Source organism: Falsiroseomonas sp. (assembly GCF_051859025.1).
GTDB lineage: Bacteria > Pseudomonadota > Alphaproteobacteria > Acetobacterales > Acetobacteraceae > Falsiroseomonas.
On record NZ_JBHYGL010000041.1, the window covers coordinates 110660 to 163469 of the forward strand.

Below are 52810 nucleotides of genomic sequence, written 5' to 3' on the forward strand. Positions count from 1 at the left end.
CCGTCCAGCCGTGCGCGGCCGGCGGGGCCTTCGGATTTGTCCGTGGCGTGGCGGTCCAGCGCCGGGCCTTGGGCGTGCAGCACCGGTGTCTCCCCAGCCGCGCAGGCATGGATCACGCCGCGCGGAATGCGGAAGGCAGCGGGGTCGAACAGCGGCACTGGCGGGCCCTCGGGGTTGCGCTCGGCGGCCATGCTGGCACGCTCCGCGCGGAGGAGACAGACCGGCATGGATTTTCAGCTCTCGGCCGAGCAGGAGGCGCTGCGGGAGGCCATCGGCCGCATCTGCGCCCGTTTCGGCGATGACTACTGGCTGGCGAAGGATCGCGCCCACAGCTTCCCGCATGAATTCCACCAGGCGCTGGCGGCCGATGGGTGGCTTGGCATCTGCATGCCGGAAGCGGTCGGCGGCGCGGGACTCGGCGTGACGGAAGCGGCCGTGATGATGCAGGAGATCGCGCAGAGCGGTGCGGCGATGTCCGGTGCCTCCGCCGTGCATATGAACATCTTCGGCCCGATGCCGGTGGTGGTGCATGGCACGGATGAACAGAAGGCCCGCATGCTGCCGCCGCTAATCGCGGGGCGGGAACGCGCCTGCTTCGCGGTGACCGAACCCAACACGGGCCTCGACACCACGCAGCTTCGCACGACGGCGGAGCGCCGGGGCGACCGCTACATCGTCACCGGCCAGAAGGTCTGGATCAGCACCGCGCAGGTCGCCGACCGCATGCTGATCCTGGCGCGCACCACGCCGCTGGACCAGGTGAAGAAGCGGTCCGAGGGCCTGTCCCTGTTCTACACGAAGCTGGATCGCTCACGCGTGGAGGTGCGGGAGATTCCCAAGATGGGCCGCCACGCCGTCGATTCGAACCAGCTCTTCATCGACGGGCTGGAAGTGCCGGAGGAGGACCGGATCGGGGAGGAGGGGAAGGGCTTCGACTACATCCTGCACGGCCTCAATCCCGAACGCATCCTGGTTGCGGCGGAGGCTGTCGGCATCGGCTTCGCCGCCATCGCGCGCGCCAGCCAGTATGCGAAGGAACGCGTGGTCTTCGGCCGGCCCATCGGCCAGAACCAGGCGATCCAGCATCCCCTCGCCGCCTGCTGGATGCAGTTGGAAGCGGCGCGGCTGATGGTGATGCAGGCGGCCTGGCGCTACGACCAGGGCATGCCCTGCGGGGCGGAGGCCAATGCCGCGAAATACCTGGCGGGCGAGGCAGGATTCAACGCCTGCCAGCAGGCGGTGATGACCTTGGGCGGCTATGGCTACGCCCAGGAATACCATCTGGAACGCCTGCTGCGCGAAAGCTTCATCCCGCGCATCGCGCCGGTCAGCCCGCAGCTGGTGCTGTGCTACATCGCCGAGCGCGAGCTCGGACTGCCGAGGAGTTACTGATGGAGTTCCTGGATCGCCTCGATGCCAGCGCGACGCGGCGGGAAACGCCCTGCGGCGATGGCAAGATGGTCTGGCGCTGCTGGAACGAAGGCGCGGGTCGGCCGCTGGTGCTGCTGCATGGCGGCAGCGGGTCCTGGCTGCACTGGACGCGGCAGATCGAGCCCTTCGCCGCCACGCGCGCCGTGATGGTGCCGGACCTGCCGGGCCTGGGGGAGAGCGCCAACCCGCCTGGCGAGCATTCGCCGGGCAATGTCGCCGCCGTCGTGACGGAAGGGCTTCGGCAGCTGGTGCCGGCGACGGAAAGCGTGGACCTCGCCGGCTTCTCCTTCGGCGCCAACATCGCGGGGCATGTGGCGGCGCTGCTGGCGCCAAGGCTGCGCAGCGTGACGATCCTCGGCGCAGGTTCCATGGGCACGCCGCGCCATCCCGTGCCACTCATGAAGGTGCGGGACAAGGAGGGGCAGGCGCGGGTGGAGGCGCATCGCCACAACCTCGGCTCCATGATGATCGCGGACAGCGCGAAGATCGACGACATGGCCCTGGCCATCCAGGAACGCGCCTTCATCAATTCGCGCCTCCGCAGCCGGCCCTTCGCGACCGCCACCATGCTGTCCGATGCGCTGGCGCGCGCAGAGGGCGTGCCGGTCAACGCGATCTGGGGGGATCGCGACCAGGTGGCGATGCCGGACATCTCTCTGCGCACCGATGCGCTGCGCCGCGCCCGGCCCGATGCGCGCCTCGCGCTGGTCCCCGGCGCCGGCCATTGGGTGGCCTATGAGGCGGCGGACCAGGTCAACGCGCTGTTCCGGGAATGGCTGGCATGATCGCATCCCTGCCCGGCGTGGACCTGTTCTTCAACGATAGCGGCGGCGATGGCGTGCCGCTGGTGCTGATGCACGCGAACACCGGCAATGCCGATAGCTGGGAGATGCAGACCCGGCCCTTCGCCGCGGCGGGCTTCCGCGTCATCGCCTTCGACCGGCGCGGCTGGGCGCGAAGCGTGCCCCGGCCCGATACCGGGCCACAGCCTGGCAGCATCGCGGAAGACCTCGACGCGCTCGCAACACATTTGGCCTTGCCGCGCTTCCACCTGCTGGGCGTCGCGGGCGGCGGCTTCGCGGCGCTGGATTACGCGGCCTGGCGCGGCGACCGGCTGCTGTCGCTGGTCGTGGGCGCCAGCTACGGGCAGTTCATCGATCCCGCGATCACCGAACCCTACAGCCGCATCGCGACGCCCGCCTTCAAGGCGCTGCCGAGCGAGATGCGCGAACTCGGCCCGACCTATCGCGGCTTCGAACCCGCGGGGCTGGCGCGCTGGATCGCCATCGACCGCAACGCGATGCGAGAGGATGGCACGCCGCAACCGCTGCGCTCGCCCAACAGCTTCGCCAAGATCGCCACCATCGGCTGCCCCGCGCTGGTGATCGCCGGCGGCGCGGATCTATACGCGCCGCCGCGCCTGATGCGGCTCTGGGCGTCCCATCTGACGCGGCGCGAATTCCAGGTGATCCCGGATGCCGGCCACGCCATCAACTGGGAAGCGCCGGAGTTGTTCAACGCGATGGTGCTGGATTTCCTGAAAGGGCGCTGAGCTACAGCGACTTCTCCAGCAGGTACATCAGCACCACCGCCACGATCGCGGCGCCCGCGATCAGCGGGAAGGTGTAGGGCATGGCGGGGCCGCGGTGGTCGCTCATCGTCTTCTCTCCTGTTGCCGGTGACAGGGAAAACGCGGCGCCACGCACGGCGGTTCGGGAGCGTTACGCCAGCAGCGGGCGCAGGCGGAAGGCGATGCGCTCCGCCGTTTCGGACGGCGTTCGCGGCCGGACCAGCATCGCCTCCACCTCCGCGCGGATGATCCCATCCGCCCGCGCGGCCTGCGCGAAGGGGGGCAGCGCCGGGCGGGCCACGCGCAACGCCGCGGCTTCAGCCGCCGCCCAGGGCGTGGCGGCGACGTAGCGCGGGTCCGACAACGCGGAGAGCCGCGCCGGGCCGATGCCGTTCAGCCCTGCGCGCACCGCTTCCTCCGCCCCGCCAAGCCGGCGCAGCGCGCGCATCGCGGCATCCGGGTTCGGCGCGTTGCGCGGCACGACCAGCGCCCGCAGCGCCACCGTCACCGGCGCCGCGCCGCCCTCCGCCCCGGGGATGAGGGAGGCCTCGATCCGCCCCGCATCCCGGCTGGCGCCCGGGCGGTTCAGCCATTCATGCCGGGCGAAGGGCGCCATCGCCCAGGCGCCGCGGCCCGCCTGCATTTCCCGCAGCGCGTCGGCTGGCATGAAGCGCGGCAGGGTGCGGGGCAGCACGCCCTCCGCGAACAGGGCGGCCAGGGCTTCCAGCGCGCGGATCATGCCGGGCTCCGTCACCCGCAGCGCCAGGCCAGGGCCGATCACATCGCCATCCCAGAGCCGCGCCAGGTCGAAGGCGAGTTCCGGCCCATCCGCCACCAGCCCGGCAATCACCTGGCCATCCGCGCGCCGGCCCAGGGCGGCGCGGCAGGCGGCCAGCAGCGCCGCGGCCGTCGCGGGGGGTGGTGCGTCTCCCGTGAGGGCGGTGTTGCGGAACAGCGCCTGCGTCACCTGCGCGAAGGGCAGGCCATGCAGCCGTCCCTCCAGCGTGAAGGCGCGGCGCAGCGCGGCGGGGATATCCGCCGCCGCTTCCTCCACCGGCAGGAACAGAGCGGCGGCGCGCGGCGTCACCAGATGATGCGGCAGCAGCGCCAGATCGTAGCTGCCCACGGCCAGGCCGGCATCGCGCAGCGCGCGGTCATAGGGCGTATCGGAGATCGTCCAGGCGATGCCCGGCCCGGCGACATCGCCGCCCCGCCCGCCGGCCAGCTGCGCGCGAGTCGCGGCATCCGCCAGCATCACCACGCGATCCGCCTGCGCCCGCACCGGCCGCGCCAGCAGGGCGGGCAGCGCGAGCAGAAGGGCACGGCGCTTCACCCTCCCCTGCCTCCCGGGTGCTTCACGCACCCATGCGCTCCCGGGTGCTTCACGCACCCATGCGCTCCCGGTACCGCTTGCCCCAATCCTCGCCGCGCACCCAGTCCAGCAGGCTGGCGGCATCCGCGGGCTGCTTCGTCATCGCACGCACGCAGCGCCAGGCCAGGGCATGCATGCAGGAGGTGACGGGCGCATCCCCCACGAAGGGTTTCCCCAATATGGCGCCGAGCGTCGGCATGCCCGTGCCGAGCATCGCCACGGCCTGCGCCCGCCCCGCCGGCAGCGCGGCCAGCGCGGCGGCGGCGCCAGCGGCGTTCATGGCGTAGATCGGGTGGAAGGCGCCGTCCTCCATGGCGCCGCGGGACACATCCACCACATCGAAGCCCCGCGCGCGCCAATAGCCCGTCGCGGCATCGGTCAGGTCGTCGGGATAGGGCGACACCAGTCCGATCCGCTCCGCGCCGATGGCGTGGAAGGCATCGCGCACCGCGGTGGCGGCGGTGATGACGGGAATGCCGAGGCGATCCTCCATCCGCGCCACCAGCGCATCCTCCTCCTCGACGCCCGCGTAGTAGCTGGCGCCGGTGCAGGCGAAGGCGATGGCGTCGATGGGGGCATTGGCGAATTGCGCGGCCGCGCCCGGCAGGTCCCGCAGATAGTCCAGCAGGCGGGCGATGATGGTGTCCTTCGGGCTCGTCAGGCGCGCGTTCAGCATGGCGATGCCGGCGGGCCAGAGCATGGCGAATTCCGGCTCCACCGTCGTGTTCGCCTGGGGCGTCAGCACGCCCACCAGGCCGCGCGGCGCGTATTCGACGGTCATGCCGGTTCTCCTCCCCTGATGCGGGTCGCGATGGCCTCGGCCTCGGCCGGGTCATCAGCGCCGCGCCATGCCACATGCCCGTCCGGGCGCAGCAGCACCAGGGGGCGCTGCATCAGTTCCACCGCGACGGGATCGGCGACATCGCGCAGCACCAGCGGGACGCCCTGCGCGCGGATCGCCGCCAGCAGCCCGGGCGCCGCGGCGCCTGGTGCCGCCAGCAGGGTGAAGGCGCTTCTGTCCACGAGGTCCAGCGTGCTCGAACCATCCGCCAGCCAGCCATGCGGGAAGCGGCTGCCGGGCCAGGTGGAGGGCACCACCTGCCCCTGGTCATCCGGCGGTTCCGCCGTGCCATCCGGCACCACCACGGGGCTGTCGGCGTAGCGGTAGCCCAGATGCGTGCCCGCGCTGTTGAACTGCTTTGCCATCCAGAGGATGCGCTTCCGCAGCGCATCCCGCGATGCCGCCGACACATCGATATCCGGCGCGACCTCCCCCATCACCATGTCGATGCGGTCGGAGTTGTTGGCGCTGATGACGCTGTTGCGCCAGGCCACCGGCTTGCGCTCCGCCTCATAGCTGTCGAGCAGCGCGGCGCCGCCCCAGCCCTGCTCCACCGCGGCGAGTTTCCAGGCCAAATCCACCGCATCCCCGATGCCGGTATTCATGCCGACGCCGCCGGTTGGCACGAAGAGATGCGCGGCATCGCCCGCCAGGAACACGCGCCCATCCCGCCAGCGATGCGCGACGGATTGATGGTGGTGCCAATGCGTCGTCGCCAGCAGGTCGAACGCGAACGCCTTGCCCATCGCGCGGTGCAGCACCGTGGCGGGATCATCCTGCGCCGCGTCGCGCGCCGGGTCGGCCCAATAGTGCTGGTAGTTCCAGGTCGAATGCCCGTCGATGGCGGTGAAGACGCCGAAGGCATCGGGCGCCAGGCAGAAATAGAGGTTCGCCAGCCCCTTCCCATGCGCCCCGAGAAAATCCGGGGAGCGGAAGAGGTAGCTGACATTGCTCCTCATCCGCCCGCGCCCGCCCATGCGGATGCCGAGCCTGCGTCGCACCGCGCTGGCACCGCCATCGCAGGCGACCATCCAGCGCGCCGCCAGGCTTTCGCGCTGGCCGGTGCCGGCATGTTCGATGTGGCTGACCACGCCGCCTTCGACCTGCGCGAAATCGATCTGCTTCCACCCATGGCGCAATTCCAGCAAAGGCTGGCGCCGCGCCTCCGCCAGCAGCACCGGCTCCAGCGCCTGCTGCCCGATCTGCGTCTTGCCCCAGGGGGACCAGGCGAGTTCCCGGAACCGCGCCACCGCCTCCGGCGCCCGCCGCCGCACGGCCTCCAGCCCCGGGGATCGGAAGCGGTGGAGTTCATGCCCCGCCAGGCGATCGCAGAAGAGGATGAAGTAGTCCTCCTCCTGCCGCATGGCCGCATCGGCCACCTTGAGGTCGAGGCGATCCCAGGCGCGGAAATGCTCCATGGACCGCGCGCCGAGCAGCGTGGCCTTGGGGTGCGGGGCCGGCCCCTCCCGCTCCTCCACCAACACGGCGCGCACGCCCGCGCGGGCCAGGGCGATGCCGAGGCAGAGGCCGACCGGCCCGCCCCCCACGATCAAGACCGGCGTCATCCCGCCCCTCCGCGCTTCGCCCGCTATGCTATAGGCTCCCAGCCAGAATCGGGAACGGGACCCCCCCTCATGCGCCGTCGCGACCTGTTCGCCCTGCTGCCCTTGGCACCGCTCGCCCTGCCGGGCCTGGCCCAGGCGCAGGGGGGCTACCCCAGCCGCCCGGTACGCGTGGTGGTTCCCTTCCCGCCTGGTGGCACCACCGACTTCATCGCCCGCCTGGTCAGCCAGCGCCTGGCCAGCGTGCTCGGCCAGCCCTTCGTGATCGAGAATCGCGCCGGCGCGGGCGGCACCGTGGGGTCCGACTTCGTCGCGAAAAGCGCGCCGGACGGCCACACCCTCGTCGTCTCCAACATCGCGAGCTTCGGCGTGGGGCCTAGCGTCTATCGATCGATGCCCTACAACTCCGTCACCGACTTCGCCCATATCGCGGTGATGGCGGAAATCCCCTCCGTCCTCGCCGTCAGCGCCACCAGCCCCATCAGGACCTTCGCCGATTTCGTGACGGCGGCGAAGGCAAGGCCGGGGATGACGATCGGGTCGCCGGGCAATGGCACCTCATCCCACGCCAAGCAGGCCGTCCTGCAACGCTCCGCGGGGATCGAGACGACCCACGTCCCCTACCGCGGCAGCGGGCCCATGATGAACGACCTGATGTCGAACGCGGTGGACGGCATGATCACCACCCTCGTCGAGGCCGGGCGCAACGAACGCTTCCGCCTGCTGGCCGTGACCGCCGATGCCCGCGTGGAAGGCTGGCCTGATCTGCCGACCTTCAAGGAACTGGGCCACCCCGACCTGGTGGCCTCCACTTGGTTCGGCCTCTCCGCCCCCGCCGGCACGCCGGAGGCGATCGTCACGCGCCTCAATGCCGAGGTGCTGACCGGCCTGGCCACGCCCGAGATCGCGCCCCGCCTGGTGGAAACCGGCGCCACGCCGCGCCGCATGTCCGCCCCGGAATACACCGCCTTCGTCGCCGCCGAAGTCACGCGCTGGGCCGCGGTGGTCCGCGCCGCCAACATCCGCGCGGATTGATGGCCGGGAAACCGCCACCCCCCGGCAGCAAGGCCGAACGGGAAGCCCGGCTGGCCGCGGCGCTGCGGGAGAACCTGCGCAAGCGGAAGGCCCAGGCCCGTGCCCGGGCCGAGGACCAGCCGTCCCCGCCGCCAGCCGCGCCGCCCGCGGACTCGCCAAAGGGCTAGCCCCCCCGGCCCGCCTGGGGTAACCCACGGCCCCGACGACCGAGAGGCCCACCACCCCCATGTCCATCATGCCCGACACCTGGATCCGCCAGATGGCCCAGGACAAGGCCATGATCGAACCCTTCGTCGAAAGCCAGCGACGGGAAGGGGTGATCAGCTACGGCCTGTCCTCCTTCGGCTATGACGCGCGGCTGGCCGACGAATTCAAGATTTTTACCAATGTGGACAACGCGATCGTCGATCCCAAGGTCTTCTCGGACCAGGGCTTCGTCACGCGGCGCGGGGATACCTGCATCATCCCGCCCAACAGCTTCGTGCTGTGCCACACCATCGAATACTTCCGCATCCCGCGCGACGTGCTGGTCATCTGCCTCGGCAAATCCACCTATGCGCGCTGCGGCCTGATCGTGAACGTCACCCCCCTGGAACCCGAATGGGAAGGCCAGGTCACGATCGAAATCAGCAACACCACCCCCCTGCCCGCCCGCATCTACGCGAACGAAGGCATCTGCCAGTTCCTGTTCCTGAAAGGCGCCAGCGCCCCCGAAACCAGCTACGCCGACCGCAAGGGCAAATACATGCGCCAACGCGGCGTGTCGCTGCCACGGCTCTGAGGCGTGGCGCGGGTTCTTGCCAGGGGGCTTTGCCCCCCGGCACCCCCCACCAGGGTCGGACGCATGTGTCCGACGGGGGCTCCTGGACCACAATCTGATGGGATCAGGGGAGAGGGGCCAGAGCGCGCGCGACACAGTGGTCCCGCCGGCCCCTCTCCCCTGATCCCATGAAAGGGGTTCCGAGGGGCCGCTGCCCCTCGGTGGGGAGCGCGAGGGGCAGCGCCCCTCGCAGGAACCGCGCCACACTCTAGAGTCGGAGGCCACGCGCCATGGACCGTATTCGCATTCGCGGGGGCAGGCCGCTCAACGGGTCCATTCCGATCGGGGGGGCCAAGAATGCCACGCTGCCCTTGATGGCGGCGGGGCTGCTCAGCGATGGGCCGCTGGTGCTGGAGAATGCGCCTGATCTCGCGGATATCGCGACCATGCGGAATCTGTTGTCCCAGCATGGGCTGACGGTGGTGCATGACCGCGCGGCGCGGACGCTGACCATGTCCGGGGCGGCAAATAATCTGGAGGCGCCCTACGACCTGGTGCGCAAGATGCGCGCCTCCGTCCTGGTGATGGGCCCGCTGGTGGCGCGGTTCGGGGAGGCCCGGGTGAGCCTGCCGGGCGGCTGCGCCATCGGCACGCGGCCCGTGGACCTCCACATCAAGGGGCTGGAGCAGATGGGCGCCGTCTTCGACCTCGAAGGCGGGTACATGCATGCGAAGGCGCCGCAGGGGTTGAAGGGCGCGCGGATCATCTTCCCGCAGGTCAGTGTCGGGGCGACCGAGAATTTGCTGATGGCCGCCTGCCTGGCGGATGGCGTCACGGAGCTGGTGAATGCGGCGCGGGAGCCGGAGATCGGCGACCTCGCCATGTGCCTGATGCGCATGGGTGCGCGGATCGAGGGCATCGGCACCGACCGCCTGGTGATCGAGGGCGGCAAGACCCTGGGTGCCGCGACGCATCCCATCATCCCCGACCGGATCGAGGCCGGCACCTATGCCTGCGCCGCCGCCATCACGGGGGGTTCCGTGTTCCTGGAAGGCGCCCGGATGGTCGACCTCGGCGCCGTGGTCCGCGTGATGCGGGAGGCCGGCGTGGATGTGGCGGAGGAGAATGGCGGGCTGCGCGTCACGCGCCTCAACGGGTTGCGCGGCGCCGATGTGATGACGGAGCCCTTCCCCGGCTTCGCCACCGACATGCAGGCGCAGTTCATGGCGCTGATGTGCGTCGCCGAGGGGGCGTCGATGATCACGGAGACGATCTTCGAGAACCGCTTCATGCATGTGCCGGAGCTGACGCGCATGGGTGCGCGCATCAAGTATCACGGCCAGAGCGCCATCGTCCGCGGCGTGCCGAAGCTGAGTGGCGCGCCGGTGATGGCGACGGATTTGCGCGCCTCCGTCAGCCTGGTGCTGGCCGGCCTGGCGGCGCAGGGGGAGACGATCGTGAACCGGGTCTATCACCTCGACCGCGGGTATGAATCCATCGAGCGGAAGCTGGGCGCCGTTGGGGCGGAGATCGAGCGGGTGTGAGGGCGGCCGGCCCTGGGGATCGGCAGCGGGAAGGGCGAGGCATTGGGGCGGATGGCGGGGCGGGCACGCGCCATGGCGGGCTGAATGGCCTGCGCGGCGTGCTCTGCATCCAGATCATGATCGTTCATTTCATCATGGCCTATGTGCCGGATGCGCTGACGCCGTTCAGCCCGGCCCTGTTCCCGCCGACGGCGGACCCGCATTGGCTGGCGCCCTGGCTGCGCCTGCCGGGGGCGTCGCTGCTGACCGGCGGCAATTTCGCGGTGATGACCTTCTTCGCGCTGTCCGGCTACGTCTTCACGCTGAACTACTATGCCGGGAAGCCGGATCGCCTGCGCGTCACGCTCTGGGGCCGCTACATCCGGCTGACGGTCGCCATGGCGCCCATCGTGCTGCTGTCCTGGCTGCTGTCCCGGGGCGGGTTCTACGCGACGCAGGATGTGGCGGCGGCGACGGGCTCCATCGCCTTCGGCGCGCAGATGCCCGCGGCGGAGATGACGCTGGCGAATGCGCTGCGCGACATGGCGTGGCACGTGTTGATGACGGGCGAATCACACTTCAACACCGCGCTCTGGACCGTGCGCTACGAATTCCTCGGCGCGCTGATGATCCTGCTGCTGTTCCTGGCCATGCCGCATGGCGTGCGGGTGGTGCCGGTGCTGTGCTTCGCGGTGCTGGCCGCGCTGGTCTTCGGGCCCTTCGCGATCTTCGTGCTGGTGATGCTCGGGGGCGCGCTGGTGAATGCGGTGCGCATCCCGGCGCGGGCGGTGCCCGCCCTCGCATTCTTCGGGCTGTTCATGGGGTCCTACCTGCCAGGCCATGCGCCCTATTCCTGGCTGCCCGCGCCCTTCACCGCGCCGGACCAGGTCTTCTTCAACGTGCCGCTCTACAACATGGTGGGCGCGGTCTGCCTGGTGGCGGCGGTGGCGCGGGGTTTCGGCGGTCGCTTCCTGTCGGCGCGGCCTCTGCAATGGCTCGGCGACCTGTCCTACAGCGCCTATCTGCTGCACCTGCTGGTGCTGTGCTCGGTCTCCGCCTGGCTGTTCCTGGCACTGCCGAGGGGCGACCTTGCGCTGCTGCTCAACCTGGTCGTCTACATCGCTGTCGTGCTGGCGCTGGCGGCGCCCTATTCCGCCATCGTCGATGCCGCCGGAATCAATTGGGCGCGCCGCTTCGGCACCTGGGTGACTCGCCCGCCCGGGGAGGTCCCCCGCCGCAGGGCGGGGGTGGTGCATCCGGCGGAGTAGGAACGCCTACCCCCGGAACATGCCCCCGCCATCCACATCGACGACGGTCCCGTTCACATAGGCGCCGCGAGGCCCGGACAGGAACACGGTCAGATCCGCGATCTCGACCGCCTCGATCGGGCGGGCGAAAGGCAGGCCGGTCAGCGTTTCCGCCCAGCGTTCCTCGTCACCGAATTTGAGCTTGGCGTTGACGCGCGCCTGCGTCTCCATCCGGTCCGTCCGCGTCGCGGCCGGGCTGATGCCGAAGACCCGCACGCCCATCGCCTGCGTGGCACCGCCGAGCGCGGAGGTGAAGGCGATCAGCGCCGCATTGCCCGTGCCGCCGCAGATATAGCCCATGCGCGGCGCACGGCCGGCCATGCCGATGATGTTGCAGATGACGCCCGCGCGCCGCTCCTCCATCCCCGGCAGGTACAGCTGGCACATGTGGATGTAGCCCATGACCTTGAGGTCCCAGGCCTGCTGCCAGCGCGCGATCGGGATGTCCTGCAGGCGCCCCGACGGGATGGCGCCGGCATTGTTCACCAGGATGTCGATGCCGGGCTGCGCGGCGTGCACACGCTCCCGCTCCTCGGGCTTCGAGAGATCGGCGGCCAGGGTCTCCACCCGGACCTGCGCGGCGCTGCGCACCTTGTCGGCGGCGGCGGACAGGGAAGCGGGGTCGCGCCCCACCAGCACCACATCCGCACCCTCCCGCGCGAAGCCTTCCGCGCAGGCAAGCCCGATTCCCTTCGACCCGCCGGTGATCAGCACCCGCTTGCCGGCAACGCCCATATCCATAGCCATGCTCAGACTTCCATCTCGATCAGGAACGGCGTCTCGGAAGCGAAGCTCTGCTGCATGAGGTCCGCGACCCCCTCCAGCGTCCCCGTCCGCGCCGCTTCCACACCCATGCCGTTCGCCAGCTTCACCCAATCCAGGTTGGGATTGCCGAGGTCCATCATGTCCAGCGCCGTGCGGCCGGGATTGGCGCCGACGCCCTGATATTCGCCCAGCAGGATCTGGTACTTGCGGTTGGAGATGACGATCGTCGTGATCGGCAGCCTCTCCCGCGCCTGGGTCCACAGCCCCTGCAGCGTGTACATGCCCGACCCGTCGGCCTGCAGGTTGATCACCCGCCGCCCGGGGGCGCCGATGGAAGCACCAGTGGCCAGGGGAATACCGCAGCCGATGGCGCCGCCGGTGATGTGCACCCAGTCATGCGCCGGCGCATTGTGGGTGAATTTGTAGAAGCCGCGGCCGAAGGACACGCTTTCATCGGCGATGACGGTGTTCTCCGGCATCAGCGCCGCCAGCGTCTGCGCCAGGCCCTCCGGCGTCGGCTTGCCGCGCACGGGGTCGGGGCGGGGCCCGGGGTCCGGGATGGCGGCGGGGCCAGCGCCGAGTTCATCGGCCAGGGCGGTCAGCGCCTGGATCGGGTCGGCCTCGTAGCGCGTCAGCAGGACGATGTCCGCGTCCTCCCGGTGGTGGCGGGACGGCTTGTTGGGATAGGCGAAGAAGCCGACTGGGGCCTTGCTGTTCACCAGGATGATGGTGGTGAAGGGCTTCAGCGCCTCGATCGCCAGGTCGGCGGGATAGGGCACGCGTTCCAGCTGCATCCGGCCGCGGCCGCGCGCCACCTTGGCGTTCGACATCTCCGCCAGGATCGCGGCCCCCGTCGCCTGGCCGATCCGCCAGGCCAGCGCCTGCGCTTCCTCGGTCAGGGCCAGGCCGCCCAGCAGGATCAACACGTTGGACCGTTCGCGCAGCACGCGCGCCGCGTTGCGCACGGCATGCGGGTCCGCCTGCGGCCGCGCCGGCACGGGCAGCGCCGCGGCCGGGCCGCCCGGCGCCTCGTCCCAGCAGGTATCGGAGGGCAGGATCAGCGTCGCGATCTGGCCCGGGGAGGTCATGGCCGCCTGCACGGCGGTGGCGGCATCGCGCCCCACCTCATCCGCCCGCGCCACGGTGCGCGTCCAGCCGGAGACGGCGCGCGCGAAACCCTCGGTATCCGCGGTCAGCTGCGCATCCAGCGGGCGGTGGTAGGTCGCCTGGTCGCCGACGCAGTTCACCATGGCGGACCGCGCCCGGCGGGCATTGTGCAGATTGGCGAGCCCGTTCGCGAGGCCCGGGCCGCAATGCAGCAGGGTCGCCGCCGGCTTGCCCGTCATGCGGAAATAGCCATCCGCCATGCCGGTGACGACATTCTCCTGCAGGCCGAGCACGCAGCGCATGCCGGGGATGCGGTCCAGCGCCGCGACGAAATGCATCTCGCTGGTGCCGGGGTTGGCGAAGCAGGTATCGACCCCCGCCCCCAGCAATGTGTGCACCAGGCTTTCCGCTCCGTTCACCCTCGGGCTCCCCCATTCAATGGCCGGGGAGGGTGCGCGGGCCGGGCGAAGGCCGCAAGGGGACCCCCTGCCTCATGCACCCCGCGCGGCGCAGGGGTGACAGCGCCGCAATACTGACGCAGTTTCCGCCGAATGATCCGGGACCCGCACCAGGGGGGCTGGCGGGCTGGATCATCTGTTCTGGGGGCGCCGATGCCACGCTTGGCCATCGCATTCTTCTGCTCGGGCTTCGGCGCACTGCTCTGCCAGATCGTCTGGCAGCGCATGCTCGGCATCTTCGCGGGGTCGGACACCGTCTCCGCCGCGCTGGTCGTCGGCGCCTTCCTGGCCGGGCTCGGGCTCGGGTCCATCATTGGCGCGAAGATCGCGGACCGGCTGTCCCCCCGGAACGCCATGATCGGCTTCGCCCTGGCGGAGGGCGGCGTCGCCCTCTTCGCCCTGGTGTCGAAGTTCTTCCTCTATGATTTCCTGGCCATGGATTTGGCCGGGGTGGTCGATTCCCCCATCGCCATCTTCGCGCTGTGCTTCGCCGGCCTGGTGCTGCCCACCACGCTGATGGGCGCCTCCCTCCCCCTGCTGGCGCGCGCCATCGCCACCAACCTGGACACGGTGGCGGAGCGGATCAGCAGCCTCTACGGCCTCAACACGCTCGGCGCCGGGCTCGGCGCGCTGCTGGGCGGCTGGGTGATCGTCGGCAATCTCGGCTTCGTCGGCGCCCTGGTGATGGCCGCGGGCCTCGATGTGATCGCCGTCATCCTGGCGCTGACGCTGCTGCCGACGCTGAGCCGCGAGACACCGCCACCCCCTGCCCGTGCCGCCGCCGCCGCCGCTGCCTCCAGCGCGGAGCCCTTCGGCAGCCTGAAGCTCTGGTGCCTGCTGGTCTTCCTGTCGGGCTACGTGATCGTGGCGCTGGAGATCGTGTGGGTGCGGCTGCTGGGCCAGGTCGGCCAGTACCATGCCTACCTGTTCCCGACCGTGCTCGGCATCTTCCTGCTGGCGGACGGGCTTGGCATGGCGGTGGCAGCGCGGATGGTGCGCCGCATGAAGGACCCGCGCCCGGCCTTCTTCATCACCCAGGCCGGCGGCTTCGCCCTGGCCGCCGTGCTGATCCTGGCGCTGTTCATCGCCCTGCCCTACTGGCCGATCAACCAGTTCCTCTCGGCCGATGTGCAGCGGCTGCGCGGCGGCGGGCTGGCGACCACCATCATCCTGACGCTGATCGTGGTGGGCCCCCCCTCCTTCCTCATCGGCATGACCTTCCCCTTCGTGCAGCGGGCGGTGCAGCAGGATCTGGCCTCGGTGGGCGCGCGGGTCGGCTGGGTGCAGCTGGCCAACATCCTGGGCAATGCCGCGGGGTCCATCGGCACGGGCATCGTCACCTTCCACCTGCTGGGCACGGCGGGCACGCTGAAGCTGCTGGCGGGGCTGTCGGTGCTGCTGCTGGCGGGGTGGCTGTGGAAGGAAGGGCGCGGCCGCAAGCCGGAAATGGCGCTGGCCGCCGCCTGCGCGCTGGCACTGGTGGCGCTGCCGGGCAATGCCGCGCTCTGGTCGCGCCTGCACGCCGAACAGCCCAACCACCTGGTGGCCTGGGCGGAGGACCGGTCCGGCGTCGCCTTCTTCCGCGACGACAACGCGGCCGGGCAGGACGGCCCGCACGGCCCCTTCTTCATCCAGGGCTTCTCCCAGGGCCGGATCCCCTTCCTGCCGATCCACCAGTTCCTGGGTGCGGTCGGGCCGCTGGTGCATCCGGACCCGAGGATGGTGCTGTGCATCGGCATCGGGTCGGGCGGCACGCCCTGGGCCGCCGGCGTTTCCGCCGCCACGCAGCAGGTGCGCGCCATCGAACTGGTGGGCCCGGTGCTGACGGCGCTGGAGCAGATCGGCGATCGCTACCCCCAGGGCCCGATCGCGGAGATGTTCCGCAACCCCCGCTGGCAGCTGGAATACGGCGATGGGCGCCGCGCCCTGTCCAAGGGCGAACAGCTGTATGACGTGATCCAGGCGGATGCGATCCTGCCGGAGGGATCCCATTCCGGCCTCCTCTACTCCGAGGAATTCCTCCAGCAGGTCCGCCGCCGCCTGGCGCCGGGCGGGATCTATGTGCAGTGGGCGCCGACGGAGCGGGTGGTGGAGACCTTCAGCACCGTCTTCCCGCATACGCTGCTGCTGATGCCGTCCTCCGTCATCATCGGGTCGGACCGGCCGATTCCCTTCGATGCACAGGCCCTGGCGCGCCGCTTCGCGGAGCCCGCGGTGCAGGCCCACCTGGCGCGCGGCAACACCGCCTTCAGCGACTACGCCACGCTGTTCAGCCGCCCGCCGCTGGCCTGGAACCCCTCCACGCCGCGGGTCGGGGCTTCGCTGACGGATGTCTTCCCGCGCGACGAATTCTACATGAACAACACCGTCACCGGCACGCAGGCGCTGGCGCGGCCGCAGGACCTGATGCTGCGGGCTTCCTCCGGTAGCCGGCCATGAGGGGGTGGCCTAGATTCGGCCATCCCCGGCACGGAGTCGCTGCGTGAAGAAGGTCCTGGTCTTCGGCTTCATCTGCGGGGCACTCGCGGTGATCGTCTTCCACCAGGGGACGGTCTGGGTGCTTCACCACCAATTCCCGCTGATCAAGGCGGTAACGGGTGCGGCGGACGCCTTCCGGCCGGCAAGCCAGGGCTTCAGCCTTCGGCCGGTGCCGCCACTCGGCGTGCCGCAGGTGCTGTCCATGGCCTTCTGGGGCGGGTTGTGGGGCATCCTGCTGGCGGCGCTGATCCGCTGGGTCCGCATCCCCGACCTGATGGGCGGCTTCGTCATCGGCCTGCTGGCGACGCTGGTCGCCTTCACCGTGGTCGCGCAGATGAAGGGCCTGCCGATGTGGGGCGGGGGCAATTCCATCACCATCTGGCGCGCCGTGCTGCTGAATGGCGCCTGGGGCTGGGGCACCGCCATGCTGCTGCGCCCCTTCGTCCTGCGCGGGGACTGATCCAGCCTGATCTAGCCGGTCAGGCGGGCCAGCAGGGCCGTCAGTTCCGCCTGGCGGCGGCAGCCAGTCTTGCGGCGGATGGCGGTCAACTGGCTGCGCGCCGTCGCCACCGCGATCCGCCTGGCCTGCGCGTGTTCCGCCACCGTCTTGCCTGCCGCCAGCGCCGCGGCCAGCGCCCCTTCCGCCGCCGTCAGCCCGAAGGCCTGGCGCAGCAGCGGGGCGCGCGGCCGGGGGCGCTGTTCGTCATCCGTCACCAGCACCATGACGCCGGTGAAGCCTTCCGGCATGCCCAGCGCCTCCAGCCCCCGCAGCGGCAGCACCTGCACCAGCCAGGGGGAGGCCCCGGACCGTCGCGGCAGGGTCAGGCCGGCGGCGTCGGGCATCATCTTCACCTTGCCGTCCAGCGCCAGGATCGCCGCCCCCACCCCGCGCGCCAGCGCCTGGCGCGCCTGCGGGTCGAAGGAACTCAGCCCGCCATCGGGCACGAAGGACAGGCCGTCATCCTCCGCCACCATCATCTCCATCGCGGGGTTGGTGACGATGATGCGGCGGTGGCGGTCCAGCAGCATCACGCCCTGGCGCAGCGCGGCGAACCCCGCCCGCAGCGCCCGCACCTGTTCCCACCCCGCCGCCGCCAGCCGCGCCTCCGCCACCAGGGCGCGGCGCATGGCTGCGTAGTAGGGGCGCAGCATCTCCTCCTCGATGCGGGAGAAGGCCTCCGCGCGGACGGAGCGGTGGAAGGCGACGCCGCCGACGATGCCGCCGGGCGCATGCACCAGCGCCGCCATGCAGTTGAAGGCGCCATCCCGGGGGGCCGCCCATTCGTTCCAGATGGGGGTCAGCCGGAACAGGTCGGGCGCCACCACCCGGGCCATGTTCAGCACGCCGTCCGGCGCCTGCGCGGCGGCCTGCGCCCAGGGGTCGTGGCGGATCCAGAAGCGGCCATATTCCGCCATCACCTCCGGCGCCGTGTTCGGGCTGCCCTCGGACCGGCTGTCCCGCGGCGTGCCATGGGCGAAGCGCATCAGGTGGACCGCATGGGTGCTGGTGCCCAGGCGGCGCGCCAGCGGCAGAAGCGCGCTGGCGATGCTGCGGCCGTCCAGCACGGCGGCATACAGGCTCAGCGCGAAGGCATCCGGATCAGGCAATTCGGGGCGGATGATCACAAGCCACGAATAGCATTATGCCGCATATCAGTTACAGACCTAAAAGCGCGCGGGAGTGGAACGAATGTTCCGGGATGCGCGCACAGGCTGCCGGAACCTGCCGCGGGACAGCCCCGCTTGCAGCCAGGCCGCCCCCACCCCACCCTGCATGGCATGACCGAACCCCTGCTTCGCGTGCAGCCCGACCCCACCGATCCCCGCCTGACACGCCGTGTCACGGGCATGGACCACCTCGGCCAGCCCATCGAGACCAGCGTCACCGTCGAACGCCCCCTGACGCTCTACCTCAACGGGCAGGAGATCGTGACGATGATGACGATCCTCGACCGGCCGGAGGACCTCGCCATCGGCTACCTGCTGAACCAGGGCATGCTGAAGCGGCAGGACCGGATCGCCGCCGTCGATTACGACGAGGATTTGCAGGTCGTCGTCGTCCGCACCGATGCGCGGACGAATTTCGAGGAGAAGCTGAAGAAGAAGACCCTCACCTCCGGCTGCGCCCAGGGCACCGCATTCGGCGACCTCATGGAGGATTTCTCCAGTGTCCAGCTTCCGATGTCAGCCGAACTGCGGACGTCCTGGCTCTACCGCCTGCTGCACCGGATCAACACGCTGCCGAGCCTGTACCTCGAAGCCGGCGCCATCCACGGCTGCGCGCTCGCCCGGCAGGACGAGCCCATCGTCTACATGGAGGATGTCGGCCGCCACAACGCGGTGGACAAGATCGCGGGCTGGATGTTCCGCAACGAGGAAGGCCCGGAGGACAAGATCTTCTACACCACTGGCCGCCTGACCTCGGAGATGGTCATCAAGACCGTCCGCATGGGCATCCCCATCCTGGTCTCCCGGTCCGGCTTCACCGCCTGGGGCGTGGAACTGGCGCGGGAGGCGAATCTGACCCTGATCGGCCGCTGCAAGGGCAAGCGCTTCGTGGCCCTGGCGGGCGAAAGCCGCATCGTCTTCGACGCCGACCCCGCCTATGTGCCGGAGGAAAGCGCCAAGCACTGGCGCAAGAACAGCCTGGAGCGGATGGCGACCGATGAGGGCTGACACGCTGGCCGTGATCCTCGCCGGCGGCCTGGCGCGGCGCATGGGCGGGGGCGACAAGCCGTTGCGCCTGGTCGCGGGCCGCCCGCTGCTGGACCATCTGCTGGACCGCCTGCGGCCGCAGGTGCCGGCCATGGTGCTGAACGCGAATGGAGACCCCGCCCGCTTCGCCGCCTACGGCCTGCCCGTGGTGGCGGACACGCTGCCGGACCATCCGGGCCCCCTGGCCGGCATCCTGGCCGCGCTGGACCATGCCGCCGCGGCGCATCCCGGCCTGCCCTGGGTGGTGTCGCTGACGGGCGACGCGCCCTTCATTCCCGAAGACCTCGTGGCCGGCCTGCACGCCGCCCGCGAGGCCGCCGGCACGCCGCTCTCCTGCGCCCGGTCCGACGGCCAGACCCACCCGCCCATCGGCCTCTGGCCCGTCTCCCTCCGCGGCGAATTGCGCGCCGCGCTGCTGGCCGGCGAACGCAAGATCGATCGCTGGACCGCCCGCCATGGCTGCGCCCATGCCGATTGGCCGGCCGAGCCCTTCGACCCCTTCTTCAACGCCAATGCGCCGGAAGACCTGGCGGAGGCCGAACGAATTGCCTCTCATTGGGCCGCCCACTTGCAAGCCGGCAATGTTGCACCGATAGAGTAGCTGTCTCGCGTATCTGGGGAGAACGCCCGCATGAAATCCGTCCTGACCGGTGCCCTCGCGGCCATCGTCATCGCCATCGGCGCCTATGTCGTGCTGGACCAGAACTTCCAGCGCACCGCCGACCAGCGCTTCACCACCGAGGGCGTGCGCCTCTGACACCAGGCTGAGGGAGGGGGCCATGACGCCACGCCGCATCCCGCTGCTGGATGCGCGGGCGGAACCCCATCCCGCCGCCGCCGCCGCCGCCGCGCGCAGCGCCGATGTCCAGGACATCCTGGCCATCGCCCGCCGCCGCCACACCGCCGCGGGGCTGCGCCTCGGCGATGCGCTGTCCCGCCGCTGGCTGGCGCGCAACGCCTCCCCCCTCGGCGCGGAGATCGCCGCCGTCGCCCGCCAGATCGGCCGGCCCGGCGCGCATCTGCTCAACCTCTCCTTCGAATGGGCCTGCACCTGCGGCGTCGAGGCGACGGCGGAGCCCGCGATGCTGCGCGTGCTGGACTGGCAGATGGACGGGCTGGGAGAGGCGCTTTGCGTCATCCGCCAGGCCGGGCCGGCCGGCGAATGGTGGCATGTCGGCTGGCCCGGCCTGGCCGGGGCGATCACCGCGATGGCCCCCGGGCGCTTCGCGGTCGCCATCAACCAGCCGCCCCTGCCGCTCAGTCGTATCGGCGCCGCGGCGCGGGCGCGCGGCTTCGGCCTGGCGGGGCTGGCGGCGGATTGGGTTGGCTCCCGCCCTGGCATCTGGCGCAGCCGCGCCTTGCCGCCGGCGCATCTGCTGCGGATCGTCTGCGACACCGCGCCCGATTTCGCCACGGCGCTCGCCATGCTGCGGGACACGCCCATCGCCGCCCCCGTCGCCTTCACCCTGGCCGGCACAAGCCCGGGCGAGGCCGCCTGCATCGAGCGCAGCCGGGATGGCGCCGCGCCGCGCCAGGCAGCGCAGATCGCGGTGGCGAATCACTGGGACGGGCTCGGCCTGCCCGGCGCGGCGCGCTGGATGGAAAGCGGCGCGCGCCAGGTGATGATGGCGGGGCTGGTGGAGACGACCCTGCCGCAGGATCTGGGGTGGCTCCGCCCGCCCGTGCTGAACCGGGGCACGCGGCTTGCCGCCGTGATGCGCCCGGCCTCCGGTCGCCTCACCGTGGCGGGCTTCGCCGGGGAGAGGCAGGTGACCGCCCTGCTTCACCTGACCGCCGGCGCCGGCGACCCGGAGCGGCACGACGAAGCCGCCTGAACGGCCGCGTCAGAACGCCGCCCGGAAGGGTAGGATTCGCAATTCGTCGCCGGGGGCGACCGCCGTGACATCCTCCGGCAGTTCCGCGAAGGCATCGGATTCCGTCAGCGAGGTCAGCAGACCCGCCCCCTCCCGCGCATATTTGCGGGCCACGGGCAGGCCCGGCCCGAAATCCAGCCGGACGCGGACATATTCGCGCCGCCCCGCCTTCTTGCGATAGGCGAAGTCGGCCCGGGCGCTGAAGCGCGGCAGGCGGTCCGGCGCCGCGCCCGCCAGGCGCAGCACCAGCGGCCGCGCCAGATGCAGGAAGGTGACGACCGCCGCCACGGGGTTGCCGGGCAGGCCGACCACGGGCACCCCTCCCGAGGCAAAATTTCCGCCTGCCTTCGGCAGGACTCCCATCGCCGCCGGACGCCCCGGCTTGATGGCCAGCCGCCAGAAGACCAGCCGCCCGCCCTGCCCGATCGCCGCCTTCACATGGTCGGCCTCGCCGGTCGAAACCCCGCCCGAGGTCAGCAGCAGGTCATGGCCGGCGGCCGCCTGCGCCAGCGCCGCCGCCGTCGCCGCGGGCTCATCCGGCAGGATGCCGAGGTCCACCGCTTCCACCGGCAGCCCGGCCAGCAGCGCCAGCAGGGTGAAGCGGTTGCTGTCATAGGTCTGCGCCGGGCCGAGCGGCGCGCCCGGCTCCGCCAGTTCATCGCCCGTCGAGAAGACTCCGACCCGCACGAGGGGCCGCACCGGCAGTTTGCGAAAACCCAGCGCCGCCGCCAGCCCGATCTCCGCCGGGCCGAGCCGCCTGCCCGCTGGCAGGGCCACCACGCCGGTCGCCACATCCTCCCCAGCCGGGCGGCAATTGGCGCCGCGCTTCAGGCCGGCCGCCAGCAGCACCGCGCCGCCTTCCTCCCGCGCATCCTCCTGCATCATCACGGTGTCCGCGCCATCCGGCATGGGCGCGCCGGTGAAGATGCGGATGGCGGTGCCGGGCGCGATGGGGTGCGCTTCCTGGCCGGCCTGGAGGCGCGCGGCGATGGGCAGGCGCGTTTCGCTGCCCGCCACCAGGTCGGCATGGCGGAAGGCATAGCCATCGACGGCGGAATTGAAGAAGGGCGGCAGTGGCGTGACGGCGCGGAGGTCCTCCGCCAGGACGCGACCCACGGCCTGGCGCAGCGCCACCTGTTCCGCGCCCTCCGCCGGGGGGATGCGCGCCTCGATGAGCGCCTGCGCCTCCTCCACGGACATGAGCGGCCCGCCGAAGGCGAAGCAGTCGTCGCTGAGTTGCGCCATGGCCCCCTACCGCCCCCCCCTAACGCCCGAGAAATTCCCCCAGCGCCATCGCATGGGCCAGCACGAGATCGGTGATCGCGTCGATTTCGTCCAGATGCGCCCAGGGAAGATCGCGACCGGGCGGCGCCACGTCGCTGGCGATGGCGGCGATATGCGGGTCCGCCGGATGCAGCCAGGGCTTGGCGTTGGCGCCGCGATGCACCTCGATCTTCGGGTGGTGGTCGCGCTTGAAGCCCTCCACGATCACGAGGTCCACCGGCGCCAGCTGCGCCAGCAATTCCTTCAGCGGCGGCTCCGCGGCGCCGCGATGTTCCGTCATCAGCGCCCAGCGATGGGCCGATGCCACCAGCACCTGCCGCGCGCCCGCCGCGCGATGTTCGTAGCTGTCCTTGCCCGGGCGATCGATGTCGAAGGCGTGGTGCGCGTGCTTCAGGGTGGAAACGCCGAGCCCCCGCGCCGCCATGGCGGGGATCAGCCGCGTCATCAGCGTGGTCTTGCCGGCGCCGCTCCAGCCCGCCAACCCGATCAACCGCGTCATGCGTGAGTTCCAGACATGAAAAAGGCCGGCTCGGGACAACCCCGGCCGGCCTGGTTGGTAGGGCGCGGCGTCAGTCCGCGCCAGCGGCCTTGGCGCCGGCGGGGCCACCGATGGTGTCCCGCGCCTTCGCCATTTCCTGCTCCACCCAGAGGGAGTGGTGTTCCTTCGCCCAGTTCAGGTCGACCTCGCCCGAGCCCATCGCATCGAAGGCGCCTTCCATGCCGACGGAGCCGATGTAGATGTGCGCGATCATCGCGGCGACCATCAGCACGGACAGCACGCCGTGCACGATGTGCGCCAGCTGCATCCCCGCGATGTCGGTCATGACGAAGGGGAAGATCAGGACGTAGCCGGAGATCGACACCAGCGCGCCGCCCAGCACCGTGATCCAGAACACCATCTTCTGGCCGCCGTTGAAGCGCGCGGCTTCCGGATGCCCATGGCCCAGCAAGCCGCCACCCGCCTTGAACCAGGCGATGTCGCGCGCATTCGGGACGTTGTCCTTCACCCACACCAGGAACAGCAGGACGATGCCGAGCGTGAAGGGGAAGGCCAGGTAGTTGTGGGCGATCTTGCCCCAGAGGCTGACGGCGGTGAACGCCTCCGGCCCGATGATCGGCAGCAGCAGGAAGCGGCCGAAGGTCAGGTTGAGGCCCGACAGGCCCAGCACCACGAAGGACGACGCCGTCATCCAATGGGCCGCGCGCTCGAACCCGTTGAAGCGCTTGATGGTGCGCCCCGCGGGCCCGGCCTCGATCGCGATGCGGCCCTTCGACATGTAGAAGATGACGAGGATGGCCAGCATGCCGAGCACGGCGATGCCGCCGACCCAGGTCAGCGTCTTGTTGTGGAAGTCGCGCCATTCCCGGCCTTCCGGCTGGATCAGCACCTCGGACGTCGCATCGGGGATGCTGCCGCGGCCGGCGATGCGCCCGCCATTCAGCGCCTTCATCAGTTCCAGCTCATCCGCCGAGCCGGGGGTGGTGATGGGGTTGGTCGGCGTGCCCGTCACGGGCCCACCGAGCTGCGCCATCGCGGGCGTGGCCAGCGACAGCGCGAGTGCCGCCGCCGCCAGGAACCGGGTGATCCTGTTCATCGTCATTTCCCCGGGATTACGCGCCGACAGTCTCGCGATACGCCGTGCGCCAGCCCCAGGCGCCGGCGCCGTAGCCGCGCTTGGCCACGCGCTCGCGGTAGATGGTCGCGATCATCTGGCCGTCGCCGGCCAGCAGCGCCTTGGTGGAGCACATCTCGGCGCAGAGCGGCAGCTTGCCTTCCGCAATGCGGTTGGCGCCGTACTGCGTGTATTCCACCAGCGTGCCGTCCTGCTGCGGCCCGCCGGCACAGTAGGTGCACTTGTCCATCTTCCCGCGGCCGCCGAAATTGCCGACGCGCGGATATTGCGGCGCGCCGAAGGGGCAGGCGTAGAAGCAGTAGCCGCAGCCGATGCACAGATCCTTGTCGTGCAGCACGATGGCATCCGCCGTCGTGTAGAAGCAGGACACGGGACAGACGGCCGCGCAGGGTGCGTCCGTGCAGTGCATGCAGGCCATGGAGATCGAGCGTTCGCCGGGCCGGCCGTCATTGATCGTGACGACGCGGCGGCGGTTGATGCCCCAGGGCACCTCATGCTCGTTCTTACAGGCGGTGACGCAGGCGTTGCATTCGATGCAACGGTCGCTGTCGCAGAGGAACTTCATCCGAGCCATTGGTTCTGTCCCCCTCTTAGGCCGCGCGGATCTGGCAGAGCGTGACCTTGGTTTCCTGCATGAAGGTCACCGGGTCGTAGCCGTAGGTCGTGATGGCGTTGACGCTTTCGCCGAGCACGATCGGGTCCGTGCCCTGCGGGTAGCGGCGCCGCTGGTCCTCGCCCATGAAATGGCCGGCGAAGTGGAAGGGCATCCAGGCGACGCCCCGTCCCACACGCTCCGTCACCATGGCCTTCATGCGGGCCTTGGACTGGTTCTCCGGCCCCGTCACCCAGACCCAGCCGCCATCGCGGATGTTCCGCGCCGCGGCATCGGCCGGGTTGATCTCGACGAACATGTCCTGCTGCAGCTCGGCGAGCCACTTGTTGGACCGCGTCTCCTCGCCACCACCCTCGTATTCGACCAGGCGGCCGGAGGAGAGGATGATCGGGAAGTCGCGCGCCACCTGGTGGCTGCGGTTCTGCACCGTCACGCCGAGATGCGGCATGCGGAAGCCGCGGCGGTCCGGCAGGGTCGGGTACTGCGCGATCAGGTCGGTGCGCGGCGTGTAGATGGGCTCACGGTGCACCGGCACGGGGTCGGGCAGGTTCCAGGCCACGGCGCGAGCCTTGCCGTTGCCGTAGGGCACGCAGCCATGTTCCATCGCGACCCGGATGATGCCCATGGACAGATCTGTGGCCCAGGAGAAGTTGCCCCCGTTGGCCTCGATCCAGCCCTTCTCCTCCGCCGTCAGGTCGTCATACCAGCCGAGGCGGCGGAGCACCGCCGTAGTGAATTCGGGGTAGCCGTCCTGGATCTCGGAGCCCTTGGACCAGGACCCCTCCGCCAGCAGCGTCACGCCGTTGCGCTCCACGCCGAAGCGCGGGCGGAAGGTGCCGCCGCCATCCTTCACGTGCAGCTGGGTGTTGTACAGGATGTGGCTGCCCGGGTGCTTCCACTCCGCCTTGCCCCAACAGGGCCAGGGCATGCCGTAGAACTCGTTCTCCACCGGCGTGCCGGCGCGGCCGCGCAGCGTCACCAGGTCGAACTTGTCCTGGTGCTCCATGTGCAGCTTCAGGCGTTCCGGGGACTGGCCGGTATAGCCGGTGGACAGCGCGCCGCGGTTGATCTCCCGCAGGATGCTCTCCGCCGTCGGTGCGTTGTCCTTGACCTCCATGGTCTTGAAGATCTCGGCCTGGAAGCGGATCGCCTGGTTGCTCCGCTCCGCCGCGCGGTCCAGCGCGCCGGTCAGGCGGTACATCATCTCGTAGTCGTTCTTCGATTCGAAGATCGGGTTGACGACCTTCGCGCCCCACTGGACGGACCGGTTGGACGCCGTGCGGCTGCCGTCGCATTCAAACTGCGTCGAGATCGGCAGCAGGTAGGTGTTCTCACGCCGGTTGCCGAGCACCGCGAAGGTGGTGGGGTGCGGGTCGGCGACGACCAGCAGGTCCAGCGCCTCCAGCCCCTTCACCGCTTCCGGCATGCGCGTGACGGTGTTGCCGCCATGGCCCACCACCAGCATGCCCTTCACGCGGTCACGCTGCTGGATCTGGTCCTTGGGCAGGGTGATGGCGTCGAAGTAGCGCGTCGTCGGGATGCCCGGCGTCGTCATCATGGCCGGCGTGTCGAAGCGCGCCACCATGTCCTCGTAGCGGACATTCCACACCCGGCTCCAATGCCGCCAGGCGCCCTCGTCCAGCCCGTAATAGGCCGGCAGCGTGCCCACATCGAGGCCGAAGTCCGTCGCGCCCTGCACGTTGCAGTGGCCGCGGAAGATGTTGGCGCCGGTGCCTTCAAGCCCGACATTGCCGGTGGCCAGCAGCAGGATGGAGAAGGCGCGGACATTGGCCGTGCCGACCGTCTTCTGCGTGGCGCCCATGCACCAGATCAGCGTCGAGGGCTTTTCGGTCGCGAAGGCCTGCGCCACCTTCTTCAACTGGTCGCCCGGCACGCCGGAGACACGCTCGACCTCGGCCGGCGTCCACTTCGCGCATTCCGCCCGGATCTCGTCCATGCCGAAGACGCGTTGCGCGATGAACTGCTTGTCTTCCCAGCCATTGGCGAAGATGTGGTGCAGCATGCCCCACATCACGGGGATGTCCGTGCCCGGACGGATGCGGACATAGTCGGTGGCGTGCGCCGCCGTGCGGGTGAAGCGCGGATCGATGACGATCAGCTTCGCGCGGTTCCGTTCCTTGCCGCTCAGCACATGCTGCAGCGACACGGGATGCGCTTCCGCGGGGTTCCCGCCCATGATGATCATGGTCTTGGAATTGCGGATGTCGTTGTAGCTGTTCGTCTGGGCGCCATAGCCCCAGGTGTTCGCCACGCCCGCCACGGTGGTGGAGTGGCAGATGCGCGCCTGGTGGTCGACGGAGTTGGTGCCCCAGAAGGCCGCGAACTTGCGGAACAGATAGGCGCCCTCGTTCGAGAACTTGGCGCTGCCCAGCAGGAACATGCTGTCCGGCCCGCTTTCGGCCCGGATCTTCATCATCCGGTCGGCGATCTCGTTCAGCGCGACATCCCAGCTGATGCGCTGCCACTGCCCGCCGACGAGCTTCATCGGGAACTTCAGGCGCCGGTCGCCATGCACCAGTTCACGGACGCTGGCGCCCTTGGCGCAATGCGTGCCGCGGTTGATCGGGCTTTCCCAGGCGGGCTCCTGCCCGACCCAGACGCCGTTCTGCACTTCCGCCACGACCGTGCAGCCCACCGAGCAATGGGTGCAGATGTTGCGGATGCGCTGGATCGGCTTCGACAGGTCGGCAACGCCCGTCGCGGCCCCGCTGGCCTGCGCACGGCCGGGCCCCATGGCGCCCAGCGCCGCGAGCCCCGCGGCGCCGAAGCCGGCCTGGCGGAGGAAGCTGCGGCGGTCCAGCCCGCCGGAGGACAATCCCTGATAGGCGGCGGCCAGGCGCTGGCGCGCGGCCTTGCCTTCGGAGCGCTTGATCAGCATGCGTGCGTTCCCCCGTTCTTCTTATTCGTAGGCGTTGGTGCGGTAGAAGGCCTGCACATGCGCCGAATCGCCCTTGTAGCGGGCGGCCAGGCGCTGCTGCTCATTCTCCTTCCGCGCATCGCGCGACGGCACATTGTCCGCGCGCTGCGCCAGCGCGGGCGCTGCGGTGGCTGCCGCCGTGCCCAGGCCCAGCGCCTTCAGGAAACCCCGGCGGATGGACTTTTCCGTCCCTTGTTCGCTCATGGTCATCAGCTCCCGGTTCAAACCATCAGGCCGGCAGGTCGGCTGCCGCGGCCTCGATCTCGATCACGGTGCGGCCCAGCCGGCCCACCGCCCTGTAGAACACCGCCATCTCCGCCTTTTCGAGGTCGGCGAAGAAACGCCCCGCCCAGGGGCGCATATGACGGGTGAAGAAATCGTTCGCCTGCTCGGGCTCCGCCGCGAAGGCGCCCGCGATCAGCCCGGCCAGCACTTCGCACATGAAGGCGATGTGGTCCTCGGGCTCCGCGATGCCCTCCGCCTTCTCGACGCCAAGGCGCATCAGGTCCCCGCGCAGATCGGCCAGCGGCCGTTCATGCAGGAAGCCGGTCAGGTAGTAGGAGGCATAGGGAAGCAGCTCGCCCCGGCCGACGCCGATGAACAGGTCGAAGAACTCGCGTTCCAGCGCCTCCGGCGTGGCGGCGGCGGCCGCGGCGGAGATCGCCGCATAGGCATCGCCCAGCTCGCCCGGCCCGCGCGGCAACAGCTTCAGCCGCGCGAGGAGGGCAGCATCAGGCGCATGGCTCAGCAGGCGGCCCAGCAGCGCGAACAGCCGAGCCCGTTCCGCATCCACGGCGTCCAACGCTGCTGAAGATTGCGTTTCCGTCATTAAGCCGCCGAAAATCCCAAGATGCGGAAGTTACGCCAATTCCGCCTCTGCCGGCCAAATCCTATCAAGTTTTCAGGGGTAATCCAACCCCAGGGATCGGGATGGGGCGCGGTCGCACAATGTTGAATATCATATACTATTCATTCGTAGGGTAGGCGCTGGGACCGGCGTGCCGCCGGCCTGTTTTCCAGCGGGAAACATTACCAGAATTGCAGTTATGCCGGCAGCGCCCCGCCGTGGCGCCGCCGCCGCGGCTGGGGCCCGCCGCAATCCTCTTCCGTCGTTGGCAACGCGGCCATGGGCGGGGGTGCGATCGGGGAGGCCAGGGTTGCGCCCGGGGGGAGCATGGCGGGCGCTTCCACCATCACGGCCGGCCCCGAGTCGGGCAGCGCCCCAGGCTCGGGCAGTGTCCCAGGCTCGGGCAGCGGGGCCTCTTCCGGCGGGGCTGCGTCGTCCAGCGACGCCGGCTTCTCCTCCACCGCCCCGATCGCCTGGGCCAGCAGCTTCTGCACATCCCCGATCAGTTCGGAGGCGAAGCCGTTCGGCAGCCCGCCCGGCGTGTTGAAGTCCCACTGGTATTCGACGGGGCCGATATAGTCGCGGATCGCGGGGTCCAGGCTCCACATGCGCCGCAGCGCCGCCGATCGCAGCGCGGCGGGGATGCCGGGGCGGAGGAAGGGCGCCAGGTCGCTCGTCACCGACAATTCGTCGATCCGCGGCAGGGTCGAGAGGTCGATCGGCTCCATGCCCGGAATCGGGCAGGTGCCGGATTTGGGCACACCCCCGGTTGAGTCGGCGGCTGCGTCCCCGGTTGGGTCTGGGGACAGGGGTTCCGGCATGGCCAGGGCGTCCGGCGGCGTCTCCGCCTCGGCCTCCATGCCCCGCTTGCGGCGGGACCAGCGGCCGAGGAAGCCGGGCTCCCCCTCCCCGCTCACGCCTCATCCTCCGGCATCCGCCGCGCATTTGCCGCATCCGCGCTCCGCGCCGGGGTCCCATCCGCGCTCCGCGCGAGTGCCTCCGGGTTCGCCTGGTCGCGCTTGCGCTTGTAGAAGCCGCGTTCCTTGTGGTGGCGGGCGACGAACTCCGTCGCGATGGCGTGCAGCCCGGGCGGCATGGGCAGCGCCTCCATCAGATCCTGCCCGACATCGGCGTGCAGATGCGCCTCCCCAGGATCGACCATCACGGATTGCAGCGCCATGCCAGGCTCGGCCTCGGTCGGGCGCAGCAGCACCCAGACCAGGGGCTGCGCGGATTCGAGGTTGTGCTTGTAGTTGTCGGTGTCGGTCGGGTGCATCACCACCTCCGCGACGCCGGCGAAGAACAGGGCGCGGCCGCTATCTTCCCGCAGCTTGGTCCAGGCGGGGACGGGGGGCGCATGTTCCAGCACCTCCACCGCCTGCCAGACGTGATCCACCCACTTGGTCACACCCGGCCGGCGTTCGGCGATGACGGCGACCTGCACCGCCACGGAATCGGGGTGGCGCGGCACGCTCATGCCGCATCCTCCCGCGCCCGCAACGGCAGGCCGGCGACCAGGTTCTGGGGCTTGATGCGCAGCTTCTGCGCGGCATCCATCGCGATCGCCAGATAGACGGGCTTGCCCGCGACGCGCGGCAGCACGCGCGATGCCTCGGCGAATTCAAGCACGCCGAGCCAGATGATCCGCGCCAGCCGCGCCTGCTTCACCTTCTTGCCCTGCCAGAGGTCGTTGGCGATGGCGGTCGCTTCCGCGTCCAGCCCGACATGCCAGGTCCAGTTGTGGTCCTCGATCACGGGCACGGGGCGGATCGTCACCTGCTCCCCCATCACATGGCCGATGAAACGTTCCAGCGCGCGGGCCAGGCCGTGCTGCCCGGGCCGTCCCTCGGCGATGTCGAGCGCGAAATCATGCGCGTCCGACCGCCCGGGATAGAGGTGCCCGTTCTCCTCCGACAGCACGTCGATCTCGACCTCCCGCGGCTGGGCGCCGGCTTCGACCAGCAATTGGCCGAGCGCGCCGAAGCCGCTGTCGCCGCCCTTGTGGTCCAGGATCTCCTCATCCGCCACCAGCAGCGCGCCCTGGTGGATGGCCACGCGCTGGATGCGGAACAGCAATTCGGCGGCGCGCAGGGTGAAGGGATCCCCCACCCCTTCCAGCGCGGATCGCACGACCAGGTGCGTCAGCATCTGCAGGAAGATCGGCGGGATGCCCGCGACGCCCTTCCGGTAGAGCGAGAGCCACGCGGCTTCCAGGCAGGGCTCCGCCACCACGCGGTCCCGGAACTGGAGGAAGACCCGGAAATTCTCCTGCGCGTCGGCGTCCGCCAGTGCCGCGACCTCGGCCTCCGTCACCACGCGCAGCGGGTCCACCATCAGGGCGGCATGCAGCGCGCGCTCCGCGTCGCAGGCTTCATCGGGCGGCACCAGTTCCGGCCTGGCGCAGAAGGCGCGCCAGAGGTCGGGCGTGCCGTGGATGCGCCCATCCTCGTCCCGGTCACACAAATGGTGGCCGGAGGCGACCCAGAAATCGCCCGGCATCAAGCCGGGTGGCGTGTTGCCGCTCATGCGCGGTCACCGAGGTTCATCAAATCGGGCCGCTCCACCGGGTCATCCTCGCCGTCCACCGTCACCATCCCGAAGACCGGGAGCGCATTGAAGCTGGTATGGGGCGTGTCCCGCAGATGCAGGGTGCGGAAGCGTTCGCGCACCTCCCCTTCCTCGACGCTGCGGGACAGAGCCAGGACGGTGCCCGGCGCATGCCCTTCGCAGAGGCTCTCCGCGAAGCCGATTTCCTCCAGCGCCGCCGCCTGCGCGGCATCGTCATCGGGCGCGCCGTGGCGGGTGCGGATGTGCGCGGCCAGCGCCGCCACCGCCGCCTCCCGCTCCGCCGCCGCCGCCGCCGCCACTTCCACCAGCGTGGACCAGCCGAAGCTGGACAGGCCGAGGAAGCCGCCCCGGAAGGCCTGGCGCCGCTTGCCGGCCATCCCGGCCGGGTCCTCGTCCCAGAATTCGAAGGCGCCCGGCACCGCCCATTCCCCCGGCGCCGCCGCGGGGTCGAAGATCACGGTGTCGGAGGGATCGAGCCGCAGGGTACGCGGCAGGAAGCCGGTCATGCCGGCACCGCCAGCGCGTCCAGCAGTGCGTGCCGGGTCCGGGTGCCGTCCTCATCCAGCAGCAGGTCGCCGCTGGCGGGGTCGATCCCCCGCCTTGCCTCGCCCATCCATTCCTGCCGGGCCAGCCTCGCCAGATAGCGTTCCGCCATGCGCGTGAAGCCGGACCCCGGCCCCACCCGCTGCCATTCCGCCAGGTTCGCCATCAGGTGCCGCGCCCAGGCGGCGGTGAGATCGGCGCAGGAAACCTCATCCTCCGACCAGCCTTCCTCCAGGATCGCGGTCTGGTGCAGGCCGTGGCCGGGCTCCCAGCCCCGGGGGAAGGACAGGCGCGCTTCCATGCCCAGCACCAGCCAGGCGGGTTCGTCCTGCTCGGCCGTGGCATCCGGCCACGCCAGCCGGATGCGGCCCACCTGGCCGTCATTCACCAGCACGATCCCCGGCCAGTGGAAGGTCAGCGGCACTTCCGGCGGGCCATAGGCGGCCAACGCATCGGCCAGCGCGCTGGCGCCGGCGAAGATGGCGGCCCGCGCGGCGGCCAGCGGCAATTCGGGTTCCAGCACCACCGCGGCCTCGATCCGCGATGCCGATCGCACCCAGGCGAGCGTCCCCGCCCCATGCTCCGGCGCCAGCGCCAGGGCGCGGGTCATCGCATCGCCGCCCTCGCGCAGCGCGACCACGGGTTCGAAGACACTCGGCAATTCGGGTAGGCCAAGGGGTAGGTCTTTCGCCACGGCTGGCTCGCTTCCTCCGGCATCCCTCGCAACGGCGAGAGGACGCGCATATATGGGCGGGCCGCGCCCGGGCCTAGACCCGGGGACAACAGGGATGCCCGGGACGCCGATGACCGCCACCGCCGCCACCAACGGGCGCACCACCTTCGTCTGTTCCTGCGAGGATACGATGCCGCTCGATGGCCGAGCCATCGCCCGCGGCTGCGCCACCGCCCCCCGCCAGGCCGAGCAGCTCTGCCTGGCGCAGCTCGACCGCTTCCGTGCCGCGCTGGCGGAGGACCGGCCCATCACCGTCGCCTGCACCGCGCAGGCACCGCTGTTCCAGCAGGAGGCGGAGGCCGCCGGCTTCACCCGCGATTTGGGCTTCGTGAACATCCGGGAGACCGCGGGCTGGTCGGAGGATGCCAAGGCCGCCGGCCCCAAGATGGCCGCGCTGATCGCCGCCGCCGCCGTGCCCATGCCCGCCACCGCCTTGGTGCCGATGAAGAGCGAGGGCGTGACCCTGGTGCTGGGCCGGGATGAGGCCGCGCTGGCCATCGCCGCCCGCCTGGCGGAGAGCCTGGACGTCACCGTCCTGCTGACCGGCGCGCAGAAGGTCGCGCCGCTGCGCGCCGCCGATTTCCCCGTCGCCCGCGGCCGCGCCCGCGCCGCCACCGGTTGGCTCGGCGCCTTCGAGGTGACGGTGGATGGCTATGCCATGCCGCGCCCCTCCTCCCGCGCCGCCTATGAATGGGGCCCGGCGCGGGATGGCGCGACAAGCCGCTGCGACGTGCTGGTGGATTTGACCGGCGGCGCGGCGCTGTTCCCGACGCATGAGGTGCGCCAGGGCTACCTCCGCGCCGACACCTCCGATACGGCGGCGGTGGAACGCCTGGTCGCCCGCGCCCGCGACCTGGTGGGCGAATTCGACAAGCCCCGCTTCGTCACCTTCGACGCCTCGCTCTGCGCCCATTCACGCAACCGCCGCACCGCCTGCACGCGGTGCCTGGACCTCTGCCCCACCGGCGCCATCACGCCGGGCAAGGACAGCGTCCTCATCAGCGCGGAGATCTGCGCGGGCTGCGGCGCCTGTGCGGCCGTCTGCCCGACCGGCGCGGCGCAATACGCCATGCCGTCCTCCGACGCGCTGCTGCGGCGTGTGCGCACCCTGCTGCTGACCTATCGCGAGGCAGGCGGCGAAGCCCCCGCGCTGCTGGTCCACGATGCCGAGCATGGCGAGCCGCTGATCGATGCCCTTTCCCGCCACGGCGATGGCCTGCCCGCCCGCGTGCTGCCTCTGCGGGTCAACGAAGTCTCGCAGCTCGACCTCAGCTTCTTCCTGGCGGCCTTCGCCTGGGGCGCCGCGCAGATCCGCGTGCTGATGAAGGGCAAGCGCGCGCATGGCGTCGAAGGCGTCTTCCGCAACATCGACTACGCCACCACGATCCTCGCCGGCCTCGGCGTGACCGACCACGGCGCCCCCCGCGCCGCGGCGATCGAGACCGACGACCCCTTCACGATGGGGGAGGCGCTTCGCGCCCTTCCCCGCCGCGGCCTGCCCTTCCCCCCCGCCAGCTTCGCCGCCATCGGCCAGCCCCGCGAAATTCTCCGCCAGGCCGGCCGCGCGCTGGCGGAAGGCGCCGAACGCCGCGAGGCCGTCATCCCCATGCCGGCGCTGGCCCCTTTCGGCATCGCGCAGGTGGATACCAGCGGCTGCACCCTCTGCGTCGCCTGCACCACCGTCTGTCCGACCGGCGCCCTCTCCGCGAACCCCGAGAAGCCGCAGCTGCGCTTCCTGGAAGATGCCTGCGTGCAGTGCGGCCTCTGCGCCACCACCTGCCCGGAGAAGGTCATCACGCTGGAACCGCGCCTCAACCTCTCCCCCGCCAGCGCCCAGGTCGCGGTGGTGAAGGAGGAAGAGCCCTTCTGCTGCGAACGCTGCGCCAAGCCCTTCGGCGTGAAAAGCCAGATCGACCGCGTCTCGGCCAAGCTGACCGCCAGCGGCCACTGGATGTTCAAGGACGGGAAGCAGCTGGCGCTGCTCCGCCTCTGCGAGGATTGCCGCGCCTTCGCCGCGACGGACGGCCAGATGGACCCCTATGCGGGACCGGAACGGCCGACGACCAAGACGACGGAGGATTGGCTGCGGGAGGCTGAGCGCGCAAAGCGGCAATAGCCCTCTCCCTCCCCCGTGCTTGCGGGGGAGGGTCGGGGTGGGGGTTTGGGCTACACTCGACGCCACGCGCGACCACCAGGGAACCATCGCCCCATGCCTAGCAATCCGCAGATCCTGCTCGCCCGTCGCCCGCAGGGCGCACCCGTTGCGGAAGACTTCCAACTGACGGAATCCGCCATCCCCGAACCCGGGGAAGGCGAGGTCCTGGTCCGCCACCGCTTCCTCTCGCTCGATCCATACCAGCGCGGCCGCATGGATGACGCGAAATCCTACGCCAAGCCGGTGGCGCTGGGCGGCGTGATGGAATGCAGCGCGGTCGGCCAGGTCGCCGCCAGCCGCGACCCGCGCTTCAAGGAAGGCGACTGGGTGATGGGCGGCTATGGCTGGCAGACCTACTCCGCCCGCCCCGCCAAGGCCCTGATCGCGATCGACCCGAAGGAGGCCCCGCCCTCCACGGCACTCGGCGTGCTCGGCATGCCGGGCCTCACCGCCTGGGTCGGGCTGGAAGACATCGGCCAGCCGAAGGAAGGGGAGACGGTGGTCGTCTCCGCCGCCTCCGGCGCCGTGGGCCAGGTGGTCGGGCAGCTCGCCCGCATCCGCGGCGCCCGCGCCATCGGCATCGCCGGCGGCCCCGCGAAATGCGCCTTCGTGAAGGACACGCTCGGCTTCGACGCCGCCATCGACCACCGCGCGCCGCTCGACCCCGCCCTCGATGCCGCCTGCCCCGATGGCGTCGATGTCTATTGGGAGAATGTCGGCGGCGCCGTGCAGGCCGCCGTCTTCCCGCGCTTCCGCGATTTCGGCCGCATGGTGATGTGCGGCATGATCGCGCAGTACAACACCGCGACCGGCGCCGCCGCCACCGGCGCGCCGCCCGGCCCCAACCTCGGCCCCGTCGTGCGCAAGCGCCTCCGCATCCAGGGCTTCATCGTCAACGACACGGGCTGGCAGCGCTACGGGCGCTTCCGGGCGGAGATGCTGGGCCACATGGCGGCCGGCCGGATGCAGTGGCGGGAGGATGTGGCGAAGGGCCTGGCCAACGCCCCCGCCGCCTTCATCGGCATGCTGGAGGGGCGGAACTTCGGCAAGCAGGTGGTCGCGCTGGACTGATGGATGACGGGGCCCTCTCCGCCCATCTGGCCGGCACGCGCGTCCTGCTCTGCTACGGCCTGCTGGGGGAGGTGATGGCCGGGCTGCGCCCCCTCGGCCTCGACTACATGGCGGGGCAGATCGACTGGCTGACGGGCATCGGCGTCGCGGCTTCCGTGCTGCGGCTGCCGACGGTGGCGCCGGTCGGCGTCAATGCCGGGCGGATCGAGGAAGCGGCCCTGGCGGAGCCCGGGCCCTTCATCCTGGTCGGCCATTCCAAGGGCGGGCTGGAAGCCCTGGCCGCCCTGCTGCGCCCCGGCATGGCGGCGCGCTGCCGCGGCTTCATCGCGCTGCAATCGCCCTTCGGCGGTTCGCCCATCGCGGACCGCGTCTGCGGCATCCGCGCCTTCCACCTCGCCGCGCACCATGCGGCGCGGGCGCTCGGCCTCGGCACCGGGCGGGGCGTGAAGGATTTGACCACGCCGGTGCGCCAGGCCTGGATGCGGGACCATGCGACGGCCATCGCGGCGCTGGTTGCGGCCGTGCCGGTGGCGACGCTGGCCACCGCCATCGGCCCCAGCCCCGGCCCGCAGGACCGCGCCCATGCGCCGCTGGCGCGGTGGCTGGAAGCGCAGGGCGCGGGGCCGAATGATGGCCTGGTGCCCGTCGCCTCCGCCCTGCTGCCCGGCGCCCGCCATCTTGTGCTGGAAGGCGGCCACCGGGCGCTGGTCGCCGCCGGCCCGGGGCGGGACCCGATCGGCGTGCTGCGGGCGGAACTCGCCCGGCTCGCGTGAGGGGCTTCAGATGATGATGTCGCCCGCCGCCAGGCTGGTCACGCCGACCAGCGTCGCGATCAGCACGGCATCGACGCCGTCCGCGCCGTCGGAATCGTAGCTCAGCCGGCCATTGCGCGTATCGAACAGCACGGCCGGCCCCGCGCCCGCCACCGGCGCCGCGCCCTGGATCAGCGGGCCGGAGGGCCCGAAGAACAGCTGGATCACATCCTCCCCCGACACGAAGCCGAGGATGCGGTCATTCTCCGCGGTGGGGTTGATGTACATGAACACGTCCCGCGCCCCGTCGGCGGTGGTGACGAGCAGATCGGCATCGACGCTGCCGAAGAAGGTATCGGCACCCGCGCCGCCCAGCAGCGTGTCGCGGCCCGTGCCCCCCATCATGAAGTCGTCGCCGTCGCCGCCCTCCAGCCGGTCCTGGCCGCCATCGCCGTAGAGGTAATCGCCCTCCGTCCCGCCCAGCAGCCGGTCCTCGCCATCACCGCCCATCACCGTATCGACGCCGGCATCGCCGAACAGCACATCGTCGCCGGCCTCACCCGCCAGGCTGTCCGCGCCGGCGCCGCCATAGGAGCGGTCATTGCCCTCGCCGCCCGCCATCACGTCATCGCCGGCATCGCCGCGCAGGCGGTCATCGCCAGCCCCGCCGAGCAGGACATCCGCGCCATCCCCGCCCAGCAGCGTGTCCCCGCCATCCCCGCCCTGCAGGACATCCAGCCCGGCATCGCCACGCAGCACGTCGAAGCCGCCCTCGCCCTGGATCACGTCATCGCCGGCGCCGCCGCGCGCCAGATCGTCGCCCGCGCCGCCGAGGAGGAGGTCATTCCCCGAACCGCCATCCAGCGTATCGGCGCCGACGCCGCCATCAAGCCGGTCGCCCCCCGAACCGCCCAGCAGCCAGTCATTCCCGGCATTGCCCTGCAGGTCGTCATCATCCTGGTCGCCGGCCACGGTGTCGTTCCCGGCCTCCCCGTACAGCACGTCGCGCCCGCGTCCGCCGGAGACGGAATCCGCGCCGCCGCCGGCATGGATGGTGTCGCGGTTCGTGCTGCCGGTCAGGGAATCATCCCCCGTCCCGGTCACCATCAGCCAGCGATTGCCGCCGAAGCTGCCATTCACCAGCAGGCCGAGCGTGTTGTCCGGGTCCAGCGCCAGGCGCAGATTCGTGAGCCCCGCATAGCCCGGCGCGCCGAACACCTCCGCCGCGAAGGTCGCGGTGCCGAAAATCGGCTGCGACGGCGCGCCCTGCCCGCCGAGGTAGAAGTATTCGTAGGTGAAGGCCGCCGTCGGGAAATCCGGCATCGCCTGGCCGGCCAGGCCATCACCCCAGTTCAGCGCGGTGACGCGGGTGGCCAGTTCCGGCCCCGTGGTGAACAGCCACACCACCTGCAACTGGGTGGCATCAGGCGATACGCGGCGCTGCAGGAACGCCACATCAACCAGCAACGACATCACCATCCTCCCGATCCGGGCCTTGGCAGGCTGGCCCGGACGGAGAGTGCGTCACCGACAAAGATTGTGAAATACGGCTCCCTTTGCAACCCGGACGCGCAATCCAGGGCCCGGGGGTACAAGACCGGGGGGCTTTCGCCCCCCGGCGCCGCCCCTATTCCTCGGCGACTTCCACCATCACGACTTCCGCATCCTCGGTCGCCGTGATCGTCACCGCTTCCTCCCGCGCGATGCCGACGCCGTCGCGTTCATGCAGCGCGGCGCCGTTCACCGTGGCGGCGCCCTTGGCCAGCACCAGGTAGGCGGCGCGGCCGGTGGCCAGCGGCTGGGTCAGCGTCTGGCCGCGGGCGATGGTCGCCGCCATCACTGCGCCATTCACGTTGATCGGCAGCGCGCCCGTCCCCGCATCGCCGGGACGGCCGGAGGCCAGGACCTCGAACGCCGCCTCCCGCCCCGCCTTGGGGAAGGTCTTGGCGCCCCAGTTCGGCTTGGCGCCGCGCTGGTCGGGCATGATCCAGATCTGGAAGATCTTCGTCGTCTCGGGTTCCAGATTGTATTCGGCGTGCACCACGCCGGTGCCGGCGGACATGATCTGCACGTCGCCCGCGCCGGTCCGGCCTTCATTGCCCATGTTGTCGCGGTGCGTGATGGCGCCTTCGCGGACATAGGTGATGATTTCCATGTCGCGGTGGGGATGCGCGTCGAAGCCCGTGCCGGCCGCGATCTCGTCATCGTTCCACACGCGCAGCCGCCCCCAGTTCATGCGCTTGGGGTCGTGGTAGTTGGCGAAGGAGAAATGGTGCTTCGCCTTGAGCCAGCCATGGTTGGCACCGCCGAGGCTGGCGAAGGGCCGGACGTCGATCATGGGATATCTCCCGTTCCTGTGGCCACGGATCGTCCGCGGCCGTCTTGTCGGGCGGAGAGATAGGACGGCGACGCAGCTTTCCACAGCGGGCCTGTCCCCATGGACGGCATTCACGCTGTGAATGATCGGCTCGCCCCATGCGGCATCGCGATGCGCCAGCGCAGCGCCTCCTCACCGCCATGCGAGGCGGTCCTGGCGAAGCGCTCCACCAGCACGCCGCCATGCGCCGTGATGACGCGGATGGAGGCCTCATTGCCCGGGTCCGTGGTGAGTTCCACCCAGGGCAGGCCGAGCGGCGCGATCTCCGCCAGCAGCAGGCCGAGCGCGCTTGCGGCATGCCCCTCCCGCCGCCGCCAGGGCACCACGCCGTAGCCGACATGCCCCAGCACATGGGCGGGCAGCGCCGCCGTGCCGGGCTGCCAGCGCATGTTCACCACGCCGCAGAAGCCGCCATCCCACACCCAGCGGGAGAAGCCGGGCAGGCGCGGCACCTGGCTGCCATCCGGCAGGATGATCGGCGCGCCCTTGCCCTCCCGGTCATCGAGCGAGGCGAGGAAGGCGGCGCGGTCCTGCGCGATGGCGGCGAGGTGCCGCAGCCGCGTGGCCTCCGCCGCCACCGGGGTCGGCGACCAGCCGCGATGCAGCGCGGCCTCGTACTCCGGCAGCAGGTCGGCATCGGGGCGGCGAAGCTCTGTCATCGCGCCAAGACTGCCGCGCCCGCATGCCGGCGCAACGCGCGGATGGCGAAGCGCGGCCTTGCGCCGCCAGCATGGCGGAATCGCAGGAGCCCGCCATGACCGCCTTCCGCTGCACCCCCATCCCCGCCGAGACCGCCACGCGCTGGCGCGAGACCGGCCGCGACGACCGCGGCCATGCGCTGATCCGCCGCGTGGTCGATGGCCCCGGCTTCCCCTGCCGGCACTGCCTGCGCCTCGGCCAGCCCGGCCAGGCCATGCTGCTCGGCAGCTACGATCTGCCGCGGCCACGCGGCATCTACTGGACGCCGAGCCCGATCTTCCTGCACGCGAATGAAGCCGACTGCCCGCGCTTCGAGGCGCGGGACAGCATCGCGCCGACGGTGCTGGCCAATGGCCTGGTTTCCGTCCGCGCCTATGATGGCGAGGATCTCTGCCTCTATGACCTCGGCCAGGTGACCGAGGGCGCCGATGTGGCGGCGCCGCTCGCCCGCGCGCTGGCGGACCCGCGCACCGCGCATGTGAACATCCACACCGCGCGGCCGGGCTGCCTGCTGGTGGCGGTGGAGCGCCTCAGCGATCCCGCATGAAGGGCGCGTAGTGCGCGAGGATGCCGTCGATGGCGCCCTCGCCATGCTCCTCCTCGATCCCCTCCACCACATCGGCCGTCGCTGCCGCGCCGATCGCCTCGGGCGGCAACGCATGGCGGAGGAAATCCTCCGGCCCCGCATAGACGGCGTAGTCGCCCTCATTCGCGTGGATCGCGAAGGACAGGTCTGCCGGGAACAGCATGTGGAAGCCGCAGTAGTGTGCTTCGAAGAAACGCGAGGTCGGGTCCGGATCGGTGGCCACGCGCCAGACGGCGGAGGGGCCTTCGACCATCGGGTGGACCGAAGTACCAAGCAGGAAGGCGTGGCCGCGAAGGCGTGCCGCCTCGACGAGCCGCGCGACCCAATCCTCCTTCCACATGAGGTAGTGATCCACCATCTGCACCCGCCATCCGTGGCTGCCCAGCCAGGCATTCGACAGCCGCGTGCCAGCAACGCCATTCGGGGCGATGAATGTCTCAAGGGTCGTCCAGGCAAGGTCATACAAAGCGATCTGCTGCCCAGGCGTCCCCGCGCGAGGCATCTGGCCCAGCGTCTCAACGATACCGGCCGGGCTCGGTTCAGTGGCATCGCTATTCGCCATCGTGATCATCCCTCGCTTATGGGTAACGAAATTTATCGGTAGGAAAAAATCGTCCTCCCCCGAGAGGCCTTGCTACTTCGAGTGTGGGCACGCCATCGCTGCCGGGCGAGGTGCTCGGACGCATCATGGCTGTCCTGCCATCTTCAAGATGATATCGCAGTCCACCGCCCCGCATCGGCTCAGGCGCTCCGACTGGGCGCAGTTGTGCCAGGTCCCTCGCACGTCCGGCTTCACCGCCAGGGCGATGCCAGTGATCGATATCGCGCTTGAGGATCCTGTCGTATCGCGTCTGCGGGTCAGTGCGCAGTTCATCGACCCTGTCCCGCCCATCCGGGCCTGGATGCCGCTGGCTCCGGTCGCGGATCGGCTGCCGCCCGCCCGTCCTTGGCCCGCCGCTGCCGCGCCCATCCGCCGGGCCGCGCATCGCCCGGTTCCGCAGGATCGTGGACAGCCAGCCGACCTGCCGCACCGGCCCGTCATCGGCAACGCGCCCGCCTTCCCGCATTGGCGCGCCACGCCAATGGCCCTCCACGGGATGGCCATCCCGGCGATAGCCCGGATTTCTCACCAGGCCAGCCGATGATCGCGCCGGGATCGGTGGGGGCTGGGTCGTTGCGGAGCGATGCCAAGACGCTTGTCTTGGCGAGAGACGCGGCGGCCCAGGCACCGCCGAGACCAAGCGAGGGCGGCTGCAACTGGTGAGAAAGACGGGCTACGGCCGAACCCAGACCATCGGGCGCGCCGCCCCGTCCGCGGGATAGAGGCCCTGCCACCCCGTCGTCACCCAATCCGACCAGGCCTGCCGCTCCGAATGGCCGGGCTGCCAATAGCGGCGATCCCGCATCGCTTCCCGGAGGTCCTGCTCCGTCACCGGAACCGTCATGCCGTGCCATCCTCCACAACGCCGGAGGATTTTCCTGGAACAAAATACGAACTACGTTGACCAGAAAAACCCGGCGCCAGCCCCAGGGGCCAGCGCCGGGCGTGCCGCCTCAACCGCTCAGCGGCACATCAGGATCGGGATCTCGCTATTCTCCAGCACATGCCGCGTTACGCCGCCCAGGATCAACTGGCGCAGGCGGGAATGGCTGTAGGCACCCTGGCACATCAGGTCCGCGCCGAAATCCCGCGCAGCCCCCAGCAGCCCCGCGCCCACCTCCCGCGTCGCCGGCTTGAAGGGCACCACCTCCGCCTCGATCTCGTGCCAGCGCAGATAGGCGCGGATGCCCTCCGCCAGCGGCCCGCGGCGCTGGTATTCGTCGGAGCAGAGAATCCGCACCGCCTGCGCCCGGTGCAGCCAGGGCAGCGAGGCGGCGACGGCCGCGGCACTCTCCGCGCTGCCATTCCAGGCGATGCAGACGCGGCTGCCGATGACGGCGGGCGCCTGGCGCGGCGCGATCAGCACGGGCCGCCCGCTGTCGAACAGCACGGCATGCAGCGCATCGCTGCTGCTGACATCCTCATCGGCCTCGGGATGCGGCACGACGGCCATGTCATAGAGGCGCGATTGCTGCGCCACCACATCCTCCTCCCGCCCCGCGATCGCCTCGAAGGAGATCGTGACGCCGGGCACCTTCAGCGCGGTGTTGGGGTCGGAGGCCAGGGTCAGGTCGCCATGGATCGCGGCGAACTTCTCGAACAGCGACCGCACACGGCCGGCGCGCTCCCCGCTCTCGCGTTCCGTCGCGGCCATCATCTCCTCGATCATCGCGCCCGACAGGCCTTCGCCGGCCAGGGGGGCGACATCGCGGGCATCCACGCGCACATGCAGGCAGTGCAGATGCGCATTCCAGATCCGCGCGATCATCAGCGCGGACGCCATCGCGGCCTCTCCGGCAGCGGTTCCGGTCAACGGCAGCAGCAGGCGGCGGTAAGCCATCGCGCCCTCCTCTCGATGCAAGGCCTTCGTGGGTAAGTTTATGCGCCGATTCCGGCGGACAAGGCCAGTGCGGCCCGGGCGGCCTCCCGCGGAGAGGTCGCGTCCAGGCGTTGCCAGGTGATCACGCCGGCGTCGGCGCTGGCGGTGCTTTCCAGCACGGCGATCGTCGCGTCGGAGGCGTCCGGGGCCGGCCCCGCCGCCCGCTTCTCCACGCGGTCCCGCAGCAATGCCATGGGCGCTTCCAGCCAGAAGGCGGTGAAGGGGTGGGGGGAAGCGGCGGCCTCGGCCTCCGCCCGCCGCGCGGGGTTCAGGAAGACGGCGTCCAGCACCACCGAATGCCCGGCCGCCAGCGCCTGCCGCGCCAGGGCGAACATCTCGGCGTGAACGGCCAGGCTCTCGGCCTCTCCATAGGCGGAGGGTGGCAGCCTTGCTTCGGGCGCCACGCCGGCGCGGCGCTTCCTGATCTCATCCGTCCGCAGGTGCAGCGCGCCGGGCGCCAGGCCGAGGTCGGGCGCCAGATCCCGCGCCAGCCAGGTCTTGCCCGTGCCCTGCAAGCCGCCCACCGCGACCAGGCGCGGCGGCACCGGGGACAGCAGCGATTCCGCCAGTGCCAGATAGGCCATCCCATGACCGGCCCCAGCCCGCCGGGCTTCCACATGCGCCCGCACCATGGCACGCAGCGCCATCCAGAAGGGCAGCGCCGCCAGCATCCCGATATCAGGGTCCCGGGCGAGGTAGCGGTTCATCACCCGGTTCGCCTCGCCCCGGGCGCCCCGCCGCAGCAAATCCATCAGCAGGAAGGCCAGGTCATAGCCCGTATCGGTGGTGGCCAGCGCCTCGTCGAATTCCAGCGCGTCGAAGGGCGTGGGCCTGCCATCCAGCAGTACCAAATTGCCCAGGTGCAGATCCCCATGGCAGCGCCGGACGCGCCCCTCCGCCGCCCGGGCCCGCAGCAACGGCGAAAGCGCGTCAAGCCGCGCCCGCATCGCCGCCCCCAGCGCCATCACGCGCGCCTCCGGCAGCCCCGTGGCCAGGCAGTCCCGCAGATTGCCCGCCAGCACCATCCCCGCGCGGCCGGGGGCATCGAAGCTGGGCGCATCGAAGCTGGGCGCCACCGGCACGGCCACCGCGTGGCTGGCCCGCACCGCATCCGCCATGGCGTCCAGCAGCGGCCCGTCCAGCCCGCCCCGATCCGCCACCGCATCCAGGAAATCCGCGGCCGGCACCGGCGCCATGCGCAGCACCCAATCCACCACGGGGCCATCGCCCCCCAGCGCCAGCGCCCCATCCGCCCCGCGCGTCACCGGCACCACGTCCCGGTACAGCCCGGGGGCGAGGGGCTGGTTCAGCGCCAGCTCACGCCGGGCGAATTCCTCCCGTGCCGCCAGCGGTGCGAAATCGAGAAAACCCAGCGTCACCGCCTTCTTCAGCTTCCAGGCGGTGTCGGCGCCCACGAAGACGGCGGAGATATGCGTCTCGATCGGCGCCGCGCCCGACAGCCGGCGGAGCAGCTCCGCCACCGGCGCCTGCCCCGCGGGTATCGTCACGGGTAGAGCATCTCCATCTCCCACCCGTTCGCCACGCGGTGGAACACCCGGCGTTCATGCAGGCGGAAGGGCATGTCCCGCCACAATTCCATCCGGTCCGGCACCAGGCGGAAGCCGGACCAGAATGCCGGGCGGGGAATTTCCGAGACGCCGAATTTCAGCGTGTATTCCGCCACCGCCTTTTCCAGCGCGAAGCGCCCTTCCAGCGGGCGGGACTGCCTGCTGGCCCAGGCGCCGATCCGCGATCCGCGGGCGCGGGAGGCATAATAGGCATCCGCCTCCTCGCGGCTCACCGCCTCCACCGCCCCTTCGACGCGGACGGAGCGTTGCAGCGTCTTCCAGTGGAAGCACAGCGCGGCGAAGGGGTTGGCCGCCAATTCGCCACCCTTCCGGCTTTCGAGGTTGGTGTAGAACACGAAGCCGCGCGGATCGACGCCCTTCAGCAGCACCATCCGGGCACTCGGCCGGCCTTCCGGCGTGCAGGTGGCCAGGCAGACGGCGTTGGGGTCGTTCGGCTCGGATTTCGCGGCCTCGGCCATCCAGGCCTCGAAGCCCGCGATCGGGTCGTCGGTGGCGGGGATGCGGTGGGTGGCGGGCGGCGCGGGCGTGTCCACGGGCATTCTCCTGGTCGGGCCGTCCAGATGGCGGCATCCCGCCATTTCGGAAGGGGAGCCTTGCCCGGGACGGGCTCGGCGTCCTTCCCGGGGCGGGCGCGTCCCCCTTGCCGGGGGCAGGGCCATGTGCCACCACCCCCCTGCCTCCGCAACCACTGCCGGTCCCATTCTCATGCCCGACGCCGAGACGCCCGATTCCGCCGCGATTGGCGTGCCCCGCGGCACGCTCATGGCGGGCAAGCGCGGCGTCGTCATGGGGGTCGCCAATGACCGCTCCATCGCCTGGGGCATCGCCCAGGCGGTCGCCGCCCAGGGGGGCGAGATCGCCTTCACCTACCAGGGTGAGGCGCTGGAGAAGCGCGTGCGCCCGCTGGCGGAGAGCATCGGCAGCAAGCTGGTCCTGCCCTGCGACGTGGCGGACGATGCCAGCATCGACGCGGCCTTCGACGCCATCAAGGCGGAATGGGGCGGGATCGACTTCATCGTCCATGCCATCGGCTTCGCGGACAAGCAGTTCCTGCGCGGTCGCTACATGGACACGCCGAAGGGCGCCTTCCTGCAGGCGATGGACATCTCCGTCTATTCCTTCGTGGCCGTCGCCCAGCGCGCCGTGCCGCTGATGAAGCCGGGCGGATCGCTGTTGACCATGTCGTATCTGGGCGCGGAGCGTGTGACGCCGCACTACAACGTCATGGGCGTGGCCAAGGCGGCGCTGGAAGCCAGCGTCCGCTACATGGCGGCCGACCTCGGCAAGTCCGGCATCCGCGTCAACGCCATCTCCGCCGGCCCGATCAAGACGCTGGCCGCCAGCGGCATCGGCGATTTCCGCTACATCCTGAAGTGGAACCAGTACAACGCGCCGCTGGAGCGGAACGTGACCATCGAGGATGTCGGCGGTTCGGGCCTCTACCTCCTGTCCGACCTCTCCTCCGGCGTGACGGGGGAGGTCCATCACGTCGATTGCGGCTACCACGTCGTCGGCATGAAGAACCCGGACGCGCCGGATATCGCGACGGTCTGATGGTTGGCGCCCCGGCGAGCATGGCGATGGCGGCGATGGTCCTCGCGGCCGCGCCCGCCACGGCGCAGGAACCGCCGCGCTGTGCTGCCTCGGGCTGGGACCCGCTGCGCACCGCGGATCAGGTGATCGCCGATGTCGCCCGCCATCGCTGCGCCGCCGGCAGCCGGCTTGATGTCGCGATGACCATCGCCGGCCAGGCCATCGTCCTGCAACAAAGCGGCCTGTGCCAGCCGGACACGGTGCGGACCCGCACCGTGCGCCCCACGCCGGAGACCCGCGCCCTGGGTTTCCGCTGCGACCTCGCCGCCCGCTGAGAGCCTCATGTCCCACAACACCTTCGGCAGCCTCTTCCGCTTCACCACCTGGGGCGAGTCCCACGGCATCGCCATCGGCTGCGTCGTCGATGGCTGCCCGCCGCGCATCGGCCTGACCGAGGCCGACATCCAGCCCTATCTGGACCGCCGCCGCCCCGGCCAATCCAAATTCGTCACCCAGCGCCAGGAAGCGGACCAGGTGAAGATCCTGTCCGGGACCTTCGAGGGTGCGACGACCGGCACCCCCATCGCGCTGCACATCGAGAACACGGACCAGCGCAGCAAGGACTACGGCGAGATCAAGGACCGCTTCCGCCCCGGCCATGCGGACCTGACCTACGAACTGAAATACGGCATCCGCGACTATCGCGGCGGCGGCCGTTCCAGCGCCCGCGAAACCGCCATGCGCGTCGCCGCCGGCGCCATCGCCCGCAAGGTGCTGGACGGCGTGACGATCCGTGGCGCGCTGGTCTGCATGGGCGGGGACTGGATCGACCGCAGCCGCTTCGATTGGGCCGAAGTGGACAACAACCCCTTCTTCTGCCCCGACCCGATCGCCGCCGCGCGTTGGGAGGAGAAGCTGACCGCCATCCGCAAATCCGGCTCCTCCGTCGGCGCCATCGTGGAAGTGGTGGCGGAGGGCGTGCCCCCCGGCCTCGGCGCGCCGATCTATGGCAAGCTCGATGCCGATATCGCGGCCGCGCTGATGTCCATCAACGCCGTGAAGGCGGTGGAGATCGGGGACGGCTTCGAAGCCGCCTCCCTCTCCGGCGAAGGCAATGCCGATGAGATGCGCATGGGCCCGGATGGGGAGGTGGAGTTCAGCTCCAACCACGCCGGCGGCATCCTGGGCGGCATCTCCACCGGCCAGCCCGTGGTCGCCCGCTTCGCCGTGAAGCCGACAAGCTCCATCCTGACGCCGCGCGCCAGCGTCGATCGCTTCGGGCAGGATGTCGAGGTGCTGACCAAGGGCCGCCACGACCCCTGCGTCGGCATCCGCGCGGTCCCGGTGGGGGAGGCGATGCTGGCGCTGGTGCTGGCGGACCATCTGCTGCGCCACCGCGCGCAGAACCCGGACGCGCCGGCGCGGGCGCGGTTGCCGCGGAACTGAGGACGGCGCAGACTCCCACCCCGACCAGCCTTCGGCGTCGCAGCAGTGCCGCGACCCCGCGAAAGCGCGGGGGAGGGTCGGGGTGGGGGTCTGCGCAGCATCCCTCTCACACCCTTCCCGCTCCGCCAATCCGCGCGATAGCCTCCCCGCACAGCGCCCGAACGGCGCGAAGGGAGATGTTCCATGAGCCATCCGCGCATCCTCGGCCGCCGCGCCATCATCGCCGCCGGCACGGGCCTGGCCTGCACGGCCATCGGCACGGCCCGCGCCGCCACCGCGACGCCGCTGCGCGACCTTTATGACGAAGCCGGCTCCGCCCCCTCCCCGCTCGCGAAGCGCCTCGACGGCAGCCGCGTCACCCTCACCGGCCTCGTCGCCCCCGTCCCCACCGCCGCGCCCGGCTGGCTCGCTTTGGGTGAGGCCGCGCTGGTTCCCTGCCAACTCTGCGGCGGCGCGCATGACTGGCCGATTGGTGTCGTCGCCGTCCATGCGCCGGGGCTGCCGCACATCGCGGACCCCTATACGCGCGTGACGCTCACCGGCGTGCTGGACCTGGGCGAATCCGCCCGCGCCCCCACCGGGCTGCCGGACCGCCTGGTGCTGCGCGACGCCGGCCTGGCCAGCGCCTGACCATGCGCAAGCTCCTCCTCGCCTTGCTGGCGCTGGCGCCGCCCGCGCTCGCCCAGCCCGCGGAGACCATCCTCCGCAATGGCCGCATCCACACCCAGGACGCCGCCGAAAGCACCACCACCGCCGTCGCCATCCGGGATGGCCGCTTCGTCGCCACCGGCGCGGCGGCGGAGGCGCTGGCCGGCCCGGCGACGACGGTCATCGACCTCGCCGGCCGCACCGCCATCCCGGGGCTGATCGACAGCCATGTCCACCAGCACCAATGGGGCATGAACCTGCCCGCGGTGCAGCTGCTCGATGCCCGATCCATCGCCGACATACTGGCCCGCATCGGTGAACGCGCCCGCGCCACGCCGCCGGGCGAATGGGTCCTGGCCTCCTCCCTCTGGCATGAGAGCATCCTGGCGGAGGGGCGCCTGCCCACGCGCTGGGAACTCGACAGCGTCGCGCCGAACAACCCGGTCTTCATCCCCCGCGGCGGCCATGTGGTGGCGGTGAACAGCCTCGGCCTGGCCCGCGCCGGCGTGACCAGGGACACGCCCCAGCCCGCCGGCGGCGTGATCGTGAAGCGGGAGGATGGGGAGCCGACCGGCGTCCTGCTGATCGCCGGCGCCACGGTCCTCGCCCGCCGCGTCCTGCCCCCGCCGCCGCCGGTGCCGGAACAGACCCGCCTCGTGGTGCGGGCGATGGCGGAGCTGAACGCGCTCGGCGTCACCACCGTGGTGGAGCCCGGCATCACGGACGAGATCGCCGGCATCTACCGCGAACTCCGCGACCAGAACGCGATGACGGTCCGCACCTGGCTGCTCTGGCGCGCCGCCACCGGCGAACAGATCCGCCGCGGCATCGCCGCCCAGGCCGGTTGGCCGCAGCACCCCATGCTCCGCACCGGCGGCATCAAGTGGCTGCTGGATGGCGGCGTGGAGGGTGGCCGCATGAACGACCCCTACCGCATCGTGCCCGGCGAACAGACCAACCCGGACTACCGCGGCATCCTGCTGCTGCCCGCGGGCGGAGAGCCCGAATTGCTGGAGGGCTTGCGCGCCATCCACCGCGCCGGGCTGCAGATCCAGACCCATGCGGTGGGCGACTACACCATCGACCTCATCACCCGCCTCTACGGCCAGGTGGACCGGGAACTTGGCACAGTCCGCCCGCTGCGCTGGACGGTGATGCACATCTTCCTGCCGACGCCCTCGGCACTGACGGAGATGGCGCGGCTCGGCATCATGGCGACCGCGCAGAACCACCCCGTGCTGCTGGGGCACAACCAGCGCCGCTGGTGGGGGGATGAACGCGCGGCCTATTCCATCCCGATCCGCCGCATCATCGATGCCGGCGTGCATGTCGGCGGCGGCACGGATGCCCCCGTGGTGCCGGGCGATCCCTTCCAGTCCATGTGGTGGATGACCACCCGCAATACGCTCGCCGGCTACCAGCTGGGCCCGGAGCACGCGATCACGGCGCGGGAGGCGCTGCGCCTCTACACCATCAACAACGCCGTGCTGCTGGGGGCGGAGGCGGAACTGGGCTCCATCGAGCCCGGCAAGCGTGCCGACCTGGTGGTGCTGTCCCAGGACCTGTTGGCGGTTGAGCCGGAGCGGATCCGGGAAACCCGCGCCCTGCTGACCATGGTCGGCGGCCAGGTGGTGCACCGCCAGGGAATGTGAACGCCGCCGGGGGCGGGATCGGAAGAAATTCTTCTCCCGCCCCAGGGCTTTGCGGGCAGGCCCCACCATGCGCTAATCCGGCCACCGAAGAATCAGGCAAGGCCCGTCATGCCGGATACCAACCTGCCCAGCCGGATGACCGGCCATGGCGAGGTCATCGACACCCAGGCGCCGATCGGCGACACGGTGAAGACCACCACCTGCTACATGTGCGCCTGCCGCTGCGGCATCAAAGTCCATCTGAAGGACGGCCGCGTCCGCTACATCGAGGGTAATCCCGACCATCCCGTGAACCGCGGCGTGCTCTGCGGCAAGGGCAGCGCCGGGATCATGACGCAGTACTCCCCGGCCCGGCTGCGCGCCCCGCTGAAGCGCGTCGGCCCCCGCGGCTCCGGCGAATTCGCGGAGATCAGCTGGGAGGAAGCGATGGAGATCGCGACCGGCTGGCTCGGCAACATCCGCCGCACGGACCCGAAGCGGCTCGCCTTCTTCACCGGCCGCGACCAGTCGCAAAGCCTGACCGGCTTCTGGGCCGCGCAGTTCGGCACGCCCAATTTCGCCGCCCATGGCGGCTTCTGCTCGGTCAACATGGCGGCCGGCGGCCTCTACACCATCGGCGGCAGCTTCTGGGAATTCGGCGAGCCCGATTGGGAACTCGCGAAGTACTTCGTCATGTTCGGCGTGGCCGAGGACCATGACAGCAACCCGATCAAGATCGGGCTAGGCAAGATGAAGGCGCGGGGGGCGAAATTCGTCTCCGTGAACCCGGTGCGGACGGGTTATTCCGCCATCGCCGATGAATGGGTCGGCATCCGCCCCGGCACCGACGGCCTGTTCATCATGGCCCTGATGCATGAGCTGCTGCGGACGGACCGCGTCGATCTGCCATTCCTCGTCCGCTACACCAACGCCGCCTGGCTGGTGGTGCGCAATCCCGGCGGCGCCGATGACGGACTGTTCGCCCGCGACGCCGATGGCAAGCCGCTGGCCTGGGACCGCATCGCCGGTGCGCCGGTGGATGCCGCGACGGCCGAGATGCAGCCCGCCATCGTGGGCGACTACACCCTGCCCGATGGCCGCAAGGCGGTGCCCGTCTTCCAGCTGATGGCGGAACGCTACCTCGGCGCCGAATACGCCCCCGATGCGGTGGCGGAGCGCTGCGGGATCGATGCCGCCCGCATCCGGCGCCTGGCGAATGAGATCGCGGACATCGCCTTCAAGGAGACCATCACCCTCGACGTGCCCTGGACCGATGCGCTCGGCCGGCGGCATGAGACCATGGTCGGCCGCCCCATCGCCTTCCACGCCATGCGCGGCATCTCGGCGCACTCCAACGGCTTTCACACGTGCCGCGCGCTGCACCTGCTGCAGATGCTGCTGGGCGCCGTCGATACCCCCGGCTCCTGGCGCTACAAATCGCCCTTCCCGCGGCCGATCCCGCCGGGCCCCGGCCCTGCCGGCAAGACCACCGCGCCCAACACGCCGATCGCGGGCAATCTGCTCGCCTTCCCGCATGGTCCCGATGACCTTCTTGTGGATGACGCCGGCACGCCGCTCCGCATCGACAAGGCCTTCAGCTGGGAAGCGCCGCTCGGCCTGCACGGGATGATGCATACCGTCATCGGCAATGCGGGCGCGGAGGACCCGTACAGCATCGACACGCTGTTCATGTTCATGGCCAACATGGCCTGGAACAGCGCGATGAACCCGCTCGACACCATCCGCATCCTCACGGAGCAGAAGGCGGACGGCGAATACCGCATCCCCCACGTCATCTACGCGGATGCCTATTTCTCCGAGACCGTCCCCTACGCAGACCTGATCCTGCCCGACACGACCTATCTGGAACGCTGGGACGCGATCAGCCTGCTCGACCGCCCGATCGGCAACGCGCACGGCCCCGGCGACGCCATCCGCCAGCCCGTCATCAAGCCGGACCGCGATGTCCGCCCCTTCCAGGACGTGCTGATCGAACTCGGCTCCCGCCTCGGCCTGCCCGCCTTCACGAAGGAGGACGGGACCGCGAAGTTCAAGGACTACCCGGACTACATCGTGAACCACCAGCGCATGCCCGGCATCGGGCCGCTGGCGGGATGGCGGGGCGAGGACGGCACCAAGAAGGGCGTCGGCGAGCCGAACAAGGACCAGTTGCAGCGCTACATCGACAATGGCTGCTTCTGGAAGCACCACCTCACCGCGGAGCAGAGCTACTTCAAGCACGCCAACCGCGCCTACCTCGACGAAGCCAAGGCCATGGGCCTGATGGGTGCCGCCAACCAGATCGTCATGCAGATCTGGTCGGAGCCGCTGCAGAAGTTCCGCCTGGCCGCGCAGGGCCACGGCGCCAAGCAGCCGCCCGATCGGCTTCGCAAGCGCGTGGAAACCTACTGCGACCCGCTGCCGATGTGGTACGCGCCGCTGGAACAGGCGGCGCATGACACCACGCCCTACCCGCTCTCCGCCGTCACGCAGCGGCCGATGGCGATGTACCATTCCTGGGGGTCGATGAACGCCTGGCTGCGCCAGATCCACGGCTCCAACCGCCTCTACATGGCGCGCAGCACGGCCACGAAGCAGGGCATCGCGCAGGATGACTGGGTCTGGGTCGAAAGCCGCGCGGGCCGCGTGAAGGGCCAGGTGACGCTGATGGAAGGCGTGAACACCGACACCGTCTGGACCTGGAACGCCATCGGCAAGCGCAGCGGCGCCTGGCAGCTTTCCGCCGACAGCCCGGAATCCAGCAAGGGCTTTCTGCTGAACCACGTCATCAGCGAATGGCTGCCGGCGCAGGAGGGGTTCAAATCCGCCAACGCCGACCCCGTCACGGGCCAGGCGGCGTGGTATGATCTCCGGGTCTCCGTCACCAAATGCGCGCCCGGCGAAGCCGAGGAGACGGCCCCGCACCCCTCCACGCTGAAAGCACCGCCCAACATGCCGGCGGTCCCCCTCATCATCCGGGAGCCCGGCAAGTGACCGAACTTCCCCCGCCCACCGCCAAGAAGCTCGGCCTGGTCATCGACCTCGATACCTGCGTCGGCTGCCAGGCCTGCGCCACCAACTGCAAGCAGTGGAACGCCGGCGGCCATCTGGCCCCCCTGCCCGACATGAAGCCCTATTCCGCCGGGGCGGAGGGCGTCTGGTTCAACCGCGTCCATTCCTATGAGGCGGGCGAGGGCGCGGAAGGCCGCACCGTCCACTTCCCCCGCTCCTGCCTGCATTGCGAAACGCCGGCCTGCGTCACCGTCTGCCCCACCGGCGCGTCCTACAAGCGCGCGGAGGACGGCATCGTCCTGGTCAACACCGACACCTGCATCGGCTGCGGGTTATGCGCCTGGGCCTGCCCCTATGGCGCGCGGGAGCTCGATGAAGACGAGGGGGTGATGAAGAAATGCACCCTCTGCGTCGACCGCATCTACAATGAGACCATCCCGGAAGCGCAGCGCCAGCCCGCCTGCGTCATCACCTGCCCCGTCGGGGCCCGCCATTTCGGCGACCTCGGCGACCCCGAGAGCGCGGTCTCCCAGCTCGTCGCCTCCCGCGGCGGCTTCGACCTGATGCCGGAGATGGGCTACGCGCCCACCAACAAATACCTGCCGCCCCGCCGCCCCATGGCGCCCAACCCCAACCCGCCGGCGGAGGCCGAGCCCACCACGCTCGACATCAAGCACCCGCTGATGCGCTGGCTGGACCGGGCGCTGAGCCGGTGATGGCCTTCGCCACCGATAGCGCCCCGCCCGCCCCACGCCGGACCGCCGCATGAACCCCGCCCCCTCCATCATCTTCTTCACCACCGCATCCGGCGCCGGCTACGGGCTGCTGTTCTGGCTCGGTGTGCTGCGGCCGCTGCGGCTGCTGCCGGCCAGC

51 protein-coding genes (1 of these 51 only partly in view) are annotated in these 52810 nt (G+C 70.6%); 24 read left to right on the plus strand and 27 right to left on the minus strand.

The window, feature by feature from the left end; genetic code table 11:
• Positions 1–227 carry the beginning of an aminotransferase class V-fold PLP-dependent enzyme gene (locus tag ACTIE5_RS28805; RefSeq protein WP_439553187.1) on the minus strand. It extends 946 nt beyond the left edge of the window, so only the first 227 of its 1173 coding nucleotides appear in the window; its start codon is at positions 225–227; its stop codon lies beyond the left edge, outside the window.
• On the opposite strand from ACTIE5_RS28805, the gene ACTIE5_RS28810 reads away from it, so the two are divergent.
• Genes ACTIE5_RS28810 through ACTIE5_RS28820 form a run of 3 tightly spaced genes read left to right on the plus strand, consistent with a single transcriptional unit; the run spans position 226 to position 2983 of the window.
• Positions 226–1392 carry an acyl-CoA dehydrogenase family protein gene (locus ACTIE5_RS28810; protein ID WP_439553188.1) on the plus strand — a complete coding sequence of 389 codons (1167 nt, stop codon included), beginning with the start codon at positions 226–228 and terminating at the stop codon, positions 1390–1392. The genes ACTIE5_RS28805 and ACTIE5_RS28810 overlap by 2 nt on opposite strands.
• A complete protein-coding gene (locus ACTIE5_RS28815; RefSeq protein WP_439553189.1) occupies positions 1392–2216 on the plus strand; it encodes an alpha/beta fold hydrolase in 825 nt (274 codons plus the stop codon). The genes ACTIE5_RS28810 and ACTIE5_RS28815 overlap by 1 nt, the downstream gene beginning before the upstream one ends.
• Complete coding sequence (locus ACTIE5_RS28820; RefSeq protein WP_439553190.1) at positions 2213–2983, plus strand: alpha/beta fold hydrolase; 771 nt, start codon at positions 2213–2215, stop codon at positions 2981–2983. The genes ACTIE5_RS28815 and ACTIE5_RS28820 overlap by 4 nt, the downstream gene beginning before the upstream one ends.
• 169 nt (positions 2984–3152) lie before the next feature.
• Here the strand turns inward: ACTIE5_RS28820 and ACTIE5_RS28825 are convergent, their stop codons facing one another.
• From ACTIE5_RS28825 to ACTIE5_RS28835, 3 genes are read right to left on the minus strand one after another with little or no spacing between them, the layout of a single operon-like run.
• Entirely contained in the window at positions 3153–4334 is a 1182-nt protein-coding gene (locus ACTIE5_RS28825) for an extracellular solute-binding protein (protein WP_439553191.1), read from the minus strand.
• A 49-nt stretch (positions 4335–4383) separates the two neighbouring features.
• Positions 4384–5154: a maleate cis-trans isomerase family protein gene (locus ACTIE5_RS28830; RefSeq protein WP_439553192.1), complete on the minus strand. Its 771-nt coding sequence runs from the start codon at positions 5152–5154 to the stop codon at positions 4384–4386.
• A complete protein-coding gene (locus tag ACTIE5_RS28835; RefSeq protein WP_439553193.1) occupies positions 5151–6779 on the minus strand; it encodes an FAD-dependent monooxygenase in 1629 nt (542 codons plus the stop codon). The genes ACTIE5_RS28830 and ACTIE5_RS28835 overlap by 4 nt, the downstream gene beginning before the upstream one ends.
• Before the next feature lie 69 nt (positions 6780–6848).
• Here ACTIE5_RS28835 and ACTIE5_RS28840 point away from each other — a divergent pair, with 69 nt between their 5' ends.
• The 4 genes from ACTIE5_RS28840 (at position 6849) to ACTIE5_RS28855 (ending at position 11362) form a co-directional block, all read left to right on the plus strand.
• Positions 6849–7811: a Bug family tripartite tricarboxylate transporter substrate binding protein gene (locus tag ACTIE5_RS28840; RefSeq protein WP_439553194.1), complete on the plus strand. Its 963-nt coding sequence runs from the start codon at positions 6849–6851 to the stop codon at positions 7809–7811.
• 226 nt (positions 7812–8037) lie between these two features.
• Entirely contained in the window at positions 8038–8592 is a 555-nt protein-coding gene (dcd, locus tag ACTIE5_RS28845; protein WP_439553195.1) for a dCTP deaminase, read from the plus strand.
• A gap of 269 nt (positions 8593–8861) precedes the next feature.
• Entirely contained in the window at positions 8862–10115 is a 1254-nt protein-coding gene (gene murA / locus ACTIE5_RS28850; RefSeq protein ID WP_439553196.1) for a UDP-N-acetylglucosamine 1-carboxyvinyltransferase, read from the plus strand.
• Positions 10112–11362 (plus strand): acyltransferase family protein, encoded by a 1251-nt coding sequence (locus tag ACTIE5_RS28855; protein ID WP_439553197.1) that lies wholly within the window; start codon positions 10112–10114, stop codon positions 11360–11362. Before murA ends, ACTIE5_RS28855 begins: the two co-directional genes overlap by 4 nt.
• 6 nt (positions 11363–11368) lie before the next feature.
• Here ACTIE5_RS28855 and ACTIE5_RS28860 read toward each other — a convergent pair whose 3' ends face one another.
• Together ACTIE5_RS28860 and ACTIE5_RS28865 are read right to left on the minus strand one after the other, a co-directional pair.
• Positions 11369–12148 (minus strand): short-chain dehydrogenase/reductase, encoded by a 780-nt coding sequence (locus ACTIE5_RS28860; protein ID WP_439553198.1) that lies wholly within the window; start codon positions 12146–12148, stop codon positions 11369–11371.
• Positions 12149–12150: 2 nt separating this feature from the next.
• On the minus strand, positions 12151–13692 hold the full coding sequence (locus ACTIE5_RS28865) for an acetolactate synthase large subunit (RefSeq protein ID WP_439553199.1): 1542 nt from the start codon (positions 13690–13692) through the stop codon (positions 12151–12153).
• A 201-nt stretch (positions 13693–13893) separates the two neighbouring features.
• Between ACTIE5_RS28865 and ACTIE5_RS28870 the strand changes: the two genes are divergently transcribed.
• Both ACTIE5_RS28870 and ACTIE5_RS28875 read left to right on the plus strand, forming a co-directional pair.
• Positions 13894–16170: a fused MFS/spermidine synthase gene (locus ACTIE5_RS28870; RefSeq protein ID WP_439553200.1), complete on the plus strand. Its 2277-nt coding sequence runs from the start codon at positions 13894–13896 to the stop codon at positions 16168–16170.
• 43 nt (positions 16171–16213) lie between these two features.
• Positions 16214–16669: a hypothetical protein gene (locus ACTIE5_RS28875; protein WP_439553201.1), complete on the plus strand. Its 456-nt coding sequence runs from the start codon at positions 16214–16216 to the stop codon at positions 16667–16669.
• Between the two features lie 11 nt (positions 16670–16680).
• Here the strand turns inward: ACTIE5_RS28875 and ACTIE5_RS28880 are convergent, their stop codons facing one another.
• Positions 16681–17835, minus strand: coding sequence for a helix-turn-helix transcriptional regulator (locus tag ACTIE5_RS28880; protein WP_439553202.1), 1155 nt, complete (start codon positions 17833–17835; stop codon positions 16681–16683).
• 153 nt (positions 17836–17988) lie between these two features.
• On the opposite strand from ACTIE5_RS28880, the gene fdhD reads away from it, so the two are divergent.
• The 4 genes from fdhD to ACTIE5_RS28900 are packed head-to-tail and all read left to right on the plus strand — an operon-like array spanning position 17989 to position 20759.
• Positions 17989–18885 (plus strand): formate dehydrogenase accessory sulfurtransferase FdhD, encoded by an 897-nt coding sequence (gene fdhD, locus ACTIE5_RS28885; protein WP_439553203.1) that lies wholly within the window; start codon positions 17989–17991, stop codon positions 18883–18885.
• Positions 18875–19525 (plus strand): molybdenum cofactor guanylyltransferase MobA, encoded by a 651-nt coding sequence (gene mobA / locus ACTIE5_RS28890; protein ID WP_439553204.1) that lies wholly within the window; start codon positions 18875–18877, stop codon positions 19523–19525. The genes fdhD and mobA overlap by 11 nt, the downstream gene beginning before the upstream one ends.
• A gap of 30 nt (positions 19526–19555) precedes the next feature.
• Positions 19556–19681: a hypothetical protein gene (locus ACTIE5_RS28895; RefSeq protein WP_439553205.1), complete on the plus strand. Its 126-nt coding sequence runs from the start codon at positions 19556–19558 to the stop codon at positions 19679–19681.
• 22 nt (positions 19682–19703) lie between these two features.
• A complete protein-coding gene (locus ACTIE5_RS28900) occupies positions 19704–20759 on the plus strand; it encodes a hypothetical protein (RefSeq protein ID WP_439553206.1) in 1056 nt (351 codons plus the stop codon).
• Between the two features lie 9 nt (positions 20760–20768).
• Here the strand turns inward: ACTIE5_RS28900 and ACTIE5_RS28905 are convergent, their stop codons facing one another.
• The 12 genes from ACTIE5_RS28905 to ACTIE5_RS28960 all read right to left on the minus strand — a co-directional run bounded on the left by ACTIE5_RS28905 (position 20769) and on the right by ACTIE5_RS28960 (position 31919).
• The gene (locus tag ACTIE5_RS28905) at positions 20769–22043 is read right to left on the minus strand and encodes a molybdopterin molybdotransferase MoeA (protein WP_439553207.1); all 1275 of its coding nucleotides are present in this window, start codon (positions 22041–22043) and stop codon (positions 20769–20771) included.
• A gap of 19 nt (positions 22044–22062) precedes the next feature.
• Entirely contained in the window at positions 22063–22581 is a 519-nt protein-coding gene (mobB, locus tag ACTIE5_RS28910; protein ID WP_439553208.1) for a molybdopterin-guanine dinucleotide biosynthesis protein B, read from the minus strand.
• Positions 22582–22651: 70 nt separating this feature from the next.
• Positions 22652–23677, minus strand: coding sequence for a formate dehydrogenase subunit gamma (locus ACTIE5_RS28915; RefSeq protein WP_439553209.1), 1026 nt, complete (start codon positions 23675–23677; stop codon positions 22652–22654).
• Between the two features lie 16 nt (positions 23678–23693).
• Positions 23694–24290: a formate dehydrogenase FDH3 subunit beta gene (gene fdh3B, locus ACTIE5_RS28920; RefSeq protein ID WP_092961999.1), complete on the minus strand. Its 597-nt coding sequence runs from the start codon at positions 24288–24290 to the stop codon at positions 23694–23696.
• 16 nt (positions 24291–24306) lie between these two features.
• Entirely contained in the window at positions 24307–27228 is a 2922-nt protein-coding gene (locus ACTIE5_RS28925; protein WP_439553210.1) for a formate dehydrogenase subunit alpha, read from the minus strand.
• Positions 27229–27249: 21 nt separating this feature from the next.
• A complete protein-coding gene (locus ACTIE5_RS28930; RefSeq protein WP_439553211.1) occupies positions 27250–27471 on the minus strand; it encodes a twin-arginine translocation signal domain-containing protein in 222 nt (73 codons plus the stop codon).
• Between the two features lie 25 nt (positions 27472–27496).
• Entirely contained in the window at positions 27497–28096 is a 600-nt protein-coding gene (locus ACTIE5_RS28935) for a TorD/DmsD family molecular chaperone (RefSeq protein ID WP_439553212.1), read from the minus strand.
• A 215-nt stretch (positions 28097–28311) separates the two neighbouring features.
• The gene (locus tag ACTIE5_RS28940) at positions 28312–29031 is read right to left on the minus strand and encodes a DUF3306 domain-containing protein (RefSeq protein WP_439553213.1); all 720 of its coding nucleotides are present in this window, start codon (positions 29029–29031) and stop codon (positions 28312–28314) included.
• Positions 29028–29591 carry a DUF3305 domain-containing protein gene (locus ACTIE5_RS28945; protein WP_439553214.1) on the minus strand — a complete coding sequence of 188 codons (564 nt, stop codon included), beginning with the start codon at positions 29589–29591 and terminating at the stop codon, positions 29028–29030. The genes ACTIE5_RS28940 and ACTIE5_RS28945 overlap by 4 nt, the downstream gene beginning before the upstream one ends.
• A complete protein-coding gene (locus ACTIE5_RS28950) occupies positions 29588–30640 on the minus strand; it encodes a DUF6352 family protein (protein WP_439553215.1) in 1053 nt (350 codons plus the stop codon). Before ACTIE5_RS28950 ends, ACTIE5_RS28945 begins: the two co-directional genes overlap by 4 nt.
• On the minus strand, positions 30637–31188 hold the full coding sequence (locus ACTIE5_RS28955; RefSeq protein ID WP_439553216.1) for a DUF6505 family protein: 552 nt from the start codon (positions 31186–31188) through the stop codon (positions 30637–30639). Before ACTIE5_RS28955 ends, ACTIE5_RS28950 begins: the two co-directional genes overlap by 4 nt.
• Positions 31185–31919, minus strand: coding sequence for a biotin/lipoate--protein ligase family protein (locus ACTIE5_RS28960; RefSeq protein WP_439553217.1), 735 nt, complete (start codon positions 31917–31919; stop codon positions 31185–31187). Before ACTIE5_RS28960 ends, ACTIE5_RS28955 begins: the two co-directional genes overlap by 4 nt.
• A 94-nt stretch (positions 31920–32013) precedes the next feature.
• On the opposite strand from ACTIE5_RS28960, the gene ACTIE5_RS28965 reads away from it, so the two are divergent.
• From ACTIE5_RS28965 to ACTIE5_RS28975, 3 genes are all read left to right on the plus strand, one after another.
• Positions 32014–34074, plus strand: coding sequence for a 4Fe-4S binding protein (locus ACTIE5_RS28965; RefSeq protein ID WP_439553218.1), 2061 nt, complete (start codon positions 32014–32016; stop codon positions 34072–34074).
• Positions 34075–34167: 93 nt separating this feature from the next.
• Positions 34168–35184: an NADP-dependent oxidoreductase gene (locus ACTIE5_RS28970; RefSeq protein ID WP_439553219.1), complete on the plus strand. Its 1017-nt coding sequence runs from the start codon at positions 34168–34170 to the stop codon at positions 35182–35184.
• A complete protein-coding gene (locus ACTIE5_RS28975; protein WP_439553220.1) occupies positions 35184–35957 on the plus strand; it encodes a hypothetical protein in 774 nt (257 codons plus the stop codon). Before ACTIE5_RS28970 ends, ACTIE5_RS28975 begins: the two co-directional genes overlap by 1 nt.
• A 6-nt stretch (positions 35958–35963) precedes the next feature.
• On the opposite strand, the gene ACTIE5_RS28980 is transcribed toward ACTIE5_RS28975, so the two are convergent.
• From ACTIE5_RS28980 to ACTIE5_RS28990, 3 genes are all read right to left on the minus strand, one after another.
• Positions 35964–37409 carry a calcium-binding protein gene (locus tag ACTIE5_RS28980; protein ID WP_439553221.1) on the minus strand — a complete coding sequence of 482 codons (1446 nt, stop codon included), beginning with the start codon at positions 37407–37409 and terminating at the stop codon, positions 35964–35966.
• 154 nt (positions 37410–37563) lie between these two features.
• Positions 37564–38274 (minus strand): pirin family protein, encoded by a 711-nt coding sequence (locus tag ACTIE5_RS28985; protein WP_439553222.1) that lies wholly within the window; start codon positions 38272–38274, stop codon positions 37564–37566.
• 110 nt (positions 38275–38384) lie between these two features.
• Positions 38385–38972, minus strand: coding sequence for a GNAT family N-acetyltransferase (locus ACTIE5_RS28990; RefSeq protein WP_439553223.1), 588 nt, complete (start codon positions 38970–38972; stop codon positions 38385–38387).
• A 95-nt stretch (positions 38973–39067) separates the two neighbouring features.
• On the opposite strand from ACTIE5_RS28990, the gene ACTIE5_RS28995 reads away from it, so the two are divergent.
• On the plus strand, positions 39068–39559 hold the full coding sequence (locus tag ACTIE5_RS28995; RefSeq protein ID WP_439553224.1) for a DUF1203 domain-containing protein: 492 nt from the start codon (positions 39068–39070) through the stop codon (positions 39557–39559).
• Here ACTIE5_RS28995 and ACTIE5_RS29000 read toward each other — a convergent pair.
• The 5 genes from ACTIE5_RS29000 to pdxH all read right to left on the minus strand — a co-directional run bounded on the left by ACTIE5_RS29000 (position 39543) and on the right by pdxH (position 44125).
• Positions 39543–40160 (minus strand): hypothetical protein, encoded by a 618-nt coding sequence (locus tag ACTIE5_RS29000; RefSeq protein WP_439553225.1) that lies wholly within the window; start codon positions 40158–40160, stop codon positions 39543–39545. The two genes, ACTIE5_RS28995 and ACTIE5_RS29000, sit on opposite strands and share 17 nt — an antisense overlap.
• 712 nt (positions 40161–40872) lie before the next feature.
• Positions 40873–41043: a hypothetical protein gene (locus ACTIE5_RS29005; protein WP_439553226.1), complete on the minus strand. Its 171-nt coding sequence runs from the start codon at positions 41041–41043 to the stop codon at positions 40873–40875.
• Positions 41044–41160: 117 nt separating this feature from the next.
• Positions 41161–42039, minus strand: coding sequence for a universal stress protein (locus ACTIE5_RS29010; protein WP_439553227.1), 879 nt, complete (start codon positions 42037–42039; stop codon positions 41161–41163).
• Between the two features lie 38 nt (positions 42040–42077).
• On the minus strand, positions 42078–43586 hold the full coding sequence (locus tag ACTIE5_RS29015; protein ID WP_439553228.1) for an AAA family ATPase: 1509 nt from the start codon (positions 43584–43586) through the stop codon (positions 42078–42080).
• Positions 43583–44125, minus strand: coding sequence for a pyridoxamine 5'-phosphate oxidase (gene pdxH, locus ACTIE5_RS29020; RefSeq protein WP_439553256.1), 543 nt, complete (start codon positions 44123–44125; stop codon positions 43583–43585). The genes ACTIE5_RS29015 and pdxH overlap by 4 nt, the downstream gene beginning before the upstream one ends.
• Before the next feature lie 247 nt (positions 44126–44372).
• On the opposite strand from pdxH, the gene fabI reads away from it, so the two are divergent.
• The 7 genes from fabI (at position 44373) to ACTIE5_RS29055 (ending at position 52653) form a co-directional block, all read left to right on the plus strand.
• On the plus strand, positions 44373–45221 hold the full coding sequence (gene fabI, locus ACTIE5_RS29025; RefSeq protein WP_439553229.1) for an enoyl-ACP reductase FabI: 849 nt from the start codon (positions 44373–44375) through the stop codon (positions 45219–45221).
• Positions 45221–45535 (plus strand): hypothetical protein, encoded by a 315-nt coding sequence (locus ACTIE5_RS29030; protein WP_439553230.1) that lies wholly within the window; start codon positions 45221–45223, stop codon positions 45533–45535. The genes fabI and ACTIE5_RS29030 overlap by 1 nt, the downstream gene beginning before the upstream one ends.
• A gap of 7 nt (positions 45536–45542) precedes the next feature.
• The gene (gene aroC, locus ACTIE5_RS29035; protein WP_439553231.1) at positions 45543–46646 is read left to right on the plus strand and encodes a chorismate synthase; all 1104 of its coding nucleotides are present in this window, start codon (positions 45543–45545) and stop codon (positions 46644–46646) included.
• A gap of 183 nt (positions 46647–46829) precedes the next feature.
• Complete coding sequence (locus tag ACTIE5_RS29040; RefSeq protein WP_439553232.1) at positions 46830–47276, plus strand: hypothetical protein; 447 nt, start codon at positions 46830–46832, stop codon at positions 47274–47276.
• A gap of 2 nt (positions 47277–47278) precedes the next feature.
• Complete coding sequence (locus tag ACTIE5_RS29045; protein ID WP_439553233.1) at positions 47279–48946, plus strand: amidohydrolase; 1668 nt, start codon at positions 47279–47281, stop codon at positions 48944–48946.
• 108 nt (positions 48947–49054) lie between these two features.
• Positions 49055–51919: a molybdopterin oxidoreductase family protein gene (locus ACTIE5_RS29050; protein WP_439553234.1), complete on the plus strand. Its 2865-nt coding sequence runs from the start codon at positions 49055–49057 to the stop codon at positions 51917–51919.
• Complete coding sequence (locus tag ACTIE5_RS29055) at positions 51916–52653, plus strand: 4Fe-4S dicluster domain-containing protein (RefSeq protein ID WP_439553235.1); 738 nt, start codon at positions 51916–51918, stop codon at positions 52651–52653. Before ACTIE5_RS29050 ends, ACTIE5_RS29055 begins: the two co-directional genes overlap by 4 nt.
• Positions 52654–52810: the final 157 nt, after the last annotated feature.

What these genes read in the sequence shown, in the direction of transcription:
- ACTIE5_RS28935 (WP_439553212.1), bottom strand. Translation starts at nt 28,096, where the DNA reads ATGACGGAAACGCAATCTTCAGCAGCGTTGGACGCCGTGGATGCGGAA.
- ACTIE5_RS29005 (WP_439553226.1), bottom strand. Translation starts at nt 41,043, where the DNA reads ATGACGGTTCCGGTGACGGAGCAGGACCTCCGGGAAGCGATGCGGGAT.
- ACTIE5_RS28835 (WP_439553193.1), bottom strand. Translation starts at nt 6,779, where the DNA reads ATGACGCCGGTCTTGATCGTGGGGGGCGGGCCGGTCGGCCTCTGCCTC.
- ACTIE5_RS28975 (WP_439553220.1), top strand. Translation starts at nt 35,184, where the DNA reads ATGGATGACGGGGCCCTCTCCGCCCATCTGGCCGGCACGCGCGTCCTG.
- ACTIE5_RS28955 (WP_439553216.1), bottom strand. Translation starts at nt 31,188, where the DNA reads ATGACCGGCTTCCTGCCGCGTACCCTGCGGCTCGATCCCTCCGACACC.
- ACTIE5_RS29050 (WP_439553234.1), top strand. Translation starts at nt 49,055, where the DNA reads ATGCCGGATACCAACCTGCCCAGCCGGATGACCGGCCATGGCGAGGTC.
- ACTIE5_RS28945 (WP_439553214.1), bottom strand. Translation starts at nt 29,591, where the DNA reads ATGAGCGTGCCGCGCCACCCCGATTCCGTGGCGGTGCAGGTCGCCGTC.
- mobB (WP_439553208.1), bottom strand. Translation starts at nt 22,581, where the DNA reads ATGACGCGGTTGATCGGGTTGGCGGGCTGGAGCGGCGCCGGCAAGACC.
- ACTIE5_RS28970 (WP_439553219.1), top strand. Translation starts at nt 34,168, where the DNA reads ATGCCTAGCAATCCGCAGATCCTGCTCGCCCGTCGCCCGCAGGGCGCA.
- ACTIE5_RS28830 (WP_439553192.1), bottom strand. Translation starts at nt 5,154, where the DNA reads ATGACCGTCGAATACGCGCCGCGCGGCCTGGTGGGCGTGCTGACGCCC.
- ACTIE5_RS28995 (WP_439553224.1), top strand. Translation starts at nt 39,068, where the DNA reads ATGACCGCCTTCCGCTGCACCCCCATCCCCGCCGAGACCGCCACGCGC.
- ACTIE5_RS28990 (WP_439553223.1), bottom strand. Translation starts at nt 38,972, where the DNA reads ATGACAGAGCTTCGCCGCCCCGATGCCGACCTGCTGCCGGAGTACGAG.
- ACTIE5_RS28985 (WP_439553222.1), bottom strand. Translation starts at nt 38,274, where the DNA reads ATGATCGACGTCCGGCCCTTCGCCAGCCTCGGCGGTGCCAACCATGGC.
- ACTIE5_RS28905 (WP_439553207.1), bottom strand. Translation starts at nt 22,043, where the DNA reads ATGGCGCAACTCAGCGACGACTGCTTCGCCTTCGGCGGGCCGCTCATG.
- ACTIE5_RS28900 (WP_439553206.1), top strand. Translation starts at nt 19,704, where the DNA reads ATGACGCCACGCCGCATCCCGCTGCTGGATGCGCGGGCGGAACCCCAT.
- ACTIE5_RS28895 (WP_439553205.1), top strand. Translation starts at nt 19,556, where the DNA reads ATGAAATCCGTCCTGACCGGTGCCCTCGCGGCCATCGTCATCGCCATC.
- ACTIE5_RS29030 (WP_439553230.1), top strand. Translation starts at nt 45,221, where the DNA reads ATGGTTGGCGCCCCGGCGAGCATGGCGATGGCGGCGATGGTCCTCGCG.
- ACTIE5_RS29040 (WP_439553232.1), top strand. Translation starts at nt 46,830, where the DNA reads ATGAGCCATCCGCGCATCCTCGGCCGCCGCGCCATCATCGCCGCCGGC.
- pdxH (WP_439553256.1), bottom strand. Translation starts at nt 44,125, where the DNA reads ATGGCCGAGGCCGCGAAATCCGAGCCGAACGACCCCAACGCCGTCTGC.
- ACTIE5_RS28860 (WP_439553198.1), bottom strand. Translation starts at nt 12,148, where the DNA reads ATGGCTATGGATATGGGCGTTGCCGGCAAGCGGGTGCTGATCACCGGC.
- ACTIE5_RS29010 (WP_439553227.1), bottom strand. Translation starts at nt 42,039, where the DNA reads ATGGCTTACCGCCGCCTGCTGCTGCCGTTGACCGGAACCGCTGCCGGA.
- ACTIE5_RS28810 (WP_439553188.1), top strand. Translation starts at nt 226, where the DNA reads ATGGATTTTCAGCTCTCGGCCGAGCAGGAGGCGCTGCGGGAGGCCATC.
- dcd (WP_439553195.1), top strand. Translation starts at nt 8,038, where the DNA reads ATGTCCATCATGCCCGACACCTGGATCCGCCAGATGGCCCAGGACAAG.
- ACTIE5_RS28950 (WP_439553215.1), bottom strand. Translation starts at nt 30,640, where the DNA reads ATGAGCGGCAACACGCCACCCGGCTTGATGCCGGGCGATTTCTGGGTC.
- ACTIE5_RS28925 (WP_439553210.1), bottom strand. Translation starts at nt 27,228, where the DNA reads ATGCTGATCAAGCGCTCCGAAGGCAAGGCCGCGCGCCAGCGCCTGGCC.
- mobA (WP_439553204.1), top strand. Translation starts at nt 18,875, where the DNA reads ATGAGGGCTGACACGCTGGCCGTGATCCTCGCCGGCGGCCTGGCGCGG.
- aroC (WP_439553231.1), top strand. Translation starts at nt 45,543, where the DNA reads ATGTCCCACAACACCTTCGGCAGCCTCTTCCGCTTCACCACCTGGGGC.
- ACTIE5_RS29045 (WP_439553233.1), top strand. Translation starts at nt 47,279, where the DNA reads ATGCGCAAGCTCCTCCTCGCCTTGCTGGCGCTGGCGCCGCCCGCGCTC.
- ACTIE5_RS28815 (WP_439553189.1), top strand. Translation starts at nt 1,392, where the DNA reads ATGGAGTTCCTGGATCGCCTCGATGCCAGCGCGACGCGGCGGGAAACG.
- ACTIE5_RS28820 (WP_439553190.1), top strand. Translation starts at nt 2,213, where the DNA reads ATGATCGCATCCCTGCCCGGCGTGGACCTGTTCTTCAACGATAGCGGC.
- ACTIE5_RS28965 (WP_439553218.1), top strand. Translation starts at nt 32,014, where the DNA reads ATGCCCGGGACGCCGATGACCGCCACCGCCGCCACCAACGGGCGCACC.
- fdh3B (WP_092961999.1), bottom strand. Translation starts at nt 24,290, where the DNA reads ATGGCTCGGATGAAGTTCCTCTGCGACAGCGACCGTTGCATCGAATGC.
- fabI (WP_439553229.1), top strand. Translation starts at nt 44,373, where the DNA reads ATGCCCGACGCCGAGACGCCCGATTCCGCCGCGATTGGCGTGCCCCGC.
- ACTIE5_RS28980 (WP_439553221.1), bottom strand. Translation starts at nt 37,409, where the DNA reads ATGTCGTTGCTGGTTGATGTGGCGTTCCTGCAGCGCCGCGTATCGCCT.
- ACTIE5_RS28840 (WP_439553194.1), top strand. Translation starts at nt 6,849, where the DNA reads ATGCGCCGTCGCGACCTGTTCGCCCTGCTGCCCTTGGCACCGCTCGCC.
- murA (WP_439553196.1), top strand. Translation starts at nt 8,862, where the DNA reads ATGGACCGTATTCGCATTCGCGGGGGCAGGCCGCTCAACGGGTCCATT.
- ACTIE5_RS29000 (WP_439553225.1), bottom strand. Translation starts at nt 40,160, where the DNA reads ATGGCGAATAGCGATGCCACTGAACCGAGCCCGGCCGGTATCGTTGAG.
- ACTIE5_RS28930 (WP_439553211.1), bottom strand. Translation starts at nt 27,471, where the DNA reads ATGAGCGAACAAGGGACGGAAAAGTCCATCCGCCGGGGTTTCCTGAAG.
- fdhD (WP_439553203.1), top strand. Translation starts at nt 17,989, where the DNA reads ATGACCGAACCCCTGCTTCGCGTGCAGCCCGACCCCACCGATCCCCGC.
- ACTIE5_RS28915 (WP_439553209.1), bottom strand. Translation starts at nt 23,677, where the DNA reads ATGAACAGGATCACCCGGTTCCTGGCGGCGGCGGCACTCGCGCTGTCG.